Origin of the sequence: Rhodococcus sp. Q1, from assembly GCF_004153645.1 — a bacterium.
GTDB classification, from domain to species: domain Bacteria; phylum Actinomycetota; class Actinomycetes; order Mycobacteriales; family Mycobacteriaceae; genus Rhodococcus; species Rhodococcus gordoniae.
The window spans coordinates 632,754-689,612 of sequence record NZ_SDMJ01000004.1; the positions used below are offsets into that span (position 1 = coordinate 632,754).

Below are 56,859 nucleotides of genomic sequence, written 5' to 3' on the forward strand. Positions count from 1 at the left end.
ACTGGTCGAAAGAGATCATGCTGGACGCGATCCAGACCTGTGCGCCGCGCACTCCCGACGACATCGTGCGTCTCGTGAACTGGGCACACCGGAGCGGATACACCATCCGTCCGCGCGGAGCGATGCACGGCTGGACACCGCTGACGATCGTCAACGGTGCGCCCGTCGACCGGGTGATCCTCGCCGACACCATGCTCCACCTCAACCGGGTGCGGGTGAACCCCGGCGGCTCACCCGCGACCGTCACCGCCGATCCCGGCGCGACACTCGACGCGATCACCGCGGCACTGCAGGACCACGGTCTCGGACTCGCGAATCTGCCTGCGCCCGGGGTGTTGTCGATCGCAGGGGCACTCGCCGTCAACGCCCACGGCGCCGCCCTGCCCGCGGACGGTGAATCCACCCTTCCCGGACACACTTTCGGGTCGATGAGCAACCTCGTCACCGAGCTGACTGCCGTCGTATGGGACGGCAGCGCCTACGCGTTGCGCACGTTCACCCGCGCCGACCCCGAGATCACTCCCCTGCTCACCCACCTCGGCCGCACGTTCATCACGTCCGTCACCCTGCAGGCCGGACCGAACTACCGGATGCGGTGCCGGTCCTTCACCGACGTCTCCTGGCAGGAACTGTTCGCGCCGGCCGGAGCGTCGGGTCGGACCTTCGAATCGTTCGTCGCCTCTGCGGGTCGCGCCGAGGCGATCTGGTATCCGTTCACGGACAAACCGTGGATGAAGGTGTGGTCGCTCGCGCCGGAGAAGCCGGCCACCTCGCGGGAAGTGACCGGACCGTACAACTATCCGTTCTCCGACAACGTGCCCGAACCGATCACCGACCTGCTGGGTCAGATCACGGCCGGGAACACGTCGATCGCACCGGCTTTCGGGCAGACCTACTACGGCGTGACGGTGGCCGGTCTCGCGGCGACGGGATCGTCCGACATCTGGGGCTGGTCGAAGGATCTGCAGTTCTACATCAAGGCGACCACTCTGCGTCTCACCGAGGGCGGCGGCGCGGTGCTCACGAACCGGGCCAACATCGCCAACGTGATCCACGACTTCACCCACTGGTTCGCCGAACGCATCGAGCACTATCGCGGCCTGGGGCAGTTCCCCCTCAACGGCCCGGTCGAAATCCGTTGTTGCGGACTGGATCGTCCTGAGGACGTCCTCGTCCCGTCTGCAGGGCCTCCGACGATCGCCTCGACCCGTCCGCGGCCCGACCACCCGGAATGGGACACGGCCATCTGGCTCAACGTCCTCGGTGTTCCGGGCACTCCCGGGATGTTCGCCTTCTACCGGGAGATGGAGCAGTGGATGCGGCAGCGGTACAACGGAAGCGACTCGACCTTCCGGCCCGAATGGTCGAAGGGCTGGGCGTTCGGTCCCGACCTGCCGTACACGGACGAGCAGATCCTGACGCAGGGCCTACCCGAGACCTATCGGGAAGGCGTACCGTCCGACGAGAACTGGGATTCGGCTCGTGCGGTGTACAACCGACTCGATCCGCATCGGGTGTTCAGCAACACTTTCATCGACACCCTCCTCCCCTGAACTGCGCACGGGCACAGCTCGCTCGGCACGGGCACAGCGCGGTCCTTTGCTAGGGTTCGCCCCATGCGGAACGTGCGAAGGTGGATCGGTGCTGCTGCTGTGCCCGTGCTGGTTCTCGCGGGAGGTGTGACACTCGCCGGAACGGCCGCGGCTCTTCCCGATACGGGTTCGGTCACCGTGTCGACCGGCAGCGACAGCCCGGTGACCTTCGAGGCCGCCGGCACCACCTTCCACGGCAGTCTGCGCAGTCCGGACGGTGCGACGGTCGCCGCCGCGCTGCTGCTTCCGGGCAGCGGCCCCACCGATCGCAACGGCAATCAGCCCGGCGCTGCGGCCGACACCCTGGTGCGCTCCGCGGACGCACTCGCCGCCCACGGCATCGCGAGCCTGCGGTTCGACAAGATCGGGGCCGGCCGGACAGGTCTCGGGACCTACACCCCCGAGACCGTCGGCGAGTACGGCTTCACCGAGCAGGTCGATCATGCGGAGGCCGCCGTGCGGTTGCTCAGCGAACGCACCGGCGTCGCCGCCGAGGACATCCTCGTCCTCGGACACAGCGAGGGCGGCCTGACCGCACTCACACTGGCCGATCGCGGCATCGGGAGCGGCTTCGCGCTGTTGGCGCCGCTACCGATGCGCTATCTGGATCTGTTGTCCGCCCAGCTCACCGCGCTCGCCGATTCCGGGCAGCTCGGCGCCGACGCCGACGCCGTGCGAGCCGAGCTGCCGCGCACCGTCGCATCGTTGCGGTCGACCGGCACCGTGCCGGCCGACCAGCACCCGGTCGTCGCGCAGCTCGGCCTGAATGCCGCGAACGCCAAGTTCCTCTCCGAGGCCGACGAGCTCGATCCGGTCGAACTCGCCGCCCGGTTGGCGGCCGACACCCCTGTGCTGCTCACCTGCTCCGACAAGGATCTGAACATCAGTTGTGCGCAGGTCGAACCGCTGCGGGCTGCACTCGCACACACCGACCTGCAGTTCGAGCATTTCGCCACCGCGAATCACGGACTCGAGGAACTCGGCCCCCTGCAGCCGGGGCCGGCGGATCTGATCGCGCTTCTGCCCGTGTCGTCGGAATTCTCGGCGGCCGTCGACCGTTGGGCCGAACGAGCACGCTGAGCGTGCGACGCACGATCGGGGACACGGGATTGTCGTCCCGGTGTGCGGGTATCCACGGCACATGACAGCACTTCACGCCGTGGCACTGAATTGCACCCTCAAGCCGTCTCCCGCCGAGTCCAGCACCGACAAGATGGTGGCGCACGTGTTCGACGCACTGTCGAAGCACGACGTCAGCGTCGAAACGGTCCGGGTCGTCGATTTCGACGTCGCGCCGGGCGTGGAAGCCGACATGGGCGACGGGGATCAGTGGCCGGAGATCGTCGAGCGCATCGGCTCGGCCGACATCCTGCTCATCGCCACACCGACCTGGGTGGGACACATGTCGAGTGTCGCTCAGCGTGTCCTCGAGCGGCTCGATGCCGAACTGTCGAACACCGACGACGAGAACCGGCCACGCATGGTGGGCAAGGTCGGGATCGCCGCAGTAGTCGGCAACGAGGACGGTGCGCACAAGATCGTCGCCGACCTGTTCCAGAGCCTCAACGACATCGGATTCTCCATTCCCGCCCAGGGGTCGACCTACTGGAACGGCGAAGCGATGTCGGGCACCGACTTCAAGGATCTCGACGAGATCCCCGAAGCGGTGCGCTCGACCACCGAATCCGTCGCCCGGAACGCCGTGCACCTGGCCACGTTGTTGCGTCAGCGGCAGTACTCGCCCTACCCCGAGTGAGTCCCACCGGTCCCACGGGGAGGTGAGTTCGGCCGTCAGCGACTGACGGCCTTCTGGTACCTCCGAATCGCGAACGGCACGAACACGATCAGCATCAGAGCCGTCCACATCAGCGATGCGAGGATCGGATTCTGCAGGGGCCACACGTCCGGTGGCGGCACCATGGGGTTGGTGTTGCCGAACAACTCGCGCACCGCCTGCGTCAGCGCCGAGATGGGATTCCACTCGGCGATGGTCCGCAGCACCGGTGGCATCGTCGACGGATCGACGAACGTGTTGGCGATGAACGACAGCGGGAAGATCACCATGAAGCTGGCGTTGTTGAAGACCTCGGGTGTGCGGATCCACATGCCGATCACGGCCATCACCCACGAGAGGGCGTAGGCGAACAACAGCAGCAACAGGTAGCCGGCGAGGGCCTCTCCCAGAGAAGTGTTGATCCGCCAGCCTACGAGGAGGCCGGTCAACGACATCACGACAAGGCTGAGCACATTGATCAGCACGTCGGTGGTGGTTCGTCCGATGAGCACCGCGGACGGCGCCATCGGCAGCGACCGGAACCGGTCGATGATGCCCTTCTGGAGATCCTCGACCATCCCGAGGCCCGTCCACGTGGATCCGAAGATCACCGTCTGGGTGAAGATGCCTGCGATGAGGAACTCCCGGTACGACATGCCGGGCACCTCGATCGCGCTGCCGAAGACATAGGCGAACAGCAACACGAACATGATCGGGGAGAGCGTGGTGAACACCAGGAGATCCGGTACACGCTTGATCTTGATCATGTTGCGCTTGGCGATGGTCAGGCCGTCGGTGGCGATCGTTTCGAGCGTGTTCACGACACCGCCTCCTCGATCTTGTCGTCCGTCCCGTGCCCGGTGAGCGTGAGGAACACGTCGTCGAGCGTGGGTTTGCGGAGCGCGACGTCGGAGACCCGGATACCTGCGGCCGACAGTTTCCCCAGTGCGGTCACGAGACCGTCGGTTCCGCCACCGGAATCCGCGCTCACCGGAACGGTGATACGGCCGGTGCTGCGCTCGACCCTGATCTCGCCGGACGCGACCGATTCGAGTTCGCGGACCGCCCGCTCACGCTGCTCGACCTCGGCCACGCCGAGTTCGATGCGCTCGCCACCGACGCGGCTCTTGAGTTCGTCGGCGGTGCCACGAGCGATGACCTTCCCGCGATCGATCACGGCGATGTCGTCGGCGAGGCGTTCGGCTTCGTCCATGTATTGAGTGGTCAGCAGCAACGTGGTGCCGCGTTGCACCAGCGTGTCGATGACCTCCCACAACCCGAGACGGGCACGCGGATCGAGCCCGGTGGTCGGTTCGTCGAGGAAGAGCACCGGGGGATCGGCGACGAGAGCACCGGCGAGGTCGAGGCGACGCCGCATACCGCCCGAATAACCCTTGACCGGGCGATCGCCCGCCTCCTCGAGGTCGAACTGCTCGAGCAGTTCTCGTGCCCGGAGCCGACTTCGTTTGGTGCCGAGGTGGTAGAGACGACCGACCATCTCGAGGTTCTCGAAGCCCGTGAGATATTCGTCGACCGCGGCGTACTGCCCCGACGCGCCGATCCGGGACCGGAGTGCGCGCCCCTCGGTGAAGACGTCGAATCCTGCTACCTCGGCGCGACCGGCATCGGGAACGAGCAGTGTCGTCAGGACGCGCACCGTGGTGGTCTTACCGGCCCCGTTGGGGCCGAGCAGCGCGGTGACCGTTCCTTCCGGCACCCGCAGATCCACACCGTCGAGCGCTCTGACCTGTCCGTATGTCTTGATCAGTCCTTCTGCAACTATGGCGTCGGCCATGAGTGTCTCCCTGACTGTGGTGGCTAGCACAGTGTGCACGAAGAGACCGACACGATTCGACAGGTTTTCTCATCGCATCGACAGATGCTCAGCCGGTCACCCGCGCGGCATTGCCCGCGTCGATCGGCAGCACGGTACCGGAGATGTGTGCGGACGCCTCGTCGGCGAAGAAGAGAACTGCGCGGGTGATCTCGGCAGGTTCGAGCCACGGGACCGGTTGCGCGTGCAGCGAGGTGAACACCGGTGCGACATCGTCGGCGGTCGGGTGCTCGAGGTCGGGCCGCAGCATCCCGTAGAGCGTGTCGTTGTGGATCATCGGCGTGGAGATGTTGCCCGGAGCTACCGCGTTGACGGTGATGCCGTTCTGCGCGAGGTCCAGGGCCGCGCTCTTCGTCAGGCCGATCACGCCCCACTTCGACGCCGCATAGGCGACCATGTTGGTATTGCCGGCCCGGCCGAGCATGGACGACACCGTCACGATGCGTCCGTAATTGCGCTCGATCATCCCGGGTGCCACCGCGGCGACGGTGTTGAACACCCCGGTGAGATTCGACGAGATCGCTTCGTCCCACATCGCCTGCGGCATGCGGTGCACCGGTGCCGCCACCGACACCCCGGCGTTGGCGACCGCGATGTCGATCCGCCCCAATTCGTCGTGGGCGCGGGCTACCAGCGCATCCATCGCCGGACGATCGGCGGTGTCGAGTGTCGCCGAGACGACCCGGCGGCCGGTGGCTTCGACGAGGCGCACCGTCTCGGCCAGATCCTCCTCCGTCGCCAGTGGGTAGCCCACCATCGGTGAATCGGTGCACCGATCGCAGATCACCAGATCCGCTCCGGCCTCGGCGAATGCGACGGCATGCGAGCGACCCTGTCCTCGCGCTGCTCCCGTGACGAATGCGACCCTGCCCTCGAAACCCATCATGACGTCCTTCCGTCGGCGCGTGGTTGCGTCACTTGTACCCTGCCGATCGCCGAGGACGAACTCGCGGTCCCGGACACCGGAAGGGTCCGGGACCGTCGAGGCGAAGACGGGGATCAGAGTCCGGACCGGGCCTTCACCCGGCCCTGGTCCACTGCGTCGTGCAGTGCCTGCAGGTCGCGCTCGGTCCGGTCCGCATAGGCCACCGCGAAGGACGCGAGCGCCTCGTCGAACTGGTCGTCCGTGCCGAGATAGGCCGCCAGCGCGATCCGGTCGCCCGCCCGGGCGTGGGCGTAGGCGAGGACCCGCGCGCACAACCGCCCGTAGAGCTTCAGGCCCTTGGGCACCATCTCCTCGATCACCGCCGAGCCCTTACCGTCGCGGAGCTGACGGATGTAGAAGTCCCGGCCCACCCCGTCGGCGCCCGTACCCCGCTGCCAGCCGAGGAAGATGTCGCTCGCGGACTGCATCAGGCGCTGACCGTTCACGACGCGTTCGCCCTCGTTGCGGAAGGACGGCCCGTCCACGTAGTACGACAACACCGAACGCTGGGCTTCCTTCGCCTGCAGGAACAGCGGATCGTCGTCGTCCACACCCCGCAACAGGAGGATCCACGCCCGCGTGCCGACGCTTCCCACTCCGACGACCTTCCGCGCCGCCTGGACCAGTTCGAACTGTTCGAGGAGGACCCGGCGGTCCCACTGCAGCGTCGCCCGGTACGACCGGACGCGACCGTACAGTTCGTCGTAGATCGCCTCGGCATCGAGATCGGCGAAGACCTCTTCGACGGGCACGATGAGCGGCGGATCGCTGATGATCCGCCGGTGACCGTCGATGATGGTGGTCAGCTTCTCCAGTGCCTGGAGGCTGTCGCGCCGCGAGGCCTTGTCGAGCGCTTTCCGGGTGCGTTTCTCCATCCTCGCATCCAGCACGCCGCCCGACTCCGCTATCTCGACCGTGGGATCGAGATGGGAATACCGCACCGCCAGATTTCCGAGTTGCGCCTGCCTGCACATGGTCTCGCGATACTCGGCCGCACACGCCCGGGTGATCTTCCGGCATTCCTTCGTGGTGAACCCGTTGTCGCGACCCGCGATCTCGAGGCTTGCGACCAGGCGCTTGACGTCCCATTCGAACGGCCCCGGATACGTTTCGTCGAAGTCGTTGACGTCGAAGGCCGTCTTTCGTTCCGGAGTCGCGAACAGGCCGAAATTGCTCGCGTGGGCGTCGCCGCACAACTGTGTGTGCAGACCGCTGTCGGGCGTGCGCGACAGATCGTCGGCCATCACCAGCGCGGCACCGCGGAAGAACGCGAACGCCGATGTCGCCATGCGGCCGTATCGCACCGGGACGAGCTGGGGGACGCGGGACTGCGCCTGGCTCTCGAGCAGCGCGATCGGATCCCGGGACGACTCCCCGAGATCGGCCAGCGACTCGACGGGAGTGACCCTCCGAGCGGCGAGGCCGTTCCGGACCCGCTGTTCGCGGGTCGGATGCACGACATGTCCGTCCGTGACCGACACGGGTCCTCCCACAGGGATCTCGCCGGAGCGTGGGCCTACATCGTAGGCAGGCCCGCGTCCCCGTGGGAGCGAAACGGCGTCAGGACCGCGACAGCACCAGTCCCGAGGTCGGAACTCCCGTTCCTGCCGTGACCAGGACGTGGTCGACGTCGTCGACCTGGTTGACCGCCGTGCCGCGGATCTGCCGGACGCCCTCGGCGATGCCGTTCATACCGTGGATGTAGGCCTCACCCAGCTGACCGCCGTGAGTGTTGATCGGCAGCCGCCCGCCGAGCTGGATGCCGTCGGCGACGAAGTCCTTGGCCTCACCGCGTCCGCAGAATCCGAGTTCTTCGAGCTGCATGAGCACGTACGGGGTGAAATGGTCGTAGAGGACGGCCGTCGCGACGTCCTGCGGTCCGATGCCGGCCTGTTTCCACAACTGGTCGCCGACGATGCCCATCTCGGGCAGTCCTGCGAGCCCGTCCCGGTAGTAACTGGTCATGATGTACTGGTCGGGACCGCTTCCCTGTGCCGCGGCGGCGATCACCGCGGGAGTCTGCTTCAGGTCCTTCGCCCGCTCGGCGCTCGTCACGACGAGCGCCACGCCGCCGTCGGACTCCTGGCAGCAGTCGAGCAGGTGCAGCGGCTCGGCGATCCACCGCGAGTTCTGGTGGTCCTCGAGCGTGATCGGTTTCCCGTGGAAGAACGCCTCGGGATTGGTTGCCGCATGAGCGCGGTCCGCAACGGCCACGGCACCGAAGTCGGCACTCGTCGCACCGGAGACGTGCATGTAGCGTTGCGCGACCATCGCGACGAACGAGGCCGGGGTGCTCAGCCCGTGCGGGTAGGAGAACGCGTTGTCGGTACCCGACGAATTCACCTGCGCGGCAAGTGCGGTATTGACCTGACCGTAACGCGCCCCGGATCGTTCGTTGAATGCCCGGTAGGCGACCACCACGTCGGCCACGCCGGTCGCGACGGCCATCGCCGCCTGCTGCACCGTCGCGCACGCCGCACCGCCGCCGTAGTGGATGCGGGAGAAGAACTTCAGGTGAGGGATACCCACCGAACGGGCCACGGCCACTTCGGTGTTGGTGTCCATCGTGAACGAGACCAGGCCGTCGACGTCGTCCGGGGTGAGTCCCGCGTCGTCGAGGGCGGCGCGTACTGCTTCGGCGGCGAGGCGGAGTTCGCTGCGACCGGAGTCCTTCGAGAAGTCGGTGGCACCGATGCCGACGATCGCCGCTGCACCCGACAGGCCGCTCATGCGGTGCCTCCGATCACGAAAGTGGCTGTGGCCGTGATGTGTTTTCCCAGACTGTTGGTGCCGGTGACGTCGACGGTGACCAGTCCGCCCTCGACGGAGGCAACGGTGCCGGAAAGGGTCAGGGTGTCGTAGGCGTACCAGGGCACACCCAGCCTCAACGAGATCGACCTGATCACCGCTCGGGGTCCTGCCCACTCGGTGACGTAGCGCTGCACGAGCCCGGTGTCGGTGAGGATGTTGACGAAGATGTCCTTCGATCCGCGTTGCTGTGCCTTGTCGCGGTCGTGGTGCACGTCCTGGAAATCGCGGGTGGCCAGGGCCGTCGACACGACGAAGGTCGGATCCGCGTGGATCGTCGAAGTGGGCAGGTTCTCGCCGATCGTGACGGTCGGGGCGCTCACACGTCCTCCTCGAGAGGCTTCCAGGCGTACAGCGTCCACGCTTCTCCCCCGGTCTCGTCATCGCCGGGGAAATCGAGATAGGTGGCTTCCACCGGCATTCCGATCCGCACCTGCCCGGGATCGACGCCGCGGAGTTCACCGAGCATCCGCACCCCTTCGTCGAGTTCGACGAGTGCGACGACGAAGGGCAGCTGCCGTCCCGGCACCTTCGGGGCGTGGTGGACGACGAAGCTGAACACCGTTCCGCGTCCGGAGGACACGACGTAGTCGGTGGTCTCGGACTTGTCGAGCCAGAGCGCCGGGACGGGTGGGTGCTGCAGCGTGCCGTCGGGGCGTCGCTGGATGCGCAGTTCGTGGGCCGAGACGCCCTCCCAGAAGAACTGCGTGTCGCGGGAGACGGACGGGCGGAGCAGCCGTGCGGGGTCGAGATCGTCGGGAACCGACGGTGCCCGGCCGTCGGAGGACGACGCCTCCTCCACCTTGGTCGGCGGGGCGAACTTCAGTATGCGGAACAGCATTTCGGCGACGACCTCGTCGCCGACCCTCCACAGGTTGCGGGTGGTGAAGAACCAGCCCTCCCCCAGGCCGGTCTTCTTCGGGCCGACGACGTCCTCGAGGGTGGACTCGATCGTCACCTGTTCGCCGTGACGCAGGTAGCGGTGGTAGATCTGGTCGCAGTTGGTGGCGACCACCGACGTGTATCCGGCGTCGTCGAGGATCTGCGTCATCCGGCCGAGCGGATCGTCCTTCTCCCGTTCGGCGCCGAGACCGCGCATCGTCCACACCTGCGCCATGGCGGGCGGGGCCACGAGACCGCCGTGACCGGCGGCGATCGCCGCGGATTCGTCGGTGTAGATCGGATTGCCGTCGCCGATCGCCTCGAGCCAGTTACGGATCATCGGCAGATTCACCGGATCGCGGCCGGGCCGGGGTGCGGACGAGCCGTCGCTCCGCACCTGTTCGGCCGCCCGCAGGATCTCCTCCGGGGTGCTTCCCGGAACGTCACGTGTCACCGAATTCTCCTGCGTCACCGCGGCACCCGCGGCATGCCCAGTCCGGCCGTCGCGATCAGTTCGCGCATGACCTCGTTGACGCCGCCACCGAAGGTGATGACCACGTTGCGTTTGGCCATCATGTCGAGCCAGCGGAGCAGCTCGGCGGTGTCGTCGTCGGCGGGGTCGCCGAAAGCACCGACGATCTCCTCGGCCAGACGCCCGACCCGCTGGATCCGCTCGGTGGCGAACACCTTGGTGGCCGAGGCGTCGGCGATGTCGACGGCGTCGTTGCTGCTCGCCGCGACCTGCCAGTTGAGCAGTTCGTTGAGCCGCCAGGTCGCGTGGATCTCCCCGAGTGCGCGTCGCACCTCGGGACGGTCCTGGAGTTCGTGCGCGCGGACCCACTCGACGAGCCGGTCGTAGATGCCCGCCACACGACCGGCCGGTCCGAGCATGACGCGTTCGTGGTTGAGCTGGGTGGTGATGAGCTTCCAGCCCTTGTTCTCCTCGCCGACGAGCATCTCGGCCGGAACACGCACGTCGCTGTAGTAGGTGGCGTTGACGTGATGGGCGCCGTCGCAGGTGATGATCGGCGTCCAGCTGAAGCCCGGGTCCTTCGTGTCGACGATGAGCACGGAGATGCCCCGGTGGCGCGAGTCGGCGGGGCCGGTACGGACCGCGAGCCAGATGTAGTCGGCGTCGTGCCCACCGGTGGTGAAGATCTTCTGTCCGTTGACGATGTAGTGGTCGCCGTCGCGCACCGCGGTGGTGCGCAGTGCGGCGAGGTCGGTGCCGGCCTCCGGCTCGGAGTACCCGATCGCGAAGTGCACCTCGCCGGCGAGGATGGCGGGCAGGAACTTCCGTTTCTGCTCGTCGGTGCCGTAGACCTGCAGCGTCGGGCCGACGGTCTGCAGCGTGACGCTCGGCAACGGGACGTCGGCCCGGACGGCCTCGTTGGCGAAGATCTGCTGTTCGACGTCGCCGAAACCGTGGCCGCCGAACTCCACCGGCCAGCCGACGCCGAGCCATCCGTCCTTGCCCATTCGACGGACGACCTCGCGGTAGGTGGGCCCGTGCCGTTCGGTACGCATGATCGCAGCCTCCTCCGGGGAGACCAGATTGCCGAAATAGCGGCGCAGCTCGGCCTGCAGCGCGCGCTGCTCGTCTGTCAGATCGATGAACACCGGGCCCCCACGAGGTCGAGTCGGTACGAGGCGCCGCCGAGCAACCGGGCGAGGTCTTTGGCGGCCGACGAATACTTGTGCAGTGGATAGGTCTCGTCGACACCCACCCCGCCGTGCAGATGGTGCAGCACACGCACGGCCGGAGGCAGTTCGGCCGCGATCCAGTACGCGGTGACATCGAGATCGTCTGCCGCGTCGAGACCTTCGGACAGGCGCCACACCGACGACAACGCCGCGACGTGCAGGGTGCGCGCGGTGACGTAGACATCGGCGATCTGCTGCGCGACGGCCTGGAAGGTCGCGAGCGGTTTGCCGAACTGGTGCCGTTCGCTGACGTGCTTCGCGGTGAGCTCGGTCGCCCCGGAGAGCAGTCCGTCCGCGAAGGCCGCCACAGCGGCGAGCGCGATCCGGTGGAGGGTCGCCACGGCGTCGGCACCGGACTCCGCGAGCAGGACACCGACGGCGCCGTCGGCGCGCAGCGAGAACTCCGGGGAGCCGGTCGAGGTGGGGCTCGGACGCAGGGTCACGCCGGTGGCGTCGGGAGCCACCGCGACCACACCGGCATCGGTGGGCAGGAGCACCAGGCGCGCCCGATCGGCGTAGGGCACGGCGACGAACGACCCGGTGACCGCGTGACCCCCGTCGGTTCGGACGGCGGTGGCGGCCGGCTGTTCCGGGAAGGCGCGGCCGGGTTCACCGAGTGCGGCCGTCAGGACGGCTCCCTCCGCGACGCCGGCGAGCAGTTCGTCCTGCTGCTGCTCGGAGGCGAGCGCGAGGATCGGCAGGACGCCCAGGCCGAGGGTGGCCAGGGCCGGCGTCTGCGCCGCTCCGCGTCCGACCTCGGTGAGGACGGTGGCCACTTCACCGAGCCCGAGCCCCGATCCGCCGAGCCGTTCGGGCAGGGCGAGCGACAGCAGGTCGGCGTCGGCCAGCGCGGCCCACAGCGCTTCGTCGGCGAGGCCGCGTTTCAGGAGACCGGCCGCCACACCGGCGATCTCCTCCTGTGTCTCGTCACGTGCGAAGTCCACCGTCACCCACCTTCGATATAGAACGTGTTCCAGTTGTAGCATTCCCGGGCGTCCGGCGGAAGGACTCCTCAGTCGCGCGGCAGCCCCAGGAGCCGCTCGGCCGCCACGGTCAGCAGAATCTGCTCGGTTCCACCGGCGATCGTCAGGCACCGGGTGTTGAGGAACTCCCGGGTGAGCGGTCCTTCCACCCACCCGGCCTCGCCCGCGAGATCCATGGCGAGTTCGGCGGTGTCCTGCCGCTGCCGCACGCCGATGAGTTTACGGACGCTCGACGCGGCGCCGGGATCCTGTCCCTCGAGTTGCGCGAGGGTGGCACGCAGATCCAGGAGCGAACCGACCGTCGCCTCACCGATCTGCGTCGCGATGCGGTCCTCGGCCACAGGATCGTCCGGCGCCGACAGAGCGAGCAGCTCTTCGATGTGCGGGCCCAGCGACGACTTGCCGCCCATCGCGACGCGCTCGTTGGCGAGGGTCGTGCGGGCGAGCTTCCAGCCGTCGCCGAGTTTCCCGACCACGCACTCGTCCGGCACGAAGACCGAATCGAGGAAGACCTCGTTGAACAGCGCGTCGCCGGTGATCTCCCGCAGCGGCGAGATCGTGATACCCGCGGACTTCATGTCGACGAGGAAGTACGTGATGCCCTTGTGCTTGGGGACATCGCGGTCGGTGCGGGCGAGGCAGATCGCCCAGTCGGCCTGCTGAGCGAGCGAGGTCCACACCTTCTGCCCGCGCAGCACCCATCCCCCGTCGACCTTCTCGGCACTCGTGCGCAGTGCCGCGAGATCCGAACCCGCTCCGGGTTCCGAGAACAGCTGGCACCACACCACGTCGCCGCGCAGGGTGGGCATCACGAACCGTTCGATCTGCTCGGGCGTGCCGTGCTGGAGGACGGTCGGCACCGCCCACCAGCCGATCACGAGATCGGGGCGTTCGATACCGGCAGCGGCGAGTTCCTCCTGGACGACGAGCTGTTCGGCGGCGCCGGCTCCCCGACCGTAGGGTGCCGGCCAGTGCGGTGCGAGCAGACCCGACTCGGCGAGAGCGACACGCTGCTCGGACTCGGGCGCGGCGGCGATGCTCTCGATCTCGGCGCGGATCCGTGCCCGCTCCTCCTCGTGTCCGGACAGGTCGATCCCGAGATGACGACGCGCGCCGTCGCGGACCAGGGTGGTGAGCCGTGACCGCCACACGGTGGAGCCGCCGAGTACCTGCCGGGTGGCGACCGCGCGGCGAAGATAGAAGTGCGCGTCGTGCTCCCACGTGAAGCCGATGCCGCCGAGCACCTGGATCGCATCCTCGGCCGTCCGGACCGCGGCGTCGAGCGCGATCGCCGCAGCAGCGGCCGCCGCGATCGGCAGTTCGTCGGGCTGCGAATCGACAGTGACCGCTGCGTCCCATGCCACGGCCCGGATCTTCTCGGTCCGGCAGAGCATTTCGGCACAGATGTGCTTGACCGCCTGGAACGCGCCGATCGGTTTGCCGAACTGCTCACGGATCTTCGCGTAGTCGACGGCGGTGGTCAGCGCCCAGCCGGCGAGGCCGGCCAGTTCCGCGGCGGCGAGACCGGCGGTGAGGTCGCGCACGAAGCCGGCCGGGACGGTCGCGACACGCCCTGCCGGCACGGTCGCGCCGTCGAACCGGACACGGGCCACCGCGCGGGAGGCGTCGATGGTGTCGAGCGGCTCGACCTGCAGACCCGGATCGTCGGCCTCGACGAGCGCCCAGCGTTCGATGTCCGGGGCTCCGCCGGCGGGTTCGATGTCCGGGGCTCCACCGGCGGATTCGACGGCCGGATCACCATCACCCCCGAGACGCACGAGCACAGCGATCCCGGCCTCGGCGCCCACGGCCGGCCCGGCCTCGCCCCGCAGCACGAATCCGTCCCCTGCCGGTTCGGCGGCCACGGCCGAGTCGAGCGCGAGCGCGGTGGGGACCTCGCCCTCGGCGAGTCGCGCCGTCGTCTTGGCGACAGCCTCCCCGGCGCGGCCGAACACGAGAGCCGCCACGGCGGTCGTCAGGACGGGGCCGGGCGCGAGTTCGCGGGCGGCCTGTTCGAGCATGACGGCCAGGTCCACGGCAGTCGCTCCGAGGCCGCCCGCGTCCTCGGGGACGGCGACACCGAAAAGTCCGAGTTCTGCGAGGGACGACCAGCCGTCGCGCCACGTCGCGTCGCCTGAGCGACGTATCGTCGAGATGGGGTCGACGGTGCGTGACCAGGCCTGCACGGATGCCTGGACGGCTCGCTGCTCCTCGGTCGTGGCGATACTCACAGCGGTTTCCGCCCTTCCGAATGACATCATTGCTAGAACGTGTTCTAATATGACACCGATTCGGAGTCAAGGCGTGAGGAAACGAATTTATGGCCACCCCGTCCCGCTCCCGTGCCAATGGACACGGAACTCTGACCGCCCTCACCGAGGACGATCTCAGTTCCAATGCCCAGAAGGAACGGCGTAAGCGGATTCTCGACGCCACCCTGGCGCTCGCGTCCAAGGGTGGATACGAGGCCGTGCAGATGCGGGCAGTGGCCGAACGAGCGGACGTCGCTGTCGGCACCCTCTACCGGTACTTCCCGTCCAAGGTGCACCTGCTGGTCTCCGCCCTCGGCCGTGAATTCGCCCGTATCGAGGGCAAGGGCCGCATCCCACCCGGCCACAGCCCGCTCGAGCGTATGCACCTGGTCCTGAGTCTGATCACCAAGGCGATGCAGCGCGATCCGCTGCTCACCGAAGCCATGACGCGGGCGTTCATGTTCGCCGACGCCTCGGCCGCCGCCGAGGTCGATCAGGTCGGCACCCTCATGGACCGGCTGTTCGCGCGGGCCATGAACGACGGCGAGCCCACCGAGGAGGAACTCGCCATCGCGCGTGTCATCAGCGACGTGTGGCTGTCGAATCTCGTCGCCTGGCTCACGCGCCGTTCGTCGGCCACCGATGTCGCCCGCCGGCTCGAACTGACCGTGGATCTCCTGCTCGGAGACGGCTCCCGCGCCCCGAAGACGGTCGCCTCGGGAGTATGAGACTCGGGAGTACGAGAGTTGCTTCCCGGTCTTCTGTAACCGGAAACACGCACTCGGAAGGCCGACGGGGTCCGACTCCCGCCCGACTCTGACCTAACGTGGTTCAGGTGAGTGCCCACGATCTTCCGATTGACCTTCGACGTGCTCTGGTGGCTGTCGCGCGGACGCCCCGTCTGCTCGTGGCGACCGACTACGACGGCACCATCTCCCCCATCGTGAGCGACCCGGAGAAGGCCTACCCGCACGACGATGCGGTGCGGGCGCTGCGGGGCCTCGCAGCTCTTCCGTCGACGTCGGCGGCGGTCATCTCGGGTCGCGCCCTCAAGGATCTCGCCGCCCTGTCGCGGTTGCCGGTCGAGGTCAAGCTCGTCGGCAGCCACGGTTCCGAGTTCGACATCGGATTCGTCCACGAGGTCGATCCCGAGGCCAGGGACCTGCTCGCCACGATCGTCGAAGGACTGGACGGCGTGGCGTCCCGGTTCGCCGGCGTGCGGGTGGAGGTCAAGCCTGCGAGCGCCGCGCTCCACGTGCGCAACGCCACCCCTGGCGACGCCGAACAGGCCCTCGACCTCGTGCGGAACGATCTCGCTCTCCGCCCGGGTGTGCAGGTGACAGAGGGCAAAGCCGTGATCGAGCTGTCCGTGGTGCCCACCGACAAGGGCAAGGCCCTCGGCGTCATCCGGCATCAGGAGGCCGCCACCGCGGCGGTGTTCTTCGGCGACGACGTGACCGACGAGAAGGCCTTCCGTTCCCTGCAGGGTCCGGATGTCGGAGTGAAGATCGGCGACGGTGACACCGCCGCCGAGTACCGCGTCCGCACCAGCGAAGAGGTCATCGCGGCGCTGGCGTTCCTGCTCGAGGAACGTCGTACGTGGCTGTCGGGTGCCCACGTCGCCCCGATCGAACGTCTGACGATGCTCGCGAGTCCCCGTTCGAAGGCGCTCGTGACCCCCGACGGCACGATCACCTGGCTGTGCCACCCCGATCCCGATTCCGCCGCGGTCTTCGCCCACCTGCTCGGTGGCGACGCCGCCGGTCACTTCTCCATCGGCCCGACCCGCCAGGCGCTGCCGCTCAGCCAGCGTTACGTCGACTCGACGATGACGGTGGTGACCCGGTGGGCGTCGCTCGCGGTGATCGACTATCTCCCGCACGACGTCGAGACCGGCCGCACGGATCTGACCCGCGTGATCACCGGGCGCGCGAGCGCGGTGGTGACCTTCGCGCCGCGACCGGAGTTCGGCCAGGGCCAGGTGACCCTCGAGGTCGAGGACGACGGCATCCGCGTGATGGGCTTCAACGAGCCCTATGTGCTGCGCTCTCCCGGTGTGCGGTGGGACATCACGACCGATGGGGTGCATCAGACGGCCCATGCCGTGGTCGACCCCAGCGAGAACGACATCATCCTCGAATTTCGTTGCGGCACCGATGATCTCGACGAACACCCGGTTCCGGAGGTCGAACGCCGGGCGCAGTCCGAGGCCTACTGGCACACGTGGGCGTCGCGCCTCGAACTCCCGCCGCTCAAGCCCGACCTCATGAAGCGTTCGGCGCTCACCCTGCGCGGGCTGGTCCACGGGCCGACGGGTTCGATCCTCGCCGCGGCGACCACCTCGCTCCCCGAGGAGATCGGTGGGGTCCGAAACTGGGACTACCGCTACTGCTGGCTGCGCGACGCCGCGCTCACGGCGCAGGCGCTCGTGCGGGTCGGATCGCTCGAGGAGGCCGAGAACTACCTCGACTGGGTCCACCGTGTCCTCGAGACCGTCCCCGGCCCCGAACGCCTGCACCCGCTGTACACGCTCGCCGGCGGACCGCTTCCGCCCGAGGCCGTGCTCGACTCGCTTCCCGGTTACGCCGGTTCGCGGCCCGTGCGTATCGGCAACGCCGCGAACCAGCAGGTGCAGCTCGACGTGTTCGGTCCGATCGTCGACCTGATCGCCGACCTCGCGCACAGCCGCGAGGAAGGCGGCGCGCCCCACGATCAGGCCCTCACCGACCGCGACTGGGAGCTCGTCTGCTCGATGGTCACCGCGGTGGAACGGCGCTGGTTCGAGCCGGATCACGGCATCTGGGAGATCCGCCACGCACCTCGTCACCACGTGTACTCGAAGGTCATGGGGTGGCTGACCGTCGACCGGGCGCTGACGCTCGCCGAGAAGTTCGGCCGGACCGCCGGTGAGGGTTGGGCGGCGCTGCGCGACGAGATCGCCGACGAGGTCATCGAGAAGGGCTGGAACGACGACGTCCAGTCGTTCACCTCGGCCTACGACGGCACCGATCTCGACGCGGCCACCCTGTTCATCGGCCTCACCGGACTCGTCGACCCGGAGGACGAGCGGTTCCGGGCGACCGTGGCGGCCACCGAGCGGGAGTTGCGCAGCGGCGCGACCGTCTATCGCTATCACAGCGACGACGGCCTGCCCGGTAGCGAAGGCGGCTTCCACCTGTGCGCGGCGTGGCTCGTGGCGGCCTACCTGCTGATCGGGCAGCGCAACGACGCCGAAGCACTGTTCGCGCAGCTCGTCGCCGCAGCCGGACCGACCGGTCTGCTCAGTGAGGAGTACGACCCGGTCGCGGAGCGTTCGCTGGGCAACCACCCACAGGCGTACAGCCACATCGGTCTGCTGCGCTGCGCCCAGCTGCTGTCGGGGGCGAAGCCGATGGGCGAGCGGATTCGCTGACACCCTGCGGCCGGCGACACTGCCCTATTCCGCGTACCACTCGCTCTCGACCCGGCCCGAGGTGGCGCCGAACCACAGTTGGGTGCCCAGGGTCTCGAGTGCGGGTACACCGGAATGCGACGGGGCGGCGAGGAGCAGTTCGCCGGCGCGCCGCCCCTTGTCCTTCTGCGGTTGCCGCACGGTCGTGAGACCCTCGCGCATCGCTTCGTCGATGCCGTCGAATCCGGTGATCGACAGGTGCCCGGGCACGTCGAGACCCATCTGGTTGGCCCATGCGAGCGCGCCGAGCGCGAGTACGTCGGTGGTGCACACGAGCGCGGTGATCCTCGGGTTGACCCGCATGATCTGCGCTGCGGCGGACATGCCGTCCTCCGCCGTGTGGGTGTAGCGCTCGACGACGGTGAGCGAGTCGGGGGCCAGGCCCGCAGCGCTCATGGCGTCCTGGACGCCGCGGATGCGTTCTCGCTGTACGTGGAAACCGCCGGTCCCGAGGGTCGACAGATCGACGACCCCGTCGTGTCGTTCCCGGCCGAGGCGCATCGACAACATGCCGATCTCACGGTGGCCGAGCTCGACGAGATGGGCCGCGAGATCGCGCATCGCCCGCCGGTCGTCGATGCCCACCACCGGGGTGTGCTCGAGTCCGCGCGGCTGGTCGCACGCCACGACCGGGAGGTGCCGTTCGAGTACGGCCGCCAGATAGGGATCCTCGGCAGGGACCGAGTACACGACGAAACCGTCGACGGACGACCGGTGCACGACCTGTGCGGCCTCGTCGTCGGTGCGTCCGGGTCCGGCGGGGATGAGCAACAGCCCCTGCCCCGCCGCCTCGCACGCCTCGGACAGTCCCGACAGGAAGCTCATGGCGGCGGGATCCCGGAAGGAGTAGCTCAACGCTTCGGTGAGCAGGACCCCGACCGCTCCGGCCTTGCGGGTACGCAGCGACCGCGCCATCGGATCCGGTCCGGCATATCCGCGTCGCTTGGCAACTTCGAGGACACGCTCACGCAGTTCGGCGGACAACTGATCGGGACGGTTGTACGCGTTCGAGACCGTGGTGCGGGAGATCTTCAACTCGGCGGCTATCGACGCCAGGGTCGCCTGTCGGCGCGGCTGACGAGACCTGGACATGAGAGGACCGTAGTCCTGTGTCCGTGCTCACGACCACTCAGGGATGGTGGGAGGGTTTCGCGCCGTCCGCTAAAGTGGAACGGTAACGGTTACCAATAACGTTTGGGTCGGTCGCTCGGTCGTTCCGGACCCCGTTCGCCGAAGACCGCCGATCCTCAGGAGAAGAACTGTGCGACTGTCCTCCCGCACGGCCCTCGCAGCCGCTGCCGTAGCCTGCGCGACCGCACTCGCCGCGTGCGGCACCGATACCTCCGGCGCCGACGACGACGCCATCAGCGTCGTCGCCTCCACGAACGTGTGGGGGTCGATCGCGCAGGCCGTCGCCGGAGACCGCATCGAAGTCCGCTCGCTCATCACCGAACCGAACGCCGACCCGCACTCCTACGAGGCCAGCCCCCTCGACGCCGCGGCGATCAGCGACGCCTCGCTCGTGGTCTACAACGGGGGCGGCTACGACCACTTCGTCGACGACATCCTCGACGTGAGTGGCGAGAAGCCGGCCGTCGTCGAGGCCTTCGCCCTGTTCGAGTCCGGCGCGTACTCGGATCTGCACGCCGGGCACGACCACGGCAACGAGGATTCGCCCGAGAATGATTCGGACACAACCATTTCCGATGATCATTCGCACGAGACCGGAGACGGCCACTCGCACGAGGGCCACGACCACGGCGGCATCAACGAGCACGTCTGGTACGACCTCGCGACCGCCGACGCCGTCGCGCACGCGGTCGCCGACCGGCTCGCCGAACTCGATCCCGAGGGTGCCGCCGTCTACGAGACCAACGCGGCAGCATTCCACGAGAATCTGCACTCCGTGGCGGATGTCGTCGACAGGATCGCCGACACGCACGGCAACGCTCCCGTCGCTCAGACCGAGACCATCGGTCACTACCTCGTCTCGGCCGCGGCACTCGACGACGTCACTCCCCCGGACTTCACCAATGCCATCGAGAACGGCACCGACCCGTCCCCGGCGGCGATCGCGGCGACGCGGCAACTGCTGGTCGACAAGCAGGTTCGCGTCCTGATCTACAACCCGCAGACCGAGGACCGGATCAGTCGCGAGATGCGCACGGCAGCAGAGTCGTCGGGCGTCGCGGTGGTCGAGGTTTTCGAAACCCTGCCCGACGGTGTCGACTACATTCAGTGGCAGGCCCGGACCGCCGAGACCCTCGCCGCCGCGCTCGAGACCGCTTCCTGACCATCCGATCGAGAACACGGACTTCGGTGACACCTCCTCCATCCGACCGCACACCCACCGTCGAACTCCGCGATGCCCGGCTGGCATTCGGAGATCGCGTCCTCTGGGAAGGTCTCGACCTCGTCGTCGAGCCCGGCGAGTTCCTGGCGGTGCTCGGACCCAACGGTGCCGGCAAGACGTCGCTGCTCAAGGTGCTGCTCGGCCAGCTCCCGCTCACCTCGGGAACGGCGACGATCGCCGGGCAGCCCGTCCGAACCGGGAACTCCCACGTCGGCTACGTACCGCAGCAGAAGTCACTCGACGAGGGCGTACCGCTCCGGGGACGCGACCTCGTCGGCCTCGGTATGGACGGACACCTGTGGGGCACCGGCCTGCGGACCCGCCGGCGCCGCCGCGTCGCGGTCGACGACGCGATCGCCCAGGTGGGCGCCGAGTCCTATGCCGGCGCCCCGATCGGCACACTCTCCGGCGGTGAGCAGCAGCGGCTGCGTATCGCGCAGGCCCTCGTGGGCGATCCGCGGGTGCTCCTGTGCGACGAACCGTTGCTGAGTCTCGATCTCGCCAACCAGCACCTGGTGTCGTCGCTCATCGACCGCCGCCGCCGCGACCACGACACCTCCGTACTGTTCGTCACCCACGAGATCAACCCGATCCTGCCGCTGGTGGATCGCGTGCTGTACCTCGTCGACGGCCAGTTCCGCATCGGCACTCCCACCGAGGTGATGACCTCGCAGGTGCTCTCCGAGCTGTACCGCACCGACGTCGAGGTGCTCGAGATGCGCGGACGTCTGGTGGTGGTCGGCACCGGCGACGCCATCGACGCGCTCGGCAGCGCCGGCGGACTGCGCCCCGGGGAAGGCGTCCACCACGATCACGAGGACCACGAATGAGCAGCAAGTTCACCGACGCCCTGGGCCGGATGTTCGACGTGGAGACCACCGTCGAACTCCTGCAGTACGACTTCGTGCAGCAGGCGCTGGTCGCCGGTGCGATCCTCGGGCTGCTCGCCGGCGTGATCGGCCCGTTGATCATCAGCCGTCAGATGGCGTTCTCCGTGCACGGCACCTCCGAGCTGTCGCTCACCGGCGCCGCCGCGGCGCTCATCGTCGGGGTCTCGGTGGGGCTCGGCGCCGTCGTGGGTGCCGTGATCGCCGCGATCCTCTTCGGGGTCCTGGGAACACGTGCGCGCGAACGGGACTCCGTCATCGGTGTGGTGATGGCCTTCGGTCTCGGCCTGGCCGTCCTGCTGCTGTGGGCCTACGACGGGCGCACCGGTGCCGCCTTCTCGTTGCTCACCGGTCAGATCGTGGCACCCGGTGGCACCGGCATCGCCCTGCTCGCCGCGTGCGCTGCCGTCGTGATCCTCACGCTGCTGGTGATCTACCGTCCGCTGCTGTTCGCCAGCACCGACCCGGAGGTCGCGGCCGCCCGCGGCGTCCCGGTCCGCGCGTTGTCGATCGTGTTCGCGGTACTCGTCGGTGTCACCGCCGCCCTCGGCGTGCAGATCGTCGGGGCGCTGCTGGTGATGGCGCTGCTCATCACCCCGGCCGCCGCGGCGGCACGCGTGGTCAGCGGACCGCTCGCCGCCACCGTGCTGTCGGTGGTCTTCGCAGAGATCTCGGCGGTCGGCGGCATCCTGCTCGCACTGGCGCCCGGCGTGCCGGTCTCGGCGTTCATCACGACGATCGCGTTCGTCATCTACATGGTGTGCCGCGTGATCGGCACCGCCCGCAGCCGGCGGGGTTCCGGACGGGTCGCCGCAGCTGTCTGACCGACGCGAACGCGATCGTCCCGTGGCCCTGGCATTCGCTCGGTGGTGCGAGCCCGGGCACGGTGTGCGATCCCGAGGCCGGGTGCTCGGCCGGCGCGGGTTGTACGTGCTCGACGGCGCCTAGACTCGGGGCGTGACCCGCATCGATCTCAACAGCGACCTCGGCGAGAGTTACGGCCGGTGGCGTCTGGGCGACGACGAGACCATGCTCGACATCGTCACCAGCGCCAACGTGGCGTGCGGATTCCACGCCGGCGACCCGGCGACCCTGCTGAGCACCTGCTACGGCGCCGCGAAGCGCGCGGTGCGGATCGGCGCCCAGGTCGGATACAACGACCTCGCCGGCTTCGGTCGTCGCTTCATCGAGGTGCCGTCCGCGGATCTCACCGCCGAGATCATCTACCAGATCGGTGCACTGGACGGGCTCGCGCGAGCGGCGGGCTCGTCGGTCGGCTACGTCAAACCCCACGGCGCGCTGTACAACGCGATCGTCCATCATCGCGAGCAGGCCCGGGCCGTGGTGGACGCGGTGCGCGCCTACGACGCCTCACTGCCCGTCCTCGGGCTGCCCGACTCCGTCTTCCTCGAGGAAGCCGAACGGGCCGGTCTGAGGGTCGTCACCGAGGCGTTCGCCGACCGCGCCTACACCCCCGCCGGGACGCTGGTCTCCCGGCGCGAACCCGGTGCGGTACTGCACGATCCGGACGAGATCGCCGAGCGGGTCCTGCGCATGGTCACCGAGGGAGTGGTCACCGCGATCGACGGGAGCGACATCCGTGTGGGAGCGCAGTCGGTGTGCATCCACGGCGACTCCCCCGACGCCACGGCGGTGGCCGTCGCCGTCCGGCGCCGCCTCGACGCCGAGAACATCGACATCCGGGCGTTCGTGTGACTCCCGGGACGCCGCGAGGTACACCGATGAGGATCATCCGCGCCGGGGACAGCGCACTGCTCGCCGAGTTCGAGTCCCTCGACCAGGTTCTCGGCCACTTCCGGGCGCTGGACCGGGAGCGGCCCGGAGGCGTCGTCGATCTCGTTCCGGCGGCTCGGACGCTGCTGGTGAGCTTCGATCCGACCGAGACGAACGTGCAGGTCGTGCACCGGTGGATCGCCACCACCCCACCGTTGTCCGAGGGAGCCACCACCATCGAGGAGGTGACGCTCGAAGTCCGGTACGACGGAGCCGATCTCGAAGAGGTCGGTGAGTCGACCGGCCTGGGCGCCGACGGCGTGGTTGCCGCCCACACCGGCAGCCTCTGGACGGTCGCCTTCGGCGGATTCGCGCCCGGCTTCGCCTATCTCACCGGTGGGGACCCGCGGTTGCACGTGCCGCGCCGCAGTTCGCCGCGCACCACCGTGCCGTCCGGCGCAGTGGGGCTCGCAGGCGAGTTCTCGGGCGTCTACCCACGGCAGTCGCCGGGCGGGTGGCAGCTGATCGGAACCACCGACGCCCCGCTGTGGCAACCGGATCGAACCCCTGCGGCACTGTTGCGGCCGGGACACACGGTGCGCTTCGTAGCACTCTGATCCGCTCGCTCGACCTCGGTTCCACTGCGCTGTTGCGCTCGGTCCCGCTGCGCCGTTGCGCTCGGTCCCACTGCGCCGTTGCGCTCGGTCCCACTGCGCCGTTGCCCTCAAATACCCAGCACGGTCTTCGCGATGAGGAAGTAGATCACCAGGCCGGTCGCGTCGACGAAAGTCGTGATGAACGGGTTGGAGAACACCGCAGGATCGGCGCGAATCGATTTGGCCACCAACGGCATCGCACCACCGACCGTGGCTGCGAGAGTGCAGGTGCTCACCAGCGTCAACCCGATCACCGCACCCACCGACGAGTCGTAGACCAGGGACGTCAGGACGAACGCGACCGTTCCCAACAGAACTCCGAGGGACAGACCCACCCGGAACTCGCGGGCGATCACCCCACCGATGTCGTGCGGTGTCACGTCGTCGAGTGCCAGCGCGCGGGTGACGGTGGTGGCGGCCTGATTTCCGGTGTTCCCGCCGGTGCCGATGATCAACGGCACGAACAGCGCGAGAGTGACCACCTGGTCGAGGGTCGACTCGAAGACCTCGAGGACCTGGACCGTGAGTGTCGCGCCGAGCGCCAGGACGAGCAACCACACCACCCGTGAGCGCACCAACTGCCCGACCGGTGTCGCGAGATACGGCCGGCGCAGCGGCTCGGTACCACCGATCCGGGCCTGATCCTCGCTGTCGGCGACCTCGAGGATCCGAAGGGCGTCGTCCACGGTGAGGATGCCCACCAGTCTGGTCTCGCTGTCGACGACGATCAACGCCAACAGCTCGAGTTCGGCACATCGGCGCGCGGATTCCTCTGCATCGTCGGTGACGCGGGCCCAGTACGGTTCGTTCATGATGTCGGCGATCACCGTTCCCGGCGACGCCCTCATCAGCGCGCGCAGGCCGATCACACCTACGAGCACGCGCCCGTCGTCCACCACCGGCAGGGTGTACACCGTTTCCGCGTCGTCGAGGCGACGACGTACGACGTCCATCGCCTCCTCGGCGGTCATGTCCTGACGCAACGACACGAAGGCCGGACTCATCCGCCGGCCGATCGCACGCTGCGGATAGCCGAGAATCGTGGAGGTCATCTCCCGCTCGTCCGGCGGCAGCCCGTGCAGCAGCGACGAGGCGACCGTGGCGGGGAGCTCGTCGAGCAGTTCCACCCGGTCGTCCGGTTCGAGGCCGGCGAAGATCGCGGCCACCTGATCGTCGCGTAGACCGCGGACCAGTTCGCTCCGCATGCTCGGATCGAGATGTTCGAAGACCTCGATCGCACGGTCCTTGGCCAGAAGCCGGTAGAGCACCGCACGGTCGGTCCGGCCGAGCCGTTCGAGCACGTCGACGACCTGGTCGACCTTCAGTTCCGCGACGGCGCCGTGCGCTGCCGGAAGATCGTCGGCCTCGAGGGCCTTCTCGACGAGTCTCGTCGTCGCACGGACGTCCGCTTCCTCCATGCCCGGCACCTCCGTCCTCATCATCTTCAACCTATCCCGTCCTTTCGGTAGAAGTTCGGCCGGGCAAGCGAACGCGGTGGGTGAGAATGAACGTCGTGGCGTGGTTCGAGGTGATCTCCGGTGGAATGCTCACGACGGTGCAGGATCGCGGACGTCCCGGTTACGGCTCCTCGGGGCTCACCCGGTCCGGTGCCGCCGACCGGCGCGCGCACGACGCGGCGAATCGTCTCGTGGGCAACCGGCCGGACGCCGCGACACTCGAGGTGACCGGCGGCGGTCTCGTCGTCCGCAGCGTCGGCGAGACGACCGTGGCGGTGACAGGCGCCCGCGCCGACGTGACCGTGTGCAATCGTCCGGTCGGCGACTGGGCGCGCATCACCCTGCGGAACGACGACGTACTGCGGATCGGCCTGCCGAACGACGGCCTGCGGATCTACCTCGCCGTACGCGGCGGCATCGATGTCCCGGAGGTGCTCGGCAGCAGATCCACCGACACCTTGTCGAACACCGGACCGTCACCGGTACGCACCGGCGACCGGCTGCTCGTCGGCGCGATGTCGGCCGGCCTGCCCGACGAGGAACAGTTCCCACCGCCTCCACCGATGGGCGATCCCGTGGAGATCCGGGTGCGGCCCGGGCCGCGCGACGACTGGTTCACCCCCGGATCACTGCGTGCCCTGTTCCACGAGACCTGGACGGTGACACCACAACTCGACCGGGTGGGCATCAGGTTCCATGGCCCCGGCCGCCTGCACCGGGCACGGCACGAGGAGATGCCCAGTGAGGGCATGGTTCCGGGGTCGCTGCAGATACCGCCGGACGGGCACCCGGTGCTGTTCCTCGCCGACCATCCCGTCACGGGCGGCTATCCGGTCGCCGCAGTGGCGATCGCCGCCGACCTGCCCGTCGCGGCGCAACTGCGTCCCGGGCAGCGGGTGCGGTTCGTACCGGTCCGGTGATCGGCCGGTCCTGCGAGCGTCAGATCCGGGACCGGACGGACGGATCGACCTCGTCCGTCGGGTCGGCGGTCGTCACCCGTCGCACGAAGGTGATCGCCTCGTCGAGTGCGTGTTCCGCCGGCGGCGAGATACCCGGCAGGCTGAGATAGCCGTGCACCGTGCGGGGGTAGTCGGTCTCCGTCACGTCACCACCCTTGTCCCGCAACGCCGACGCATATCGAACGGCGTTGTCGCGCAACGGGTCGTGTCCTGCCACTTGTACGAGGGCGGGCACGGCGGCACCGGCGAGCGTGCCGCGTAGCGGTGCCGCGGTCGGCGCATACGGGTCGGCTCCGGCGAGATAGAGACGCACGAACGCCCGCATGCCGCGGGAGGTGAGCACCGGAGCGTTCGCGAACTGCCGCTCCGACGGGAACTCCTCCTCCATCTCCGTCGCCGGATAGATCAGCACCTGACCGACCGGCAGCGGACCGTCCGACCGCCCGGCCACATCGGCGACGACGGCGGCGAGATTGCCGCCGGCGCTGTCGCCCGCGACCACGACGCGGGACGGATCACCGTCGAACTCCGCAGCGTGCGCGACGACCCACCGGAACGCGGCCCAGCAGTCCAGTACCGCCGCGGGATACGGATGTTCGGGGGCGAGCCGGTAATCCACCGACACCACCACGCACGGGGTCCGCGCGGCCGTGTGACTCGCCCACCATTCGTTCTGCTCCGGATTGCCGAGCACCCACCCCCCACCGTGGAACAGCAGAACGACCGGCAGCGGGCCGCTCACACGTGCGGAGGGTCGATAGATCCTCAGACGAGTCCGGACCGGCGAGTCCTCGGCTTCGAGGTCGTCGATCGCGTCGTGCTCGAGATCGACCCACCTGTCCTCGATCCGCACGCCGGGATGCGGCCGGCCCGAGATCAACCGGCCGACCGGAGACGCCAGCAGTTTCGCGCGCGCAGCACGGCGTGCGGGAATCTCGTCGACGCGGGCGTCGGCGATGGACTTGCCGGTGAAGCGTTCGAGGAACGCGAACACCGTCGTGCGGAACGGCAGAGAGGCGGCCACGAGGACAGACTAGGCCCTCGTGGCGGTAGAGCCGGCCGACTCGGCCAGGCCCGGCGCTGCCGCGTAGTCGGTCAGGCCCGGCGCTGCCGCGTAGTCGGTCAGGCCCGGCGCTGCCGCGCGATGTCGGCGAGCACCACACCCGCGGCGACGGAGGCGTTGAGCGACTCGACGTCGCCGGCCATCGGGATCGACAGCACCGCGTCGCAGGTCTCGCGCACCAGGCGCGAGAGTCCCTTGCCTTCGGAACCCACGACCACGACCACGGGATCGGTGCCGTCGAAATCGTCGAGGTTGGTGTCGCCACCCGCATCGAGACCGACGACGCGGACACCCCGGGACTGCCAGTCCTTGAGAGTGCGCGTGAGGTTGGTGGCACGCGCGACGGGCAGCCGCGCTGCGGCTCCGGCACTCGTGCGCCACGCCACCGCGGTCACCGACGCCGAGCGGCGCTGCGGGATCACCACACCGTGCCCGCCGAAGGCCGCGACCGACCGGATCACGGCACCGAGATTGCGCGGATCGGAGATGTTGTCGAGGGCCACGAGCAGCGGCCGCTCGTGATTCTCCGCGGCGCGGGCGAGCAGGTCGTCGGGATGCGCGTAGCGGTACGGCGGCACCTGGAGACCGATGCCCTGATGCATCCCGTTGGCCGACAGGCGGTCGAGTTCGGAACGCGAGACCTCGAGGATCGAGATGCCCATCTCGGCCGAGCGTTGCACGGCTTCCTTGAGCCGCTCGTCGGACTCCGCGCCGAGGGCGACGTACAGAGCGGTCGCGGGGACACCGGCACGCAGGCACTCGACGACCGGGTTGCGGCCCAGCACCATCTCCGGGCCGTCCTCGGCCTTGCGACCTGCTGCGGGGCGACGACCGCCGCCGCGAGGATCTGCGGCCTTGGCCGCGGCCCGGGCACGCCGCGCGGCGGGGTGGTAGGGCCGGTCCTCGGCCTTCGGGGTGGCACCGCGCGCTTCGAGGCCGCGACGCCGCTGCCCGCCGGACCCGACGACCTGGCCCTTCTTCGTGCCGCCCTTACGAATAGCGCCGCGACGCTGGGAATTGCCTGCCATCACTGTCCTGCTTTCAGAGACCACTCGGGTCCGTTGGGCGTATCGGTCACTTCGACCCCCGCAGCTGCGAGACGATCCCGCACCTCGTCGGCCACCGCCCAGTTCTTCTCGGCCCGGGCGGTCGTGCGGCGTTCGAGATCCGCGCCGACCAGGACGTCGAGGGCCGCGAGCGCGGCCGATCCGGAATCGTCGGTGGAGCACCAGTGCTCGTCGAGCGGGTCGACACCGAGGATGCCGAGCATGCTCCGGATCTGCGACGCGATCTGCACGGCCGCGTCGAGATCACCGTTGTCGAGCGCCTTGTTGCCTTCGCTGCGCTTGCGGTGGATCTCGGCGAGCGCCTTGGGCACACCGAGGTCGTCGTCGAGTGCTTCGGCGAAGGCGTCCGTCCAGGCACCCACGGGTACCTCTCCGGCCCGGTCGCGGGTCTTGAGCACGAACGACTCGAGCCCCCGGTAGGCCGCCGCCGCTTCGGCGAGCGCGTCGTCGGAATACTCGAGCATCGAACGGTAGTGGGCGCTGCCGAGGTAGTACCGCAGTTCCTGCGGGCGGACCCGGGCGAGCACGTTGGGGATGGACAGCACGTTGCCGAGCGACTTCGACATCTTCTCGCCGCCCATCGTCACCCAGCCGTTGTGCAGCCAGTAGCGGGCGAAGCCGTCGCCTACGGCGCGGGACTGGGCCATCTCGTTCTCGTGGTGCGGGAAGACGAGGTCCATGCCTCCGCAGTGGATGTCGAAGGTGCCCCCGAGATAGAAGCCCGCCATCGCGGAGCACTCGAGATGCCAACCGGGACGACCGCGCCCCCACGGGGTGGGCCACGACGGCTCCCCGGGCTTCTCGGCCTTCCACAGCGTGAAGTCTCGCGGGTCGCGCTTGCCGAGTCCGGCGCTCTCACCCTGATGGACGTCCTCGATGCGGTGACCGGAAAGGGCTCCGTATTCCGGATAGCTCAGCACGTCGAAATAGACGTCGCCGTCGGCGGCGTAGGCGTGCCCGGCGTCGATGAGACGCTGGATGAGTTCGATCATCTGTGTGATGTGGCCGGTCGCGCGGGGTTCCACCGAGGGGGGAAGTACACCGAGCGCGTCGTAGGCGCGGTTGAAGGCCCGCTCGTAGGTCGAGGCCCATTCCCACCACGGCCGGCCCGCTTCTGCTGCCTTGCGAAGAATCTTGTCTTCGATGTCTGTGACATTTCTCACAAACAAGACATCGAGGCCCTTGGCTCCGAGCCATCGGCGGAGCACGTCGAACGCAACGCCGCTGCGTACGTGCCCGATATGGGGTTCGCCTTGGACGGTGGCCCCACACAGGTACACCGAGGCCTGGCCGGGGGTCAGCGGTTCGAAATCCCGCACGGCCCGCGATTCGGTGTCGTATAAGCGCAAGGTCACGACCGTCGATCCTACCGCTCGTCCTGCTGCGCCAGGACCAGTGCGGTCGCAACCGCGGCCACACCTTCCCCCCGGCCGGTGAGGCCGAGTCCGTCCGTCGTGGTTGCCGACACGGAGACCGGACCGCCGAGCGCCGCGGACAGCACCGCCTGCGCCTCCTCGCGTCGCGGCCCGACCTTCGGGCGGTTCCCGATCACCTGAACGGCGGCGTTGCCCACCACCCAGCCGGCGTCGGCGAGCAGACGTCGCACCTCCTCGAGCATGGCGACGCCGGAGGCACCGGCCATCTCGGGTCGCCCCGTACCGAAGACGGCTCCGAGGTCGCCGAGACCGGCGGCCGAGAGCACGGCATCGCACAGGGCGTGCGCGGCGACGTCACCGTCCGAGTGGCCCACGCAGCCGTCGGCGTCCTCGAACAGCAGACCGGCCAACCGGCAGGGCCGCCCGGGCTCCACGGGATGCACGTCCGTTCCGATACCGACACGCACGATGCTCACATCTCCTTCTCGGTGCGGACGCCGGACGCGAGCACGGCACGTGCCAGCACCAGGTCCAGCGGGGTGGTGATCTTGAAAGCGAGCGGATCGCCCGCGACAGTGGTGACGCGTTGGCCCGACCGCTCGACGAGTCCCGCGTCGTCCGTGGCGTCGGCAGCGTCGCGGTTCGCCCGCTCGAGCAGCGCGACGTCGAATCCCTGCGGGGTCTGTACCGCGCGGAGGGTCGAGCGGTCGGGGGTGCCGGTGACAGCGCCCTCGGCGTCCACACTCTTGACGGTGTCGACGACGGGCAGGACGGGGATCACCGCGTCGCTGCCCGCCCGCAGCGCGTCCACGACCCGGACGAACAGATCGGCCGGGGTGAGCGCACGCGCGGCATCGTGGACGAGGACGAACCGTGCTCCCGATGCCGCCGAGAGACCGGCACGCACCGAGTCGGCGCGTTCGGCACCACCCGCCACCACGCTCACCCGGTCGGCGAACGCCTCACCGACCAGCCGGGCCGCGGGCGTCGCGGCCAGTTCGGGTGGCGCGACGATCACGACACGATCGACCACCGCCGAGGCGAACATCGCCTCGACCGAGCGGTCGAGCATGGTGCGGCCGTCGAGTTCCACGAACGCCTTGGGCAGTGGTTCACCCAGGCGAACACCACGGCCGGCCGCCGGAAGGATTCCGACGACCGGCCCGTTGCGATCGTTCATGTGCAGTTTGCCGATGTCTCGCGCCGATCAGGAAGCGGCGGCGAGAACCTCGTCGAGCATGGTTTCCGCCTTGACGTCGTCGGTGCCTTCGGCGAGCGCGAGCTCACCGACGAGGATCTGACGAGCCTTGGCGAGCATCCGCTTCTCACCTGCGGACAGGCCGCGGTCCTGCTCCCGGCGCCACAGATCGCGCACCACTTCTGCGACCTTGTTGACATCACCGGAGGCCAGCTTCTCGAGGTTGGCCTTGTACCGCCGTGACCAGTTGGTGGGTTCTTCGGTGTGGGGTGCGCGCAGCACCTGGAAAACCTTGTCGAGGCCTTCCTGCCCGACGACGTCGCGAACTCCGACGTACTCCGCGTTCTCTGCAGGTACCCGGACCGTCAGGTCGCCCTGCGCGACTTTCAGAACCAGATATTCCTTCTGCTCACCCTTGATGGTGCGTGTTTCGATTGCTTCGATCAGCGCCGCACCGTGATGGGGGTATACGACGGTGTCTCCGACCTTGAAAATCATGTGTCCCGTGCCCCTTTCGATTCTCCCAGTTTAACACGTGACCACATCGCCCTCGCGTCAACGGTGCAGGTCAGGGGCATCGAGCGTTGAGCGCAGGGCTTGACAGGCAGTCTGTTCCGTGTATCGGGTGACGTCCGACACACCCTCCGATCGGCGCCGGTCGATATCGCCGCCCGGACGGGAATCCGCACGAGATCCGGCCCCGACGTACACAGCGCACACGGGAACTACTACTCTGCCTAGTGGATTGCGAGCCTTACTCGAGTGGAGGAACCCGTGACTGCTCTCAAAGCGCCGACTCGTCGAGTCGTGACCGCTCTCGCCCTTGCCGCGGGAGCGGCGCTCACGATGTCCGCGTGCAGCGCCGGTCAGATCACCCAGACCTCGACGCAGGTCGCGGCCATCAACGGTTCCAACGTGGACGCCGGCAGCCTCGCGCTGCGCAACGTGCACGTGATCTACCCGAACTCCGAGGAGTACAGCATCGAGGCCGGCGGCACCGCCCAGCTCGGCTTCACGATCGTCAACCTCGACCCGTACGTGGGCGACAACCTCACCGGTATCTCCACCGATTTCGCGGCTTCGGTCACGGGCACTCCCATCGAGGTCCCTCCGCAGTCCTCCGTGGTCGCCGGTGTCTCCGAGGCGAACGCCGCCCTCGTCGAGGAGGTCGACGAGTCGCCGCGTCCGAACAGCACCGAGGAGACCCCCTCCCCCGCTCCGGCCGGCGTCGTCAACAGCGTCGAGCTCGTGAACCTCTCCGAGGGTGTCCGTCCGGGCCTGACGATCCCCGTCACCTTCACCTTCGCCGAGGCCGGCGACGTGACCCTGTCCGTGCCGGTCGACGCCGGACCGGAGCTTCCCCGCGACGAGTCGGAACTCTCGCCGATCGTGGGCGAAGCACACTAGGAATTCCTTACGAGAGGGCCCGGTCGAGCACAGCTCGGCCGGGCCCTTCCGTATCCGCCCGATGTCGGTCCGACCGTCTATTCTCCGGCCGTGGCAAAGACCAAGACCCTCTACCGCTGTTCCGACTGCTCGCACACCGTCGCGAAGTGGGTCGGACGCTGCCCCGAATGCGGCACGTGGGGGTCGATGGACGAAGCACCCGTCCAGCCCGTCGCGGTCGCCGCACGAGCCGGAACCTCGCTCGCCCGCGCCGGTGCCGCCGCCGTGTTGCCGAGCACTCCGGCCACTCCCCTGTCACAGATCGACGGCAAGGCGACGCACGCGAAATCCACGGGTATCCCGGAGCTCGACCGCGTCCTCGGCGGCGGCGTCGTCCCCGGTTCCGTCGTCCTCCTCGCCGGCGAACCCGGCGTCGGCAAGTCCACGTTGCTCCTCGAGGTGGTACACCGGTGGGCGCTGCGCGGCGAGTCCGATCGGGCTCTCTACGTCACCGGCGAGGAATCGGCCGGTCAGGTGCGGTTGCGCGCCGACCGCACCGGTGCCGTGCACGACCGGGTCTATCTCGCCGCCGAGAACGACCTCGCGACGATCTTCGGGCACGTCGAGCAGGTCGGGCCCACGCTGCTCGTGGTCGACTCCGTACAGACGATGCTCGCCGCCGACGTCGACGGCGTCACCGGCGGTGTCACACAGGTACGCGCGGTCACCAGCGCCTTGACCTCCCTCGCGAAGTCCAGCGGCATCCCGGTGCTGCTCATCGGTCACGTCACCAAGGACGGCGCGGTGGCCGGTCCGCGTTCCCTCGAGCACCTCGTCGACGTGGTGCTGCACTTCGAGGGCGACAAGCACTCCACGCTGCGCATGGTGCGCGGGGTGAAGAACCGCTTCGGGGCCGCCGACGAAGTGGGGTGCTTCGAACTCGCCGAGGACGGGATCGTCGGCGTGAGCGACCCGTCCGGATTGTTCCTGCAGCACCGCGACGAGGCCGTGCCCGGCACGGCGGTCACGGTGACGATGGACGGCAAGCGCCCCCTCCTCGGTGAGGTCCAGGCTCTCGTGGTGCCCACCCACAATCCGTCTCCGCGACGTGCCGTGAGCGGCCTCGACTCCGCGCGGGTCGCGATGGTGCTCGCGGTGCTCGAGCGTCGCTGCGGTCTCGGCCGCCTCGGCAACTGCGATGTCTACGCCTCCACCGTCGGTGGCATGCGGATCACCGATCCGTCCGCCGACCTCGCGCTCGCGCTCGCCGTCGCCTCGGCCGTGCGCGACCAGCCCGTACCCGCCGGCACCGTGCTGCTCGGCGAAGTCGGTCTCGCCGGCGAGGTCCGTCGTGTGGCAGGCGCGGGCCGTCGTCTCGCGGAGGCGAACCGGCTCGGCTTCGACCGCGGAGTCGTTCCGCGCGATGTCGAAGGTGTACCGAAGGGCATGAAGAAGTTCGAGGTGTCGAACGTGGCGCAGGCGCTGTCGACGCTCACGCGCTGACTCACGTTTCCGCTGCCGTGTCGGCGACCGGTGCGAACATGTGTTCGTGTCCGACGCGACGGTGCTGCACGCCGACCTCGACGCGTTCTACGCGTCGGTGGAGCAGCGCGACGATCCGTGGCTTCGCGGCAAACCGATCGTCGTGGGCGGGGGCGTCGTGCTCGCGGCAAGCTACGAGGCCAAGGCCCACGGCATCGTCACCGCGATGTCCGGCCGGGCCGCTCGCGCGCTGTGTCCGGGAGTGATCTCGGTGCCTCCCCGCATGGAGGCCTATGCGCAGGCCTCCCGCGACGTGTTCACGATCTTCGACCGCACGACGCCCCTCGTGGAGGGAATCTCGATCGACGAGGCGTTCCTCGACGTCTCCGGCCTGGGGCGCATCGCGGGCAGCCCCGTCGACATCGCCGCGCGCCTGCGCCGCACGGTCGCCGAGGAGGTGGGCCTGCCGATCACCGTCGGTGTCGCACGCACCAAGTTCCTCGCGAAGGTCGCGAGCGGAGTGGCCAAACCCGACGGCCTGCTCCTCGTCCCTCCGCATGCCGAACCGGAGTTCCTCCACCCGTTGCCGGTGGAGCGGTTGTGGGGCGTCGGCAAGGTCACCGCGGCGAAGCTGCACGCGCACGGACTGAGGACCGTGGCCGACGTCGCCTCCCGTTCCGAGTCCGATCTGGTTTCGCTGCTCGGACGCGCGGCGGGTCGCCACCTGCACGCCCTCGCGACCGGTCACGATCCGCGTCCGGTCCGTCACCGGCGGCGCAGTTCGATGGGCGCGCAGCACGCGCTGGGTCGCGGACCGCACAGCATGGAGTCGGTGGAGGAGACGCTGCAGTTGCTCGTCGACCGGGTATGCCGGCGGATGCGCCGATCCGGACGTCTCGGGCGCACGGTCGTCCTACGGATGCGGTTCGCCGACTACACCCGCGCGACGCGCTCTCACACCCTTCCCGGGGCCACCGCCCGCACCGACATCCTGTCGGCCACAGCACGCGACCTGCTCGACCGGACCCGGCCGCTCATCGCCGAGCGCGGTCTCACCCTGATCGGTATCGCGGTGACGAATCTCGCCGGCGAGGGCGTCGAACAGCTCGAGCTACTGTTCGACGAGCCGATCGACGCGGAGACCGGTACCGGCGATGCGCGGACCCATCGTGCCGTCGACCGGCACGCGCTCGATGCCGTCCTCGACGACCTGCACTCTCGCTACGGTGCCGGCGCGGTCACCTCGGCCACTCTGCTCGGGCGCGATCACCGTCCCGGGGTTCCGTTGCTTCCCGACGGCCCCGGCGAACCGGCCTCCTAGACCGCCGAGATGTCGTGCTCGCTCTGCGGGATGCCGTCGGCGTAGTCACGCCCCTTCGCGAAATGCTCGTGACCGACGACGACGAACAGCCCGACCGACGACGCCACCACGACATCCGGGTCGGCCAGCGGTCCGTCGACGATGCGTGCCTCCGCGCTGGTGTAGACCTTGCGCCGCACCGTGCCGTCGACGCGGGCACGGAACTCGAGGACCGAACCCAACGGGATCGGGCGGGCGAAATCCGTCTCGAAATGCCCGGTGACGACGGCGGTCCGCAGGGCGGCGTTGCACGCCATTCCCTGCACCTCGTCGAAGGCCGTCATCAGGATGCCGCCGTGGATGAACCCCGGTCCGCCCTGATAACGCGTGGCGACGTCGAGCCGGCCGAGCACGTCGAGGCCCTCACCGAGAGTGAAGTCCATCGCGAGACCCGACGGCTGGTCGTCGCCGCAACCGAAGCATTTACTCCAGTGCTGCGGTACGGAGACCCCAGGGCCGGGATGATCTTCCGGTAACTCGGGAACGACGAGATCGTCGGGCAAAGTCCAGGTGCTGCGCATAAGCAAGTAATGTAGTTGCGCGGTCGGGAGCGCCGATCCGGGAGTCCGCGCAGTGTGACGACGACCGCAGACCGCACACGGAAGGGATGTCCAGATGACCGAGTCGGCGCCGGCCTCGACGCTGAGCGACACCATCGCTCGCCTGGCGCCCGGCACTGCGCTACGCGACGGTCTCGAACGGATCCTCCGTGGTCGGACGGGCGGACTGATCGTCCTCGGTTTCGACGAGAAGGTCGCCGAGCTGTGCGACGGCGGATTCGAGCTCGACGTCGAATTCGCCCCCACCCGGCTGCGGGAATTGTCGAAGATGGACGGGGCGGTGGTCGTGTCCACCGACGGCTCGCGCATCGTGCGCGCCAACGTCCAGCTCGTGCCCGATCCGAGTATCCCCACCGTGGAGTCCGGCACCCGGCATCGCGCCGCCGAACGCACCGCGATCCAGACCGGCTATCCGGTGGTCTCGGTCAGCCAGTCGATGAGCATCGTCAGCGTGTACATCGACGGTCGTCGCCACGTCATCAACGACTCCGCGACCATCCTGTCCCGGGCCAACCAAGCCGTCGCGACACTCGAGCGCTACAAGGCCCGCCTCGACGAGGTGACCCGGCAGTTGTCCGTGGTCGAGATCGAGGACATCGTCACGCTGCGCGACGCGCTCACCGTGGCACAACGACTCGAAATGATGCACCGTCTGTCCGTGGAGATCGAGCAGGACGTGCTCGAACTCGGTACCGACGGTCGCCAGCTGGCCCTCCAACTCGAAGAACTCGTCGGCGACAACCAGCTCGCCCGTCAGCTCATCGTGCGCGACTACCTGGCCGGCGATCATGTTCCTTCTCCGCAGGAGGTCGATCAGGCGCTCGAGCGTCTCGCGCGCCTGACCGACGTCGACCTGCTCGATCTGACGACCCTTGCCCGCGCCTTCGGATATTCGGGCACCATCGAGGCCCTCGACACCTCGATGAGTCCTCGCGGTTATCGCGTGCTCCATCGGGTGCCGCGCCTGCAGACCGGGCAGATCAACCGCCTCGTGGGGGCATTCGGCACCCTGCAGGGGCTGCTCGCCGCCACCGCTGCCGATCTCCAGGCGGTCGACGGTGTCGGCGCCCTCTGGGCGCGGTACATCCGGGAAGGACTGTCGCGGCTGGCCGAAGCCGCCATCAACCACTACGACTGAACGGCACTCGTCTGCTCAGGGCGTGATGTTGAACGGTTCGGGCGCGCTACGCAGGCCGCCGAGCTGCCCCACCACGGTGTAGGCACCGGGACCGACCGGTTCGCGCGGTGCCGTACAGCCGGGTTCGGAGGTCGTCGCCGACCACTTGACGGAATAGGCCGCCTGGTCGCCCGGGGCGAGCGACCGGATGTCGGCGGTCGATTCGGGGAAGCAGTCGGTGTTCGCCCAGAGCCGCTCGTTACCGTCGAGGCTGTAGACGAGCACCTGCTGCAGACCGGCACCGAGGTCGCGTTCGCACTGCGAGGTCCCGATGTTGGTGATGACGATCGTGAAGTCGGGCTCGGAGCCGACCCGGTAGTTCGGCTCGTCGGCCGTCACCCGCACGGCGAGCGACTGATCGGAGCACTGCCCCGACGGAACCGGTGCGGCGGAGGTGGTCGTGGACGAATCACGCTCGCCCGTGTTCGCCGCGGCCGAACTCTCGGGGCCGCGCGAGCCGGACGAACCCGATCCTCCACCACTTCGCGTGGTGCTCGCGGACGCCGCCTCGGCGGACGCGTCGGCCGCCGTGGTCGTGGCGGAGGTCGTCACTTCCGCCGCCACGGGCTCGGGATTCGGATCGGGATCGTCGCCGCCGGTCAACGCCACTACGAGCCAGATGACCAGGGCCAGCACGACCACCGAGACACCGATCGCGAGAACACGTCGTCGCCAGTAGATCTCGGGGGGCAGAGGACCGGTCGGTTCAAGCACGCCCCCCACGGTATGTGCCGTGGGGGGCGCTCGGCTACACCACCGTCGGCGTGTCGCTGTGACCTGCGGTCACATCGCTGCCGCCGGCGGGTCCGCGCCGTCTCAGTTGTCGGAGACCTCGCCGATGTCGCCGATATGTCCCCGCAGGCTCACGCGACCGTCGTCGAGCTTGTAGGTGACGCCGACGATGGCGCAGCGGCCGTCCTCGACGCGCTCGGCGATGATCCGCGAACGATCCGTGAGCAACTTGCCCGTCTCGACGACGTGCCGGCCTTCGAGTTCGTCGACGCTGTCCAGGCCCTCGGCCCGGCCCATGAGGATCGACGGGGCGACGCGCTCGACGAGGCTGCGGATGTGGCCGCCGGGGACCGTGCCCTTGTCGAGAGCATCGATGGTCGCTGCGACGGCACCGCAGCTGTCGTGCCCGAGGATGACGATGAGCGGAACGTTCAGGATGTCGACGGCGTACTCGATGGAACCGAGCACGGAGCTGTCGATGACGTGGCCCGCGGTGCGGACCACGAACATGTCACCGAGTCCCTGGTCGAAGATGATCTCTGCTGCTACGCGGGAGTCTCCGCAACCGAACAGCACGGCGGTGGGATGCTGACCGTTGACGAGTTCGGCGCGACGGTCGATCCCCTGGCTCGGGTGCAGCGGGGTGCCACTGACGAAGCGATGATTACCCTCGGTCAGGGCTTTCCAGGCTGAGATGGGATTGGAATTCGGCATGCGTACATTATTCACCTGCGCGCATGTCCGATTTCGTCCGACATCTCCGTTGCGGATCCCCACCCCCACCTTGTGATCGGAGGAGACCCGAGATGTCCGTGGATGCATCGTTGTTGCTGCGCTGGTATGCCGCCGGGGCCCGCGACCTTCCGTGGCGCCGCGACGGGGTGACGGGCTGGCAGATCCTCATGTCCGAGGTGATGCTGCAACAGACGCCGGTGGCCCGGGTGGCACCGATCTGGGAGGAGTGGGTGCGACGCTGGCCCGTGCCGTCGTCGATGGCCGCCTCGAGCCAGGCGGAGGTCCTGCGGGCGTGGGGCACACTCGGCTATCCGCGCCGCGCGCTGCGTCTGCACGAGTGCGCCGGCGTGCTCGCCGCCGAACACGACGATCGGGTTCCCGAGGACGTCGATGTCCTGCTGAGCCTGCCCGGCGTCGGCGCCTACACCGCGCGGGCGGTGGCATGCTTCGCGTACGGGCAGCGTGTGCCGGTGGTGGACACGAACGTGCGGCGTGTCGTCGCCCGGGCCGTCCACGGTCGGGCAGAGCCGGGGAACCCGTCGACCACACGGGATCTCGCCGACGTCGAGGTGCTCCTCCCGAGTCAGCGTGCTCGTGCGGCGACCTTCTCCGCGGCGCTGATGGAACTCGGCGCGACCGTGTGCACCGCCCGCACCCCCGACTGCGGGCGCTGCCCGCTGCCCGACTGCGCCTGGGTGCAGGCCGGGCGACCCGCGCACGACGGGCCGCCCCGGAAGGCGCAGAAGTTCGCCGGCACGGATCGGCAGGTGCGCGGCCGGTTGATGGCGGTGCTGCGCGAGAGCAGCGTCCCGGTGGAGCGTCCCGTCCTCGACAGCGTGTGGACCTCGGATCCGGGTCAGCGCGACCGCGCCCTGCATTCGTTGCTGGTGGACGGTCTCGTCGAGCAGACCGACGACGGCCGGTTCGCGCTCGCCGGCGAGGGGTCGGTGTCCTAGAGTCGACTGCCCGACAGCGACTGCGTCGTCAGGAAGCGCTCCACGGCGGCACGGAACTCGCCGGGCCGGTCGTCGTGCACGAGGTGCCCCGCGCCCTCGACGAGGACGTACTCGGTGCCGGGGCGCGTCGCCATCTGCCGCATCTGCCCCTCCGGGGTGATGGTGAACTCGCCCTCGAGCAGCAGCGCGGGCACCCGGATCGAGTTCCACTCGTCCCAGAAGTGCCGCGACCCCCATTCCTCCGAGATGTCACGGAAGGTCGCGACGTCGCCGTGCAGATACCAGCCGTCCTCGCGCCGGACGAACGAATCGAGGAAATAACGCCCCGCGACGGGACCGAAACGGTCGAGCACCGCCTCCTCCGTGGGGAACGGTTGCGGCCACTGTTCGACCATCGCCGCCCAGTTCGCGGCGGTGCGGCCCCGGAAGTCGGGGGCCATGTCCTCGAGCACCAGCGCGGTCACACGTTCGGGACGAGCAGCGGCGAAGCACCACGCGTGCAGGGCGCCCATCGAGTGCCCGATCACGACGAGCGGTTCGGTGATCCCGTGCAGATGGGCGTCGAGATCGGCGACGAATGCCTCGGTGGTGAGGTCGTCGGGAGCGGAGCGCCCGTGGCCGGCAGCGTCGAAGGTGTGGACGTGCCCGTGTTCGCGCAGCCACGGCACGTGGCGACGCCACGTCCGCGCGCTGCCCATCAGGCCGTGCAACAGCAGGATGGGTCGTCCGGTTCCGCCCTCGTCGTGCAACACAATCGACCAAGTTAGCGGAGTAGGCTCTCGCGCATGGCAGTCGTGAAGATCAACGCAATCGAGGTTCCCGAAGGCGCAGGCCCCGAACTGGAGAAGCGGTTCGCCAATCGCGCGCACACCGTCGACAACTCCCCCGGATTCCTGGGTTTCCAGCTGCTCCGCCCCACCGCCGGCGAGAACCGGTACTTCGTCGTGACGCAGTGGGAGACCGAAGAGGACTTCGCTGCGTGGCGGGACGGCGGCGCACGTGCCGCTCACGCCGGTGAGGCGAGGAACCCCGTCGCGAGCGGCGCGTCGCTGCTCGAGTTCGAAGTCGTCCTCGACGTCAAGAAGTCCTGAGATGTCCGCGTCCGGCGAGTTCGGGCGCGAGCTCACCTATCCGGAGGTGGGGGCGAGCCTGCGGGCCTTCCGAGGTGAGGCGCCGCTTCCCTCCGGTTATCGGCATCTGAGAGTCGAGAGCGAACCGGGCAGCGGCGACACCGTGTTCGAGGTCGCTGCTGCCCGGTTGCTCTCATGGGACATGCACCGCGGCGCCGGAATTCACGTGCCGGCGGACACCCCCGCCGCAGCAGCCGGACTCGACGTGCGGCTCGGGTTCGGCCTCGGACCGGTACGGGCAACCGCGCCGTGCCGTGTGATCGAAGTGTTCGACACGGGCCGGCAACGAGGCTTCACCTACGGCACGCTCGACGGGCACCCGGAGAGCGGCGAGGAGACCTTCGTCGTCGAGCGCACCGCCGACGGACGGGTCAGGGGCACGGTGATCGCCTTCTCCCGCCCCGCCCGCTGGTACACCCGCCTGGCCGGGCCGGTCGGGCACATGCTCCAGCGGCGCATCGCGCGCCGTTATCTCGCGGCACTCACAGCGTGACCGTCACATCGTCGACGGCCTTGCGCAGGAACTGACGGAAGACGTCCACCGGCTGCGCACCCGACACCGCGACGGCGCGGTTGGCCACGAAGAACGGCACCCCTTGCACGCCGATCCGTCGCGCGTCGAAGAGATCGGCGGTCACGGCGTCGGCCGCGGCCTCACCGGCGGGATCGTCGCCGTCGAGGGCCGCGCGCGTCGACTCCGGATCGAGCCCGACCTCGGTGGCGACCTTCACGAGGACATCCACATCGTCGACCACCTCGCCGTCGACGAAATGCGCACGGAACAACGCCTCGAGGACCTCGTCACGCTTGTCGCCGGCCAGATGCGCGAGCCGGTGCGCATCGAAGGTGTTGGCAGCGACGACGTTGTCGAAGTCGATCTCGAGTCCCACGTCGGCAGCGGTGTCCGAGACTTGGGCGAACATCTGCCGGACCTGCTCGGCAGGCATCCCCTTCATCGCGACGAGCGCCTCGACCTCGGGGACCCGTCGCCCGACCGGTGTGTCGGGCGAGAGCTGGTACGACCTCCAGGTGACCTCGATCCGGTCGCGGTCGTCGAACGACTCGAGCGCCTCCGCGAAGCGCCGCTTGCCGATATAACACCAGGGGCAGGCGATGTCGGACCAGATCTCGATATGGGCGGAGGGAAGAAGTACCTCGGGCATGCTCATATCCGGGTACAACCCGGCCCTGACATGCGCTGTTCCCGGGCCGGGCCGACCGTGCTCCGTTCCTCCGCCCCGTCAGCCTTCGAGAGCAGCGTCGAGGGAGATGTCGACGCCTGTGAGTGCCTTGCTCACAGGGCACCCGGCCTTGGCACCCTCTGCGGCCTTGGCGAAGCCGTCGGCGTCGAGGCCGTCGACCTCGCCCCGCACCTTCAGCGTGATCCCGGTGAGACGGAACCCGCCTGCCGGGTCCGGTCCCAGTGAGACGTCGGCGGTGACCTCGAGGCTCTGCGGTGTGCCGCCCGCTTCCGCGATCAGCGCGGACAACTGCATCGCGTAGCACGACGAGTGCGCAGCGGCGATGAGTTCCTCGGGGCTGGTGGTGCCGTCCGCGTTCTCGGCCGAGCGTTTCGGGAAGGACACGTCGAACGTGCCGCGGCCCGAACTGGTGAGCTCCACCTGTCCGGAGCCCTTCTGCAGATCTCCGTTCCACGCGGTCCGTGCGGTACGTGTGGGCATGACTTCTCCTTCTTCGTGTGGGGCAGCACTCCGGAAACCACACTTGCAGAATCGCCGGGACGGCGAGGGTCGTTCGCGACAGAGCGTTCCCGATGTCCGGATCAGGCCGATCGCCAGACGAGGGCCGCCCTCCTTCAGGATCGGCTTCGGGTCGTCGTGGTTGTGCCACACTCGACGATGTGTCCGAGCCCGAAGCCGCCCGCGCATATCGTGGCGTCGCCCCGGCCGATCGACGCGCCGAACGCCGCGCACGCCTCCGGAAGGCGGTGATCGACGTGGTCGCCGACGAAGGATGGTCGGCGGCGACGGTACGGAAGGTCGCGGCCACCGCCGGAGTCGGTCCGCGCTTCTTCTACGAGAGCTTCACCGACATGAACGACCTCGCCACCACCGCCTACGACGAACTCGGTGCCGCCCTCCTCGAAGGTGCCGTCGACGCGATCGCGTCGGCCCCCGACGACCTGCACGCCAAGGCACGCGCCGCGGTCGGGGCGATCGTCGGTGCCGTCGAACTCGATCCCCAGCAGGGCCGTTTCCTCATTTCGGACGCGCCCCCGCTCGCCGAACGGAAGAGTGCGTTCATCCGCGCTGCCGCCGACGAACTCATCGAGCAGAGCGACGCGGTGGGAACGCGCCTCGGCTCCCGTCGAGCCGAACTGTGCGCGGTGGTCGTCGTGGCCGGCGCCGTCGAACTCGTTCGCGAATGGCTCGACGGTGGCCTCGACATCCGGCCCGACGAACTCACCGAGATCGTCGCCGGCACCCTGTCGACACTCGCCGCGCACATGCCGGCCATCGGCAGATGAGCCGGCCGGGCAGATCGTCCGGAAAGAAGATCTCTGCTCAGCCCCGCACCGCGGCAGACAACCCCGTCAGAGCCTGGTCGATGTGGGCGGGCCACTCCCGGGGGTCGATCCGGTGCACGCCCGACTCCCCCGCGAACGCACTCGAGATCACCACATCGGGTTCCGTCGTCGCCAGCAGGCGCAGACTGTCGGCGAGCGCACGGGCGTCGCTCATCCCCTCGATGTAACCGGCCTGCCACTTCCCCGAAGCACCGCGGTACAGCGTGTCGCCGGTGAACAGGTAGCGGGTCCCGTCCGCGCCGGGCACCACATAGCAGATGCTGCCCACCGTGTGCCCGGGCGTCGGGACGATCTCCAACCCGTTGTCGTCCACCTGACGTTCCGTCAGCGGGACGTCGATGCGGGCGTGCCGGCCGACCACGTCGGCCTCCGCCGCCGCCGCGTGGAGTCTCGACCCGAAGCGCTCGGCGATCCTGCCCAGCATCGGGCCGGCCTCGTCCTGGTGGGACAGGTACTGGTCGGTGATCCCACCGAGGCGGTCCAGTGCGTCGAAATCGGCCTCACCGGCAACCGAGTAGAAGAGCACGTTGTTCTTCCCGGTCCACAGATAGGCGTGCGTCCTCAGCCCCGGGAAGGGGTTGTCCTCCTGCGTCTCCCACAGATCGGGCAGTATTTGCCGCATCGCGATACCTCCTGGTCGTCGTCCGTTCACCACCCCACCGTGCAACCTCGAGCCGACTGGAGGTCAAGTGCGTCGGACGACGAGAGGGGCGACACCCTCTCGGGTGCCGCCCCTCTCGGTACAGCAGGTGCCTGCATTCACAGGCTGCAACACGTGCCTGTATTCACACGCGTCGAGCGGTTATCCGGCTTCGGACTCACCCTCGCTGGACTTCGCCAGCGCGACCGCCGGGGTGTCCGGGACCTCGGCCGGCTTCTCGCTCGGCGTGAACGTGAACTTCGCGTTCTCGCCCGCACCCTCGCCGTCCCAGCCCTCGACGTCGACGAGGACGATCTGGCCTGCGCCGATCTCGCCGAACAGGATCTTCTCGGAGAGCTGATCCTCGATCTCGCGCTGGATCGTGCGACGCAGCGGACGTGCGCCGAGCACCGGGTCGAAACCGCGCTTGGCGAGCAACGACTTCGCCTTCTCGGTGAGCTCGATACCCATGTCCTTGTTCTTCAGCTGCGTCTCCACACGTCCGACCATGAGGTCGACCATCTGGATGATCTGCTCCTGCGTGAGCTGATGGAAGACGATGATGTCGTCGATACGGTTGAGGAACTCGGGCCGGAAGTGCTTCTTCAGCTCGTCGTGGACCTTGTTCTTCATCCGCTCGTAGTTCGACGCCTCGCCCGTTCCGGCGGAGAAGCCGAGCCCGACGGCCTTCGAGATGTCGGCGGTGCCGAGGTTCGACGTGAAGATCAGCACGGTGTTCTTGAAGTCGACCGTGCGTCCCTGACCGTCGGTGAGGCGACCGTCCTCGAGGACCTGCAGGAGGGTGTTGTAGATCTCCTGGTGGGCCTTCTCGATCTCGTCGAACAGAACCACGGAGAACGGCTTGCGGCGCACCTTCTCGGTGAGCTGGCCGCCCTCCTCGTATCCGACGTAGCCGGGAGGAGCACCGAACAGACGCGATGCGGTGAAGCGGTCGTGGAACTCGCCCATGTCGATCTGGATGAGGGCGTCGTCCTCACCGAACAGGAAGTTCGCGAGCGCCTTGGACAGCTCCGTCTTACCCACACCGGACGGACCGGCGAAGATGAACGAACCGGACGGACGCTTCGGGTCCTTCAGGCCGGCACGTGTACGACGGATCGCCTTGGCGACGGCCTTGACGGCGTCCTCCTGGCCGATGATCCGCTTGTGCAGCTCGTCCTCCATGCGGAGCAGACGCGTGGTCTCCTCCTCGGTGAGCTTGAACACCGGGATACCGGTCCAGTTGGCGAGGACCTCGGCGATCTGCTCCTCGTCGACCTCGGCGATGACGTCGAGATCGCCCGCACGCCACTGCTTCTCGCGCTCGGCACGCTGCGCGACGAGCTGCTTCTCCTTGTCGCGCAGGCTCGCGGCCTTCTCGAAGTCCTGCGCGTCGATCGCCGATTCCTTCTCGCGACGGGCATCGGCGATCTTGTCGTCGAACTCGCGCAGATCCGGCGGCGCGGTCATGCGGCGGATGCGCATGCGGGCACCGGCCTCGTCGATGAGGTCGATCGCCTTGTCGGGCAGGAAGCGGTCGTTGATGTAGCGGTCGGCGAGAGTGGCCGACGCGACGAGCGCCTTGTCGGTGATCGAGACACGGTGATGCGCCTCGTAGCGATCGCGCAGACCCTTGAGGATCTCGATGGTGTGCTCCACCGTCGGCTCCCCGACCTGCACCGGCTGGAAGCGGCGCTCGAGAGCGGCGTCCTTCTCGATGTACTTGCGGTACTCGTCGAGGGTCGTCGCACCGATGGTCTGCAACTCACCGCGGGCGAGCTTCGGCTTGAGGATCGATGCGGCGTCGATCGCACCCTCGGCGGCACCCGCACCGACCAGCGTGTGCAGCTCGTCGATGAACAGGATGATGTCGCCGCGGCTGTTGATCTCCTTGAGGACCTTCTTCAGGCGTTCCTCGAAGTCGCCGCGGTAACGGCTGCCGGCGACGAGCGAACCCAGGTCGAGCGTGTAGAGCTGCTTGTCCTTGAGGGTCTCGGGGACCTCACCGTTGACGATGGCCTGCGCGAGACCCTCGACGACGGCGGTCTTACCGACACCCGGCTCGCCGATGAGCACCGGGTTGTTCTTCGTACGACGCGACAGCACCTGCATGACGCGCTCGATTTCCTTCGCCCGGCCGATGACCGGATCGAGCTTGCCCTCGAGAGCTGCCTGCGTGAGGTTACGGCCGAACTGATCCAGGACGAGCGAGGTGGACGGAGTGCCGGTCTCGCCACGGCTCGTGCCGGATTCTGCGGGCTCCTTACCCTGGTAGCCGGACAGCAGCTGGATGACCTGCTGACGCACCCGGTTGAGATCGGCGCCGAGCTTGACGAGCACCTGCGCCGCCACACCCTCACCCTCGCGGATGAGGCCGAGCAGGATGTGCTCCGTGCCGATGTAGTTGTGTCCGAGCTGGAGCGCTTCGCGCAGGCTCAGCTCGAGGACCTTCTTGGCACGAGGAGTGAAGGGAATGTGCCCCGAGGGCGCCTGCTGCCCCTGGCCGATGATCTCTTCGACCTGGCTGCGAACACCTTCGAGGGAGATACCCAACGACTCGAGCGACTTCGCCGCCACACCCTCACCTTCGTGGATGAGGCCGAGGAGGATGTGCTCCGTGCCGATGTAGTTGTGGTTGAGCATCCTGGCCTCTTCCTGAGCCAGGACAACGACGCGCCGCGCGCGATCGGTGAACCTTTCGAACATCGCACTCCCTCACACTCTCCGGCCGCCGGTCCGGTACGCCGATCGTCCCGCACCCTGCTGCCGCTCTTAGCTCCGGCACTCGAGTCGTTCGTCGGAACCGTTTCGAGGTTCCAAGCTCCCACTCCACACTCTAGTGGTCGTGGTATCGACTCGCTTTCCCTCTACCCTTCGGAAGGCGGCGAGAAAACCCGGTTTCAGAAGTCAACGCTGCACGTGGCGGATACGTTTCCGCAAGCTGTACGCCACAAGCGAACAGCGGCAGTGGGGGATCAACGGGCGAAGAATCGCTCGATCCTGCGTCCGAGGCTCCCCGAGGCACGTTCGGGATCGGCCAGAGCACTTTCGGCGAGGACACTGTCCTCGTCCGACACCGTACCCGGTTCGAACGGCCGCAGCGAACGTCCCGGCCCCCGCAACCGTTCGATGGTGGAGATGAACGATCCACCCTCCTCCGTGGCCTCGGCGATCACCTTCGGGTCGACGTTCAGATGCTCCGCCACCAGGATGTTGCGCAGCTCGACGGCGGCGCGGCCGACCGCGTCCCCGGGTTCGGCGGACTCGATCGCCAGGTCGCATTCGGTGTCGAATCCCATCGAACGGTTGTTCAGATTCGACGACCCGATCCGCAGCAGCCTCTCGTCCATCACGACGACCTTCGCGTGGACGTAGATCGGCTCCCCGCCGGCCGTGACGGGATAGTAGGCGGCGAAGCGGCCGTGCACGTCGGCCTCCCACAGCATGTGCAGCAGGGCACGGCGGGCACCGTCCATCGCCTTGCGTTCGAGCCAGCCCTCGGCGTTGCGCGGGATCACCGCCACGATCTCGGGCCCGTCCGGTTCCTGCAGTCGCTCCGCGAGCGCGTCCGCGATCCTGCGCGAGGCCAGATACTGACTCTCGAGGTAGAGGGTGTGCCGGGTCTTCTCGATCACCGACAGGTACAGCGATTCGATCTCGTGGACGCCTTCCTTCCCGCCGTAGGTGGGCAGCGTGCGGGCGATGCCCACGTCGACGCCCCGCAGGGTCGGTTCGAGGTCGTCGGGCCAGATCGGTTCCGGGTCCGGCACCGGATCGAGTTCCTCCCCCGTGGCCGCCTTCCACCGGGCGCGGGCCTGGTCGCCGAGAGCCCGTGCGGCCCCACCGTCGACGGCGGTGGTCACGTCGTGCCAGGGCCCGTAACGTTTTCCGCTCGGCTCCCGCCGGTATTTGCTGCGGTCCGGGTGATCAGGGGTGTCCCAGCGGTCGACGGTCATATCGATACCACCGCAGAAAGCGATACTGTCGTCGACCACGAGAATTTTCTGATGATGGGCGGCGCCCACGGGATGCGCTCCGTCTATTTCGAAGTGCAACCGCGGGTCGGTGAGCCAGTCGAGCACGAACACCGGAGTCATTCCCCGCGCCAGGGCGCTGAACGCGCCGATGTTCCACTTGAGCAGATAAATATCGAGATCGGGCCGCCGTCCGGGGAGCCATTCGAGGAATTCACCGAGTTTGTTCGGTCCCTCGAGAGTCGGACCGTCCGGTTCGAACTTGATTCGGGTGTCGAAATCCCATCCGATCAGCATGATGCGCTTTTTCGCTCCGAGCATCGCCGACTTGGCGTGACGGAAATAGTCGGCTGCGTCGACGATACAGGTCAGCCTCTCCGCTCGCGCGATTCGCCAGCAGGTGGAACCCGGTTCGAGCACGGTCTCGGCCATGAGCGGATGCTACTCCCCGACCGTATCGTCCCAGCGGGCTCCATGGGGAATCGGTGTGGCGGAGGCCACTGAGCCACAAGCGAACCCACCTTCCAGACGACTGTGGGGCGCCGTCCACGGATGGACGACGCCCCACGGACGACGATGTCGTCAGTGTGCCTTGTTGTACGCCTCGACGATCTCCGCCGAGATACGGCCACGCGCGGAGACCGGCAGATCGTTGTTCCGTGCCCATTCCCGGATCGCAGCCGTCTGCTCGCGACCCGCACTTCCGGATGCGCTCTTGCGTGCGGCCGGAGCAGCACCGACCGCAACTTTGCTCCGCTTGCGGCCGCCGACCTTACGAGCGTGTTCGATCCAGAATTCCAACTGCTCGCGCAACCGTGCCGCATTGTCCTCGGAAAGGTCGATCTCGTACGTCACTCCGTCGAGTCCGAACTCAACCGATTCGTCCGCCGCCGATTCCTGATCCACATCGTCGATCAGGGTGACAGTGACTTTCTTCGCCATGTGGTGTAAATCCTCTCGCATGCGATTCCCCCCGCGGGACGGGCACCACACTACCCGCCGATTAACGCATCGCAATATGGAGTGGCGAAATCCGATCAGCGGGTGTTCGGTCGGACAATCGGGAAGAGGATTGTTTCACGGATTCCCAGACCGGTAAGTGCCATGAGGAGGCGATCGATTCCCATTCCGGTACCGGTGGTCGGCGGCATTCCCTGTTCCATCGCGGCGAGGAAATCCTCGTCGAGCACCATCGCCTCGTCGTCCCCTTCCGAGGCCAGGCGCGCCTGATCGACGAAACGCTCGCGCTGAATCACCGGATCGACGAGTTCCGAGTAACCCGTGGCGAGTTCGAAACCGCGGACGTACAGATCCCATTTCTCGGTGACGCCGCGCACGTCGCGGTGATCGCGCGTCAACGGCGAGGTCTCCACGGGGAAATCACGCACGAATGTCGGCTCGTGCAGCTGGTCGCCGCACATGTGCTCCCACAGTTCCTCGACGAGCTTGCCGTGACCCCAGCCCTTGCCCTCGGGAATCTCGAGACCCACGCGACCTGCGAGCGCGGTCAATTCCTCGACGGTGGTGTCGGGGGTCACGTCCGAACCGATCGCCTCGGACAGCGAGGGATACATTTCGAGGGTTTTCCATTCACCCCCGAGGTCGTATTCGGTGCCGTCGGCGAGCATCACGACGTGGCTCCCGAAGACCGCGAACGCGACCTCCTGGATGATTTCGCGGATCATCCGCGCCGAATCGTCGTAGGTGCCGTAGGCCTCGTACGTCTCGAGCATCGAGAATTCCGGCGAGTGCGTCGAGTCGGCACCTTCGTTGCGGAAATTGCGGTTGATCTCGAAGACCTTCTCGATACCGCCGACCACACACCGCTTGAGGAACAGTTCCGGGGCGATGCGCAGGAACAGGTCGATGTCGAGCGCGTTCGAGTGCGTCACGAAGGGGCGCGCCGCAGCACCGCCGTGCAGGGTCTGCAGCATGGGAGTCTCGACTTCGAGAAATCCGCGACGCTCGAGCGCGTTGCGCAGTTCGCGCACCACCGCGACACGCATGCGCGCGTTGCGGCGCGCCTCGGGACGCACGATGAGGTCGACGTAGCGCTGACGCACCCGTGCCTCTTCGTTCATCTCCTTGTGCGCGACCGGCAGCGGACGCAGCGCCTTCGACGCCATCGTCCACGAGTCGGCCATGACGCTGAGCTCGCCGCGACGGGAGCTGATGACCTCACCGTGCACGAACACGATGTCGCCGAGGTCCACATCGGACTTCCAGCCGGCGAGCGCGTCCTCGCCGACACCCGCGAGACTCAGCATGACCTGCAGCTGGGTGCCGTCGCCCTCCTGGAGCGTCGCGAAGCACAGTTTGCCGGTGTTGCGCGAGAACATCACGCGTCCGGCGACGCCGACGACGGTGCCGGTGGCGGTGTCGGGTTCGAGGTCGGGATATTCGGCGCGGATCTCCGCGAGCGTATGGGTGCGCGCGATCGTTACGGGATAGGCCTCGGAACCCTGTGCCAGGAGCCGTTCGCGCTTCTCGCGGCGGACCCGCATCTGCTCGGGGGTGTCGTCGGGCTGCTGAACGGTGGCATCACTCACGGGTAACCAGACTATCGGACACCCGGGGTCGCTCTTCCTGCAGATGCGCGCTTTCAGTGCGCGGTGACCCGTGCCACGTCCTGAGCGACGTGCTGGGCCTCTGCCACCGCCCCGACCAGGCGGGCGGCGCGGATGGCGTCGTAGCCACCGACGAGATGAGTGACCCGCCTCAGCCCCTGCGCGTGCAGCCCGGCGACCACGCCGTGCGAACTCGCACCGTCGGACGAGACGAGGATCCATTCGACGTCGCGATCGACGGCGAGTGCGAGCCGGCCCGACCCACTCGGATCGAGCCGCTCGGCGACGAGATCGGCGGAGATGGCCAGCGCGCCGGGAAGTGTTCCCTGAGCGGCACGTTCGGCGTGCGAGCGGATGTCGACGACGACGGCGCCGCGAGCGACCGCCGCGGCCAGTTCGGTGGGGTACGTGCGCTCGACGGCCAGTCGGTGGAAGGCGACCGGAGCAGCGGTGGAAACAGAAGAGGCGGAAAGAAGCGCAACGCGCATGAGAAAACTCCCAGGAATGTGTTATCGGTCGAGGTGGCGGTCAGCCTCGACAACACTCCTGGGTGCTCATGCAACGGATCACGGAAACCATCTTTACACAGAATGACGCTCGGCGGAACCCGCAGTTCCGCGTACCGCTCGTCTCACCTGGTTCCGTTCGTACACCAGACGCAACCCTTCGAGGGTCAGATCCGGTTCGTGGTGCTCGAGAGTGCGTGACTCCGGCATGATCAGCGGCGCACTGTCGCCGGTGCAGATCACGGCCACGTCGTCGCCGTCGAAACCGGGAACCTCGGCGCAGATCCGCCGTACGATGCCGTCGACCATGCCGGCGAACCCGAAGACGGCCCCGGACTGCATGCACTCGACGGTGTTCTTACCCAGAACGCCTCGGGGACGGAGCAATTCGACCTTGCGCAGCGCCGCAGACCGGGACGCCAGCGCATCCATCGAGATCTCCACACCCGGAGCGATGGAGCCGCCGAGGAACTCACCCTTGCCCGACACGACGTCGACGCACGTGGAGGTTCCGAAATCCACGACGATGCACGGAGATCCGTAGAAGTGGTAGGCCGCCAGGCTGTTGACGATGCGGTCGGCGCCGACCTCCTTCGGATTGTCCACCAGCAGAGGCACTCCCGTCCGCACACCCGGCTCCACCACGACGTGTGGCACCGACGACCAGTAGCGGTCGAGCATGACGCGCAGCTCGCGCAACACCGACGGCACGGTCGACAGCGCCGCGACCCCGGTGACCTGCTCGGCGGATTCCCCGAGCAGACCGCGGAACAGCAGGGCGATCTCGTCCGCGGTCATCCTGGGATCGGTACGGACGCGCCAGTCGCGCAGCAGGCGCGCGTTCGACCCGCTGCCCGCGAACACCCCCAGGACGACATTGGTGTTGCGGACGTCGACGGTGAGGAGCACCTCTAGACCAGGGACGGGGAGTCGAGAGTCGACAGCATCCGAGGCGTGATCAGACCCGAGCCCTCGGGAGCGTGGGCGGGGTCGTTGCCGAGCTCGACCTGACGGTTGTCGGCGTCGACGAACACCACGCGCGGGCTGTAGTCCTTGCACTCCTGCTCGTTCATCACCCCGTAGGCGATGAGGATGACGAGATCGCCGGGGCTCACGAGACGCGCTGCGGCCCCGTTGATCCCGATGATGCCCGAACCACGCTCACCGGCGATGACGTACGTCTCGAGCCGGGCCCCGTTGTCGATATCGACGATGCAGACCTGCTCACCTTCGAGCAGATCCGCGGCGTCCATCAGATCCTGGTCGACGGTCACCGAACCGACATAGTGCAGATCCGCGTGGGTGACCGTGGCGCGGTGGATCTTCGACTTCATCATGGTGCGGAACATGCTCGTCCTCGGTTTCTTTCTCGTTTCCGAATTCGATCGGTGGGTCAGCGGGTCGTCAGGTTGTCTTCGGCCTCGGGATCCACCGGGCCGGTGGCGCGCTCGAGGAAACCGGTACCGACGGCGACCCCGACGTTGTCGATGAGGCGGGTGGTGCCGAGTCGCGCGGCGACGAGCAGCCGGCCGTCGCCTCGTTCGGGCGCGGGCCCGAGATCGGCACCGCGCACCTCGAGATAATCCACCTCGATCTGCGGGCTCTGTGAGAGCACCTCGCGCGCCGTGGACAGGATCGCCTCGGCTCCACCCGCCGCGGCGTGCGCGCCGGCGACGAGGGCCGCCGACAGCGTGGTCGCGATCTCGCGCTGTTCGGCGTCGAGATAGCGGTTGCGCGAGGACAGTGCGAGTCCGTCCTGCTCGCGCACGGTGGGAACACCGACGATGCGGATGTCGAGATCGAGGTCGTCGACCATCTGACGGATCAAGGTGAGCTGCTGATAGTCCTTCTCGCCGAAATACGCGGCGTTGGGGCCGACGATGTTGAACAGCTTCGCGACGACCGTCAGCATCCCGGCGAAATGGCCGGGGCGCGAAACACCTTCGAGTTCCGATCCGAGCGGACCGGGATGGATCGTGGTGCGCGGGCCGTGCGGGTACATCGCGGAGGCCGACGGGACGAACGCGAGTTCGACCCCGGCTTCGCGGAGCAACTCGAGGTCGGCGTCGAGGGTGCGGGGGTAGGCATCGAGGTCCTCCCCCTTCCCGAACTGCAGCGGGTTGACGAAGATCGACACCACCACGACGGCGCCGGTGAGCTTGGCCTGGCGCACGAGTTCGAGGTGACCGGTGTGCAGTGCACCCATCGTCGGTACGAGTGCGACGGTGCGGCCGACGCCGCGCAGAGCCCGGGTGACCTTGGTCAGGCCCGCGGGATCGTGGTGAACGCTCAGTTCACCTCGCACGTATCCACGCTGTCCTGCTTCACTCACCGTATTCAGCTCCTTCGAGAATTGCCATGAGTTCCGGCTTCGAGCCGGTCCGTTGCGCCGACCGCAACGACATCGCCCGATAACCCGCTGCGATCTGCGGATCGACGGCCTCGAGCGCGCGCAGATGTGCGGCGACGGCGTCGGCGTCACCACGCGCGACCGGTCCGGTGAGAGCCGAGGGTCCGCGCCGCAGCACGTTGTCGAGCGCCGCCGAGAGCAACGGCTGCAGGACCCGTTCGGCGACTCCACCGGGAGCATCGTCGACGAGTTGCTGGCCGAGCAGCTCCTCACCCTGCAGGGCGCTGCGCAGTGCCTCGACGGCGTCGGCGACCAGCGTGACCAGGTGGTTGCTGCCGTGCGCGAGGGCCGCGTGGTAGGTCGTCCGCATGGATTCGGGGACGCGCACCGGCTCGCCGCCGATCTCGAGGACCAGGGACTGGGCGATGGCGTAGCCGACCTCGTCGGCGGCCGTGATGCCGAAGCACGCGGACGAGAGCCGGTCGATGTCCTCGTCGTGACCGGTGAAGGTCATCGCGGGATGGATCGCGAGGGGTACGGCGCCCTGCTCGGTCAGCGGCTCGAGGATCGCGGTGCCATGAGCGCCCGAGACGTGGGCCACGATCGTGCCGGCAGCGACCGAACCGGTGGCCGCCAGGCCCCCGACCAGCGACGAGAGTTCGGTGTCGGGAACGGCGAGAAGGAGGAGGTTGCAGCGACCGGCGACCTCGTCGACCGGCAGGATCTGCGACTCGGGCAGACGGGTGGCGGCGCGGTGCCTGGAGATGTCGGAGACCGCCGAGCAGGCCACGACGACATGACCGACCCGTTCGAACGCCGCGCCGAATGCGGTACCGACCCGGCCGGCGGACACAATTCCTACCGACAGGCGCGCAGGCGCAGGTGCGTTGGTGATCCCGAAGGAATTCACGGGAGTCCTCTCGTTCGTTCCAGTCCCGCTCAGCGGGTACCGGACGTTCCGATCGACAATAGCGCGCGCTTTCCGGGGCCCGCCACGGTCGGGTCGAGTGATCTGCGCCTCATCGAACGAGGTCGGCGGGTACGGCGTGACGGACGAGCCGTCCGAGGATCAGCGTTCGCTCGACAACGACGCGAGGATTTCCGCGACCGTCCGGCCCTCGCCGTGGGCGCTGTCGCCCCGGCGGCGTCGGGAACGACGTCCCGACGATTCGTCGTCGGAGTCGTCATCGTCGTCGGCTGTGTCCGCTGCTCCGTCCTGCGCGGTGGTGTCCTTCTGATCCGCGGGGTCCTTCTGCTCCGACGGGTCCTTGCGCTCCGCGGCATCGTTGCTCTCCGCTCCGGCTTTCTCGGACTCGTGCTTCCCCGGCTTCTGCTCGGCCGGCTTCTGGGCCTCGCGCTGTTCGTCGGTGTCTGCTTTCTCGCTCACCGACTTCTCGCTCGCCGGACCTTCGTCCTTCCTCCTGGCAGCCGGTTCCCCGGTCGCAGGCGTGCCGGCGTCGCTCTTCTCCGGCGCCTTCCCGGACGTCTTCACCGCGTCGCGCAGGGCCGCCTCGACCGATTCGGTCTCCGCGGTCAGCGGTTCGTCGTCGGGAGACGCGAAGGCCGGCCCGGACGGACGAGGCGCGGACACCCGCGCGGCCTCGCTCAGTTCGCGCAGCTTCTCCGCCTGGCCTTCGAGGGCGACGACATCGTCGGGCAACCGGCCGTCGAACAACATCTCGAGGGTGCGACGCAGGGTGGCCAGTTCGGTGCGCAGGGCCGCCATCTCGCCGGCGTCGAGCTTCAGATCGGCGCGGACCTTCTCCTCGACGGTCAGCTCGTATTCGCGCCGCGCCGCGATCTCCCGTTGCAACTGCAGTTCGTACACCGTCTTCAGGTCGTCGGCCTTCGCCCGGTCGAGTGCCGATTCCCGGCGATACTTGTTCATGGCGATGGCGCCGACGGTGGCGGCCCACAGGGCGACGACCACCGCGACGCGCAGCAACTGCACACTCTCTGTGAAGATCAGCAGCAGCGAGGCGATCATCGCCAGAGCGAGCAGACCGGCCACGATCATCGAGCCGGTGCTGCGCCACGGACGGCGATTTCTGTCTGCTCGCGCCGAGGTTGCCATGACCATCAGGGTACTTGGCCGGGTCCACCGATCGGAGCCGGACGACACGCCCTGCCCCACCGCGAAACCCGAGGTCAGACAGCCGGTTCGTTCGGCTCGTCGGGGTCTTCCGGTGTCCGGCAACAGTATTCGAGCCACAGTGCGGCGGCCGCCAGCGCGACGCCGGCGACGGCTCCGACCAGCACACCCGACGTGTCGTCGGTGGCCGCCTGCACGACACCGCGCTGCGGCACGAGATACAGCAGGAACCCGATCCATACCCCGGCACTCGCGGCACCCACCAGCGCGGACGCCTTGGCGAGCGCGACCGCGCGGGCCGCGGTGATGGGATGCAACCGACCCGGTCCCTCACCGATCTCGTGCTTGCCCACCCGCGAACGGATCATGAACGCCAGGATCACTTCGATCACCGCGACCGGATACAGCGAGGCTCCCGCGTAGACCGGGATGGGCGGTAACGAGCCGTACATCGTGCGGACGAGCAACCACGCGGCGACCGCCGCCAGCGCGGCCAGCGCCAGCAGGTCGCGGATCCTGGTCTGTTTCAGCACTCGCTGCGTCCCTGGGTCGTCGGCCCGGTCAGCGACAGATCGGTGCGATGCACGCCTTCTCGTTCGGCGTCGTCGAGTTCGCCCAGCCACTCGCCGATGCCCGCCCGTCGGCCGTCGGCGGTGAGCACGGCCTCGGGTTCGACGTCGAGCCACGGGACGAGCACGAACGCCCGCTGGTGCGCGCGCGGGTGAGGCAGGATCAGGTCCGGATCGTCGCTGCGCACCTCACCGTCGCCGTTGTCGCAGCTCACGACGTCGACGTCGAGGCTGCGCGGCCCCCAACGCTGCACCCGCACGCGTTCGGCGGCTTCTTCGAGTTCGCGGCCGAACCGCAGCCAGTCGTGCGGACCGAACCCGGCGTCCTCCGCGACGACGACCGCGTTGAGGAAGTCCTCCTGCTCGACACCGCCCCACGGTGCCGTCGAGTACACCGCCGAAACGGCGACGAGGCGCTCACCGAGCGCGTCGACGACCGACCGCAGGTGTGCGAGCCGGTCGCCGACGTTCGACCCGATGGACAGCACGGCACGACTCACGACGCGCCCCCGGCCCCGTCACCTCGGGAGCGGTCGATCACGACGGCGACATCGCCGAAGGTCAACGGGATCGGCGCCGACGGCTTGTGGAGCGTGACCTCGACCCGGGTGACACGCGGGTCGGTGAGGACCGCGCCGGCGATCTCGCCCGCGACCGTCTCGATGAGATCGCGTCCCGGACCCGCGATGATCGCCGCGGCACGCTCGGCGAGCTCGCCGTAGTGCAACGTGTCGGTGAGATCGTCGGACGCCGCGGCCGGCGCGAGATCGAGCCACACGACGATGTCGACGACGAAGTCCTGGCCGTCCCGCTTCTCGTGTTCGAAGACGCCGTGGTTGCCGCGGACGGTCAGTCCCCGTAGTTCGATGCGGTCGCTCACGCGTGCACTCCCTCCGCGCTTCCGCGCTGCCAGGCACGCACCACCGCGAGCGCGTCGCGGGAGGCCTGCACGTCGTGGACGCGTACACCCCACGCGCCGTGGGTCGCGGCGAGCGCGGAGACGACTGCCGTGGCGACCTCGCGGCCCGCGGGGGGCCGGATCGTGCCGTCGGGCGCTGCGAGCAACGATCCGAGGAAACGCTTCCGGGACGCCCCGATCAGCACCGGGAATCCCAGCTCGGTGAGCTCGGGCAGACGGTG

General features: G+C 68.3%; 58 protein-coding genes (2 of these 58 running past the window's edge). 19 read left to right on the plus strand and 39 right to left on the minus strand.

The window, feature by feature from the left end:
- The 3 genes from EQ874_RS15235 to EQ874_RS15245 form a co-directional block, all read left to right on the plus strand.
- Positions 1–1,553 carry the 3' portion of a cholesterol oxidase substrate-binding domain-containing protein gene (locus tag EQ874_RS15235; protein WP_129977253.1) on the plus strand. It extends 193 nt beyond the left edge of the window, so only the last 1,553 of its 1,746 coding nucleotides appear in the window; its start codon lies off the left edge, out of view; the stop codon is at positions 1,551–1,553.
- A 63-nt stretch (positions 1,554–1,616) separates the two neighbouring features.
- Complete coding sequence (locus EQ874_RS15240) at positions 1,617–2,672, plus strand: alpha/beta hydrolase (RefSeq protein ID WP_242496771.1); 1,056 nt, start codon at positions 1,617–1,619, stop codon at positions 2,670–2,672.
- A 61-nt stretch (positions 2,673–2,733) separates the two neighbouring features.
- A complete protein-coding gene (locus EQ874_RS15245) occupies positions 2,734–3,348 on the plus strand; it encodes an NAD(P)H-dependent oxidoreductase (RefSeq protein WP_064063418.1) in 615 nt (204 codons plus the stop codon).
- 35 nt (positions 3,349–3,383) lie between these two features.
- Here the strand turns inward: EQ874_RS15245 and EQ874_RS15250 are convergent, their stop codons facing one another.
- The 10 genes from EQ874_RS15250 to EQ874_RS15295 form a co-directional block, all read right to left on the minus strand.
- A complete protein-coding gene (locus EQ874_RS15250; protein WP_064063417.1) occupies positions 3,384–4,187 on the minus strand; it encodes an ABC transporter permease in 804 nt (267 codons plus the stop codon).
- Positions 4,184–5,161, minus strand: coding sequence for an ATP-binding cassette domain-containing protein (locus EQ874_RS15255; protein ID WP_064063491.1), 978 nt, complete (start codon positions 5,159–5,161; stop codon positions 4,184–4,186). The genes EQ874_RS15250 and EQ874_RS15255 overlap by 4 nt, the downstream gene beginning before the upstream one ends.
- Positions 5,162–5,249: 88 nt before the next feature.
- A complete protein-coding gene (locus tag EQ874_RS15260) occupies positions 5,250–6,086 on the minus strand; it encodes a mycofactocin-coupled SDR family oxidoreductase (RefSeq protein WP_202400290.1) in 837 nt (278 codons plus the stop codon).
- 113 nt (positions 6,087–6,199) lie between these two features.
- Entirely contained in the window at positions 6,200–7,606 is a 1,407-nt protein-coding gene (locus tag EQ874_RS15265) for a DUF2252 domain-containing protein (protein ID WP_129977254.1), read from the minus strand.
- 79 nt (positions 7,607–7,685) lie between these two features.
- Positions 7,686–8,855, minus strand: a complete 1,170-nt coding sequence (locus EQ874_RS15270) for a lipid-transfer protein (protein WP_129977255.1) — start codon at positions 8,853–8,855, stop codon at positions 7,686–7,688.
- Complete coding sequence (locus EQ874_RS15275) at positions 8,852–9,256, minus strand: MaoC family dehydratase (protein WP_064063415.1); 405 nt, start codon at positions 9,254–9,256, stop codon at positions 8,852–8,854. Before EQ874_RS15275 ends, EQ874_RS15270 begins: the two co-directional genes overlap by 4 nt.
- The gene (locus tag EQ874_RS15280) at positions 9,253–10,269 is read right to left on the minus strand and encodes a bifunctional MaoC family dehydratase N-terminal/OB-fold nucleic acid binding domain-containing protein (RefSeq protein ID WP_129977256.1); all 1,017 of its coding nucleotides are present in this window, start codon (positions 10,267–10,269) and stop codon (positions 9,253–9,255) included. Before EQ874_RS15280 ends, EQ874_RS15275 begins: the two co-directional genes overlap by 4 nt.
- Positions 10,270–10,283: 14 nt before the next feature.
- On the minus strand, positions 10,284–11,435 hold the full coding sequence (locus EQ874_RS15285) for an acyl-CoA dehydrogenase family protein (RefSeq protein ID WP_129977257.1): 1,152 nt from the start codon (positions 11,433–11,435) through the stop codon (positions 10,284–10,286).
- Positions 11,420–12,463, minus strand: coding sequence for an acyl-CoA dehydrogenase family protein (locus EQ874_RS15290; RefSeq protein ID WP_064063413.1), 1,044 nt, complete (start codon positions 12,461–12,463; stop codon positions 11,420–11,422). Before EQ874_RS15290 ends, EQ874_RS15285 begins: the two co-directional genes overlap by 16 nt.
- Before the next feature lie 68 nt (positions 12,464–12,531).
- Complete coding sequence (locus EQ874_RS15295; RefSeq protein ID WP_129977258.1) at positions 12,532–14,733, minus strand: acyl-CoA dehydrogenase; 2,202 nt, start codon at positions 14,731–14,733, stop codon at positions 12,532–12,534.
- 89 nt (positions 14,734–14,822) lie between these two features.
- On the opposite strand from EQ874_RS15295, the gene kstR reads away from it, so the two are divergent.
- Together kstR and otsB are read left to right on the plus strand one after the other, a co-directional pair.
- The gene (gene kstR, locus EQ874_RS15300; protein ID WP_016932107.1) at positions 14,823–15,482 is read left to right on the plus strand and encodes a cholesterol catabolism transcriptional regulator KstR; all 660 of its coding nucleotides are present in this window, start codon (positions 14,823–14,825) and stop codon (positions 15,480–15,482) included.
- Positions 15,483–15,589: 107 nt separating this feature from the next.
- Positions 15,590–18,166, plus strand: a complete 2,577-nt coding sequence (gene otsB / locus EQ874_RS15305; protein WP_129977259.1) for a trehalose-phosphatase — start codon at positions 15,590–15,592, stop codon at positions 18,164–18,166.
- Positions 18,167–18,190: 24 nt separating this feature from the next.
- Here otsB and EQ874_RS15310 read toward each other — a convergent pair whose 3' ends face one another.
- Positions 18,191–19,297, minus strand: a complete 1,107-nt coding sequence (locus EQ874_RS15310) for a LacI family DNA-binding transcriptional regulator (RefSeq protein WP_026002835.1) — start codon at positions 19,295–19,297, stop codon at positions 18,191–18,193.
- Positions 19,298–19,466: 169 nt separating this feature from the next.
- Here EQ874_RS15310 and EQ874_RS15315 point away from each other — a divergent pair, with 169 nt between their 5' ends.
- The 5 genes from EQ874_RS15315 to EQ874_RS15335 all read left to right on the plus strand — a co-directional run bounded on the left by EQ874_RS15315 (position 19,467) and on the right by EQ874_RS15335 (position 23,796).
- A complete protein-coding gene (locus EQ874_RS15315) occupies positions 19,467–20,498 on the plus strand; it encodes a zinc ABC transporter substrate-binding protein (RefSeq protein WP_129977260.1) in 1,032 nt (343 codons plus the stop codon).
- Positions 20,499–20,524: 26 nt separating this feature from the next.
- The gene (locus tag EQ874_RS15320) at positions 20,525–21,388 is read left to right on the plus strand and encodes an ATP-binding cassette domain-containing protein (RefSeq protein WP_016932103.1); all 864 of its coding nucleotides are present in this window, start codon (positions 20,525–20,527) and stop codon (positions 21,386–21,388) included.
- Positions 21,385–22,269: a metal ABC transporter permease gene (locus EQ874_RS15325; protein WP_064065436.1), complete on the plus strand. Its 885-nt coding sequence runs from the start codon at positions 21,385–21,387 to the stop codon at positions 22,267–22,269. Before EQ874_RS15320 ends, EQ874_RS15325 begins: the two co-directional genes overlap by 4 nt.
- A 133-nt stretch (positions 22,270–22,402) precedes the next feature.
- The gene (locus EQ874_RS15330; protein WP_129977261.1) at positions 22,403–23,161 is read left to right on the plus strand and encodes a 5-oxoprolinase subunit PxpA; all 759 of its coding nucleotides are present in this window, start codon (positions 22,403–22,405) and stop codon (positions 23,159–23,161) included.
- Positions 23,162–23,187: 26 nt separating this feature from the next.
- A complete protein-coding gene (locus tag EQ874_RS15335; RefSeq protein ID WP_064065434.1) occupies positions 23,188–23,796 on the plus strand; it encodes an allophanate hydrolase subunit 1 in 609 nt (202 codons plus the stop codon).
- A gap of 107 nt (positions 23,797–23,903) precedes the next feature.
- On the opposite strand, the gene mgtE is transcribed toward EQ874_RS15335, so the two are convergent.
- Positions 23,904–25,253, minus strand: a complete 1,350-nt coding sequence (gene mgtE / locus EQ874_RS15340; RefSeq protein ID WP_129977262.1) for a magnesium transporter — start codon at positions 25,251–25,253, stop codon at positions 23,904–23,906.
- Between the two features lie 86 nt (positions 25,254–25,339).
- Between mgtE and EQ874_RS15345 the strand changes: the two genes are divergently transcribed.
- Entirely contained in the window at positions 25,340–26,212 is an 873-nt protein-coding gene (locus EQ874_RS15345) for a biotin-dependent carboxyltransferase family protein (RefSeq protein WP_064065432.1), read from the plus strand.
- 19 nt (positions 26,213–26,231) lie between these two features.
- On the opposite strand, the gene EQ874_RS15350 is transcribed toward EQ874_RS15345, so the two are convergent.
- The 6 genes from EQ874_RS15350 to carD form a co-directional block, all read right to left on the minus strand.
- Positions 26,232–27,275 (minus strand): alpha/beta hydrolase, encoded by a 1,044-nt coding sequence (locus tag EQ874_RS15350; RefSeq protein WP_129977263.1) that lies wholly within the window; start codon positions 27,273–27,275, stop codon positions 26,232–26,234.
- A gap of 98 nt (positions 27,276–27,373) precedes the next feature.
- Complete coding sequence (rlmB, locus tag EQ874_RS15355) at positions 27,374–28,342, minus strand: 23S rRNA (guanosine(2251)-2'-O)-methyltransferase RlmB (RefSeq protein WP_129977264.1); 969 nt, start codon at positions 28,340–28,342, stop codon at positions 27,374–27,376.
- The gene (gene cysS, locus EQ874_RS15360; protein WP_129977265.1) at positions 28,342–29,736 is read right to left on the minus strand and encodes a cysteine--tRNA ligase; all 1,395 of its coding nucleotides are present in this window, start codon (positions 29,734–29,736) and stop codon (positions 28,342–28,344) included. The genes rlmB and cysS overlap by 1 nt, the downstream gene beginning before the upstream one ends.
- Positions 29,737–29,747: 11 nt before the next feature.
- Positions 29,748–30,224 carry a 2-C-methyl-D-erythritol 2,4-cyclodiphosphate synthase gene (gene ispF, locus EQ874_RS15365; RefSeq protein WP_129977318.1) on the minus strand — a complete coding sequence of 159 codons (477 nt, stop codon included), beginning with the start codon at positions 30,222–30,224 and terminating at the stop codon, positions 29,748–29,750.
- Positions 30,225–30,229: 5 nt separating this feature from the next.
- Positions 30,230–30,937 carry a 2-C-methyl-D-erythritol 4-phosphate cytidylyltransferase gene (ispD, locus tag EQ874_RS15370; protein WP_064063140.1) on the minus strand — a complete coding sequence of 236 codons (708 nt, stop codon included), beginning with the start codon at positions 30,935–30,937 and terminating at the stop codon, positions 30,230–30,232.
- Between the two features lie 27 nt (positions 30,938–30,964).
- Positions 30,965–31,453, minus strand: coding sequence for an RNA polymerase-binding transcription factor CarD (carD, locus tag EQ874_RS15375; RefSeq protein ID WP_006550486.1), 489 nt, complete (start codon positions 31,451–31,453; stop codon positions 30,965–30,967).
- 276 nt (positions 31,454–31,729) lie between these two features.
- On the opposite strand from carD, the gene EQ874_RS15380 reads away from it, so the two are divergent.
- From EQ874_RS15380 to dinB, 3 genes are all read left to right on the plus strand, one after another.
- The gene (locus tag EQ874_RS15380) at positions 31,730–32,362 is read left to right on the plus strand and encodes a hypothetical protein (protein WP_064063139.1); all 633 of its coding nucleotides are present in this window, start codon (positions 31,730–31,732) and stop codon (positions 32,360–32,362) included.
- Positions 32,363–32,452: 90 nt separating this feature from the next.
- A complete protein-coding gene (radA, locus tag EQ874_RS15385) occupies positions 32,453–33,844 on the plus strand; it encodes a DNA repair protein RadA (protein ID WP_016934082.1) in 1,392 nt (463 codons plus the stop codon).
- A 40-nt stretch (positions 33,845–33,884) separates the two neighbouring features.
- Positions 33,885–35,144, plus strand: coding sequence for a DNA polymerase IV (dinB, locus tag EQ874_RS15390; protein ID WP_129977266.1), 1,260 nt, complete (start codon positions 33,885–33,887; stop codon positions 35,142–35,144).
- On the opposite strand, the gene EQ874_RS15395 is transcribed toward dinB, so the two are convergent.
- Positions 35,141–35,704, minus strand: coding sequence for a PaaI family thioesterase (locus EQ874_RS15395; protein ID WP_064063137.1), 564 nt, complete (start codon positions 35,702–35,704; stop codon positions 35,141–35,143). The two genes, dinB and EQ874_RS15395, sit on opposite strands and share 4 nt — an antisense overlap.
- Positions 35,705–35,798: 94 nt before the next feature.
- On the opposite strand from EQ874_RS15395, the gene disA reads away from it, so the two are divergent.
- Complete coding sequence (gene disA, locus EQ874_RS15400; RefSeq protein ID WP_129977267.1) at positions 35,799–36,881, plus strand: DNA integrity scanning diadenylate cyclase DisA; 1,083 nt, start codon at positions 35,799–35,801, stop codon at positions 36,879–36,881.
- A gap of 15 nt (positions 36,882–36,896) precedes the next feature.
- Here the strand turns inward: disA and EQ874_RS15405 are convergent, their stop codons facing one another.
- A complete protein-coding gene (locus tag EQ874_RS15405; protein WP_064063135.1) occupies positions 36,897–37,634 on the minus strand; it encodes a hypothetical protein in 738 nt (245 codons plus the stop codon).
- A gap of 102 nt (positions 37,635–37,736) precedes the next feature.
- On the minus strand, positions 37,737–38,366 hold the full coding sequence (locus EQ874_RS15410; RefSeq protein WP_016931943.1) for a carbonic anhydrase: 630 nt from the start codon (positions 38,364–38,366) through the stop codon (positions 37,737–37,739).
- A gap of 92 nt (positions 38,367–38,458) precedes the next feature.
- Between EQ874_RS15410 and EQ874_RS15415 the strand changes: the two genes are divergently transcribed.
- Positions 38,459–39,343 (plus strand): A/G-specific adenine glycosylase, encoded by an 885-nt coding sequence (locus EQ874_RS15415; RefSeq protein WP_129977268.1) that lies wholly within the window; start codon positions 38,459–38,461, stop codon positions 39,341–39,343.
- On the opposite strand, the gene EQ874_RS15420 is transcribed toward EQ874_RS15415, so the two are convergent.
- Positions 39,340–40,095, minus strand: a complete 756-nt coding sequence (locus EQ874_RS15420; RefSeq protein ID WP_064063133.1) for an alpha/beta hydrolase — start codon at positions 40,093–40,095, stop codon at positions 39,340–39,342. The two genes, EQ874_RS15415 and EQ874_RS15420, sit on opposite strands and share 4 nt — an antisense overlap.
- A gap of 33 nt (positions 40,096–40,128) precedes the next feature.
- Here EQ874_RS15420 and EQ874_RS15425 point away from each other — a divergent pair, with 33 nt between their 5' ends.
- Both EQ874_RS15425 and EQ874_RS15430 read left to right on the plus strand, forming a co-directional pair.
- Positions 40,129–40,434, plus strand: a complete 306-nt coding sequence (locus EQ874_RS15425) for an antibiotic biosynthesis monooxygenase (protein ID WP_064063132.1) — start codon at positions 40,129–40,131, stop codon at positions 40,432–40,434.
- Position 40,435: 1 nt separating this feature from the next.
- On the plus strand, positions 40,436–40,966 hold the full coding sequence (locus EQ874_RS15430; protein WP_064063131.1) for a DUF1990 domain-containing protein: 531 nt from the start codon (positions 40,436–40,438) through the stop codon (positions 40,964–40,966).
- On the opposite strand, the gene EQ874_RS15435 is transcribed toward EQ874_RS15430, so the two are convergent.
- On the minus strand, positions 40,956–41,642 hold the full coding sequence (locus EQ874_RS15435) for a DsbA family oxidoreductase (RefSeq protein WP_129977269.1): 687 nt from the start codon (positions 41,640–41,642) through the stop codon (positions 40,956–40,958). The genes EQ874_RS15430 and EQ874_RS15435 overlap by 11 nt on opposite strands.
- Positions 41,643–41,714: 72 nt before the next feature.
- Positions 41,715–42,155: an OsmC family peroxiredoxin gene (locus EQ874_RS15440; protein WP_026002799.1), complete on the minus strand. Its 441-nt coding sequence runs from the start codon at positions 42,153–42,155 to the stop codon at positions 41,715–41,717.
- 179 nt (positions 42,156–42,334) lie between these two features.
- Here EQ874_RS15440 and EQ874_RS15445 point away from each other — a divergent pair, with 179 nt between their 5' ends.
- A complete protein-coding gene (locus EQ874_RS15445) occupies positions 42,335–42,961 on the plus strand; it encodes a TetR family transcriptional regulator (protein ID WP_129977270.1) in 627 nt (208 codons plus the stop codon).
- A gap of 37 nt (positions 42,962–42,998) precedes the next feature.
- Here EQ874_RS15445 and EQ874_RS15450 read toward each other — a convergent pair whose 3' ends face one another.
- The 15 genes from EQ874_RS15450 to folP form a co-directional block, all read right to left on the minus strand.
- Positions 42,999–43,643, minus strand: a complete 645-nt coding sequence (locus EQ874_RS15450; protein WP_129977271.1) for an MBL fold metallo-hydrolase — start codon at positions 43,641–43,643, stop codon at positions 42,999–43,001.
- A 180-nt stretch (positions 43,644–43,823) separates the two neighbouring features.
- A complete protein-coding gene (locus tag EQ874_RS15455; RefSeq protein WP_016931934.1) occupies positions 43,824–46,367 on the minus strand; it encodes an ATP-dependent Clp protease ATP-binding subunit in 2,544 nt (847 codons plus the stop codon).
- 269 nt (positions 46,368–46,636) lie between these two features.
- Positions 46,637–48,067, minus strand: coding sequence for a phospholipase D-like domain-containing protein (locus EQ874_RS15460; RefSeq protein ID WP_129977272.1), 1,431 nt, complete (start codon positions 48,065–48,067; stop codon positions 46,637–46,639).
- 150 nt (positions 48,068–48,217) lie between these two features.
- Positions 48,218–48,577, minus strand: coding sequence for an Lsr2 family protein (locus EQ874_RS15465; RefSeq protein ID WP_016931932.1), 360 nt, complete (start codon positions 48,575–48,577; stop codon positions 48,218–48,220).
- Positions 48,578–48,672: 95 nt separating this feature from the next.
- Positions 48,673–50,139 carry a lysine--tRNA ligase gene (gene lysS / locus EQ874_RS15470; protein ID WP_242496777.1) on the minus strand — a complete coding sequence of 489 codons (1,467 nt, stop codon included), beginning with the start codon at positions 50,137–50,139 and terminating at the stop codon, positions 48,673–48,675.
- 98 nt (positions 50,140–50,237) lie between these two features.
- Positions 50,238–50,690, minus strand: coding sequence for a rhodanese-like domain-containing protein (locus EQ874_RS15475; RefSeq protein ID WP_064063126.1), 453 nt, complete (start codon positions 50,688–50,690; stop codon positions 50,238–50,240).
- A gap of 93 nt (positions 50,691–50,783) precedes the next feature.
- Positions 50,784–51,617, minus strand: coding sequence for a type III pantothenate kinase (locus EQ874_RS15480; protein ID WP_129977273.1), 834 nt, complete (start codon positions 51,615–51,617; stop codon positions 50,784–50,786).
- Between the two features lie 2 nt (positions 51,618–51,619).
- Complete coding sequence (gene panD, locus EQ874_RS15485) at positions 51,620–52,057, minus strand: aspartate 1-decarboxylase (RefSeq protein WP_064063124.1); 438 nt, start codon at positions 52,055–52,057, stop codon at positions 51,620–51,622.
- Between the two features lie 44 nt (positions 52,058–52,101).
- On the minus strand, positions 52,102–53,040 hold the full coding sequence (gene panC / locus EQ874_RS15490) for a pantoate--beta-alanine ligase (RefSeq protein ID WP_129977274.1): 939 nt from the start codon (positions 53,038–53,040) through the stop codon (positions 52,102–52,104).
- The gene (locus EQ874_RS15495) at positions 53,033–53,968 is read right to left on the minus strand and encodes a DUF2520 domain-containing protein (protein ID WP_064063122.1); all 936 of its coding nucleotides are present in this window, start codon (positions 53,966–53,968) and stop codon (positions 53,033–53,035) included. Before EQ874_RS15495 ends, panC begins: the two co-directional genes overlap by 8 nt.
- 159 nt (positions 53,969–54,127) lie before the next feature.
- Positions 54,128–55,132 (minus strand): DUF6779 domain-containing protein, encoded by a 1,005-nt coding sequence (locus EQ874_RS15500; protein ID WP_242496772.1) that lies wholly within the window; start codon positions 55,130–55,132, stop codon positions 54,128–54,130.
- Between the two features lie 74 nt (positions 55,133–55,206).
- Positions 55,207–55,683 carry a DUF3180 domain-containing protein gene (locus tag EQ874_RS15505; protein WP_016931924.1) on the minus strand — a complete coding sequence of 159 codons (477 nt, stop codon included), beginning with the start codon at positions 55,681–55,683 and terminating at the stop codon, positions 55,207–55,209.
- Entirely contained in the window at positions 55,677–56,219 is a 543-nt protein-coding gene (folK, locus tag EQ874_RS15510; protein ID WP_129977275.1) for a 2-amino-4-hydroxy-6-hydroxymethyldihydropteridine diphosphokinase, read from the minus strand. Before folK ends, EQ874_RS15505 begins: the two co-directional genes overlap by 7 nt.
- Entirely contained in the window at positions 56,216–56,599 is a 384-nt protein-coding gene (folB, locus tag EQ874_RS15515) for a dihydroneopterin aldolase (protein ID WP_129977276.1), read from the minus strand. The genes folK and folB overlap by 4 nt, the downstream gene beginning before the upstream one ends.
- Positions 56,596–56,859 carry the end of a dihydropteroate synthase gene (gene folP, locus EQ874_RS15520; RefSeq protein ID WP_165369261.1) on the minus strand. The gene runs 558 nt beyond the window's last position, so the window shows 264 of its 822 coding nt (coding positions 559–822); its start codon lies off the right edge, out of view; it ends in the stop codon at positions 56,596–56,598. Before folP ends, folB begins: the two co-directional genes overlap by 4 nt.

What these genes read in the sequence shown, in the direction of transcription:
- EQ874_RS15240 (WP_242496771.1), top strand. Translation starts at nt 1,617, where the DNA reads ATGCGGAACGTGCGAAGGTGGATCGGTGCTGCTGCTGTGCCCGTGCTG.
- EQ874_RS15245 (WP_064063418.1), top strand. Translation starts at nt 2,734, where the DNA reads ATGACAGCACTTCACGCCGTGGCACTGAATTGCACCCTCAAGCCGTCT.
- EQ874_RS15255 (WP_064063491.1), bottom strand. Translation starts at nt 5,161, where the DNA reads ATGGCCGACGCCATAGTTGCAGAAGGACTGATCAAGACATACGGACAG.
- EQ874_RS15260 (WP_202400290.1), bottom strand. Translation starts at nt 6,086, where the DNA reads ATGATGGGTTTCGAGGGCAGGGTCGCATTCGTCACGGGAGCAGCGCGA.
- EQ874_RS15270 (WP_129977255.1), bottom strand. Translation starts at nt 8,855, where the DNA reads ATGAGCGGCCTGTCGGGTGCAGCGGCGATCGTCGGCATCGGTGCCACC.
- kstR (WP_016932107.1), top strand. Translation starts at nt 14,823, where the DNA reads ATGGCCACCCCGTCCCGCTCCCGTGCCAATGGACACGGAACTCTGACC.
- EQ874_RS15310 (WP_026002835.1), bottom strand. Translation starts at nt 19,297, where the DNA reads ATGTCCAGGTCTCGTCAGCCGCGCCGACAGGCGACCCTGGCGTCGATA.
- EQ874_RS15325 (WP_064065436.1), top strand. Translation starts at nt 21,385, where the DNA reads ATGAGCAGCAAGTTCACCGACGCCCTGGGCCGGATGTTCGACGTGGAG.
- EQ874_RS15335 (WP_064065434.1), top strand. Translation starts at nt 23,188, where the DNA reads ATGAGGATCATCCGCGCCGGGGACAGCGCACTGCTCGCCGAGTTCGAG.
- mgtE (WP_129977262.1), bottom strand. Translation starts at nt 25,253, where the DNA reads ATGGAGGAAGCGGACGTCCGTGCGACGACGAGACTCGTCGAGAAGGCC.
- EQ874_RS15345 (WP_064065432.1), top strand. Translation starts at nt 25,340, where the DNA reads ATGAACGTCGTGGCGTGGTTCGAGGTGATCTCCGGTGGAATGCTCACG.
- rlmB (WP_129977264.1), bottom strand. Translation starts at nt 28,342, where the DNA reads ATGGCAGGCAATTCCCAGCGTCGCGGCGCTATTCGTAAGGGCGGCACG.
- ispD (WP_064063140.1), bottom strand. Translation starts at nt 30,937, where the DNA reads ATGAACGATCGCAACGGGCCGGTCGTCGGAATCCTTCCGGCGGCCGGC.
- carD (WP_006550486.1), bottom strand. Translation starts at nt 31,453, where the DNA reads ATGATTTTCAAGGTCGGAGACACCGTCGTATACCCCCATCACGGTGCG.
- EQ874_RS15395 (WP_064063137.1), bottom strand. Translation starts at nt 35,704, where the DNA reads ATGCGCAGCACCTGGACTTTGCCCGACGATCTCGTCGTTCCCGAGTTA.
- disA (WP_129977267.1), top strand. Translation starts at nt 35,799, where the DNA reads ATGACCGAGTCGGCGCCGGCCTCGACGCTGAGCGACACCATCGCTCGC.
- EQ874_RS15410 (WP_016931943.1), bottom strand. Translation starts at nt 38,366, where the DNA reads ATGCCGAATTCCAATCCCATCTCAGCCTGGAAAGCCCTGACCGAGGGT.
- EQ874_RS15415 (WP_129977268.1), top strand. Translation starts at nt 38,459, where the DNA reads ATGTCCGTGGATGCATCGTTGTTGCTGCGCTGGTATGCCGCCGGGGCC.
- EQ874_RS15425 (WP_064063132.1), top strand. Translation starts at nt 40,129, where the DNA reads ATGGCAGTCGTGAAGATCAACGCAATCGAGGTTCCCGAAGGCGCAGGC.
- EQ874_RS15430 (WP_064063131.1), top strand. Translation starts at nt 40,436, where the DNA reads ATGTCCGCGTCCGGCGAGTTCGGGCGCGAGCTCACCTATCCGGAGGTG.
- EQ874_RS15435 (WP_129977269.1), bottom strand. Translation starts at nt 41,642, where the DNA reads ATGAGCATGCCCGAGGTACTTCTTCCCTCCGCCCATATCGAGATCTGG.
- EQ874_RS15440 (WP_026002799.1), bottom strand. Translation starts at nt 42,155, where the DNA reads ATGCCCACACGTACCGCACGGACCGCGTGGAACGGAGATCTGCAGAAG.
- EQ874_RS15450 (WP_129977271.1), bottom strand. Translation starts at nt 43,643, where the DNA reads ATGCGGCAAATACTGCCCGATCTGTGGGAGACGCAGGAGGACAACCCC.
- EQ874_RS15455 (WP_016931934.1), bottom strand. Translation starts at nt 46,367, where the DNA reads ATGTTCGAAAGGTTCACCGATCGCGCGCGGCGCGTCGTTGTCCTGGCT.
- EQ874_RS15460 (WP_129977272.1), bottom strand. Translation starts at nt 48,067, where the DNA reads ATGGCCGAGACCGTGCTCGAACCGGGTTCCACCTGCTGGCGAATCGCG.
- EQ874_RS15465 (WP_016931932.1), bottom strand. Translation starts at nt 48,577, where the DNA reads ATGGCGAAGAAAGTCACTGTCACCCTGATCGACGATGTGGATCAGGAA.
- lysS (WP_242496777.1), bottom strand. Translation starts at nt 50,139, where the DNA reads ATGCGGGTCCGCCGCGAGAAGCGCGAACGGCTCCTGGCACAGGGTTCC.
- EQ874_RS15475 (WP_064063126.1), bottom strand. Translation starts at nt 50,690, where the DNA reads ATGCGCGTTGCGCTTCTTTCCGCCTCTTCTGTTTCCACCGCTGCTCCG.
- panD (WP_064063124.1), bottom strand. Translation starts at nt 52,057, where the DNA reads ATGTTCCGCACCATGATGAAGTCGAAGATCCACCGCGCCACGGTCACC.
- EQ874_RS15500 (WP_242496772.1), bottom strand. Translation starts at nt 55,132, where the DNA reads ATGGCAACCTCGGCGCGAGCAGACAGAAATCGCCGTCCGTGGCGCAGC.